The organism is Nocardia sp. NPDC005978, assembly GCF_040614455.1.
Classification (GTDB): Bacteria; Actinomycetota; Actinomycetes; order Mycobacteriales; family Mycobacteriaceae; genus Nocardia.
Map to the genome: position 1 here is coordinate 57,672 of NZ_JBEXUS010000017.1, position 51,429 is coordinate 109,100.

Genomic DNA, 51,429 nt, shown 5'->3' on the forward strand with positions numbered 1-51,429 from the left:
GTGTTCTGCGCGCAGACATCAGGATCGCTCCCCTACTTGTTCCGGGCGAGCAGCGTGTACTGGGCCGAAATGCGTTGCTGGACATCGGGTAGTTGCAGTCCCCACGACATGGCCATGTACCGGCCGAAGCGCACGTAGCAGTAGAACGGGTAGGTGCTCTCCTCCGGCCCGCGGTATTTGGTGCATTTCGCGTTCGACAGCCCGGCGGGCGGGCTCACCGCCACCCGGAATTTCCCCGCGGATTCCTCGGCCAGCATCCCCTCGGCGGCTGCCGCGTCCCGCGTCCGATACAGCCAGGAGCCGTTGACGCTCACCCGGTCGACGCCGAACTCCTCCAGTCGCTTCCGCGCCTTGTCCGCGTCCTCGCTCAGGTGCACGAAGGCGGTCGGCTCGTAGACGCCGGGCAGCATTCGGAACTCGTCCCCTTCGGGTCGCGGCAATGAAATCCGCAGCAGTCCTTCGGGATCCAGCGGGACGGTGTCCAGTTGGTCCGGCGGCGTCGGCTCGAACGAGCGAACCCGCTCGGCGACCGCCGCCGTGCCGTTGTCGGCCAGCGTGGACAGCAGGTCCTGATCGGAGATCTTCAGCGTGCGGTTCTCCCGGCTGTCCGCCGTGGCCACGATGACGAACTTCCCCGTCGCGTACCAGGATGTGAGCACCTGCGCCTCAGGCTGCCACGAGACCACCGCCCGCGGATGCCGGGCCGAACTCAGCGCCACCACCTTGCTCGCCTCGGCCTGCCACCCGCGCGCGGCCAGCGCCGTTCCGGCTGCCGCGGCCTGCTGCTCGGATTCGAAGAGCAGCACCGAGACCGACAGCGCGAAGGAGATGCGCTCGTCGGACTCGGACCGCCCGCTGCTCGCGAACCCCGCGACGAAACCCGCTGCGTCCTGGGCGAATCCGTCCTTCTTCAGCCACGTGTACATGGGGCTCGGGTGGGTGACGTCGGGTTCCAGGAACGCGTGGATGTCCCCGCCCCGATTGAACCGCAACCGGGCATCCAGTTCCGACGGCACCGGAACCATCGCCCCGAGCCGCTCGGCCTCGAAGATCCGCGCGACGGACCGATGGTCTTTCGGCGCGTAGTCCTTCGGCTCGGTCCGGTATCCGCCCACGTCCAGCGCCCCGAGGTCGACCACCGGATCCGGCGGCCCCCCACCCGGATCCGACCCACACGCTGTGACGGTGACCACACCCGCGACCAACGCCGCGACCAGCCCACCCCGCAATGCCCTACGCACGAAATTCGCTCCCCCGCTGATCAACTCAACGGTTCTAGAGAATATCGACCGCGCCGGTTTCGGCAAGACGAGAGAAGTCGCCGGCCACCGTACGCTGGACGCGGGCCCGCGCCCACCCAGTAGACTCGCCCCACCGGTGGGACGTGCGACCGGGTAGGCGGTTCGGTGGGGGATACACACATGCGGTACAACGACGTCCGGCGCAGGTCGGCGGGGAGACGGCTGCGCGCGACGGTCGCGGCCGCACTGGCCGTGTCGGTGCTGGCGGTCACCGGCTGCGGCTCGGAATCCGATGCGGGCGAGCCGGTTCCGAACATCGACCTGAGCAAACTCGACACCGGCAGCTATGACACGAAGCCGCAGGTCCTGGCGGCCAAGGATCCGGCGAAGATGGCCAGGAACCTGGAGGCGCTGCGCCTGGGCGACGCCATGCCCCTGCCGCAGGACATCGACCCGGCGCTGACCTACGGCTCGACCGGCGGCGGGCCGTTCACGGGTGCGGACTCGTTCGACAGCGCTTCGATTTTCGGCTGGTTCGACAAGACCGAGTTCGACGCCAACGCCGCGGGCCTGGTAGCGGGCTTCTCCACCTCCGCACGATCCAACGAGGACACCGACATCGCGTTCGGAATCACGGCCGCCGTCATGGTCTTCGACAGCGACGACGCGGCCGCTGCGGCCGCTATCGCGCTCGGTCGCAAAGGTTTCAACGACAACAGCAAGGCTCAACCCGCTGTCCCCCAACGCTATTCGTCGGCACAGTTGACCTGGATCCCCGACTACCAGGTCCTGGCGTCCTGGTATGCCACCGGAAAGTACGTGATCAACACCCTGGTCCGCGACAACGTGAAAAACCAGCTGAAGATCTCCGACCAGGGATCCCTGGTGGCCCTCGCCGAGAGGGCCGTCACCGTGCTGTCGGACCGCCTGCGCACGTTCGAGCCGACGCCGCCCGACAAACTCGCCTCCCTCCCGATCGATCCTCAGGGCCTGATGCGCCTGACCCTCCTCCGCCCGAACGGCGACAAAACCGCCGCGGCCTTCGACGGCACGCTGACCACCCACGGCGCCCTGCACCGCTGGGTGGACGACACGAAAACCGCCGCGATCTTCGACCGTGCCGGCGCGGATTACGTCGGCTACGGCGCCGGCGAGCTGACCCGCACCCGAGACACGCAATCCGCCCGAACCTTCATCACCGACCTCTCCGCCAACAAGTTCCAGCAACGGATAGACCCGCCCCCGGGTCTCCCCACGGCCCTCTGCTTCAAGTATCGCGGCCCGGCCACCAATGAGTTCCCCTACAACTGCTACGTCTCACACGGCCGCTACGCGGCCCAGGTGTGGTCATACCACCTGCAAGACGCGTACCAGCGCGTCAGCGCGCAGTACGCGATCCTGGCGAACGACAGGTAGGGCAAACCAATGTGGAGTCACGCACATCGGCGGCGCGCCAAGGCCGTGGGCGCGCTCGTCCTAGCGGCGTCGCTAGCCGCCTGCGGCAGCGACATCGACGGCTTCCCCTCCCCCGGCGAGATCGATATCCGACAGCTGGACGTGGGTAACTACAACACTGATCCGGCAGAGTATCGAGGCAAGCCCCGTCACTCGGTCGCGGCCGGCGAGATGCTCGATTTCTCCCGTCTGGTCGATCATGTCGTCATCGGATCGGATGTCGACGAGAAGTTCGAGCACGCCCTGCTGTCCAGACTCCTTCACACACCCACATATACGACAACTGTGCTGACCGAGGCGGCGAAGCCCATTCTGGAAGCGACCGGAATGCTGTACGGCTTCTCGGCGGCCGCCAGCACCCATCCCTTGGTCGACACCACGTACTACGACAGCACCGGCAACTTCAAGCCGTTCGGCGGCGCGGACACGAATCCCGAAGCGACGTCGTTCAATATCACCGTCCTGGAATTCCCGGATGATGAGAGTGCCCGGACCGCGGCCGAGCAGATCGAGGCTGCCGACTTCGATGTCGCGCCCGACGTGAATGCCCGCGTGACCATCGACGGCCTGCCGACGGCCCGAGCGCACTGGCGGCCGGGCGTCCCATCCCTGGCCGCGACGGTGTCGCACGGAAGCCATCTGATCAACGTGTTCGTCCAACAGCCGACCGCGGACCTGCCGGAACTGAAGAGCCTCGCCGAGCGGGTCTTCGCGGCCCAGATCCCCCTGCTGGAGCGGATGCCGGTTCTGAGCCCCCGCGACTCACTGCTGCAGCCTCCCGATCCCCACGGCGTCGCCCGCCGGACGCTGAGCCTGAACGACGGCCTCGCGGTGGACGCCGACAGCAACGCGATCCGAACCCCCCGTGGCTGGCTGCATTTCGTGCCGGAGCAGCGGGTGTGGGAGCCCATGCTGGATTCCAGCGGCGTGGACTACATCGCGACGACCAAGAAGACCGCGATCCTGTTCCGGGCGCGTGACGCCACCGCCGCTCGCTCCCTCCACACGGCGATCGACGCCCTGTACCCCCAGCCGGCTGGGGCGCCGCCCAACTCTCGTGACATCACCTGCGCCGAGAACCCGAAGCCCAAACGCTCCGGGAACGTCTTGCAGACCTGGGACGCCAGCGACCGGTTCCTCTGCACCGTCAGCTACGACAGGTACGTGGCCCGGGTGGCCAGCGCCCAACTGACCGACGCCCAGCAACGTGCTGCCGCGCAGTACGCGCTGCTAGCCAAGAGCCAGTACATGTGAGGCGGCACGAGTGGTGGAGCCCGCAAGGTACGAATTCGTGGGCACAGAGTCCTTCATCTACGGCCGGGGCAGTGCGACACCGAGGCCTATCGCCGCGGTGCGCGTCATCGCCCACCGGCCCAGTACACTCTGCACACCGGCCGGAAGTTCGACCGGTGGAGGGTATTCGGGGGGAAGTTCGAAATGCTGCATGGCGTAAGTCTGTCGAGACCGAAGGCGCACCGACTACGCGCGATGGTGGCCACCGTCGCGGCGCTGACGGTGCTGGCGGCCTCCGGCTGCGGATCCGAATCTGCGGCCAGCGAGCCAGGCCCTGTACCCGTCGACCTCAGCAAGCTCGACACCGGGAACTACAACACCAAGCCCCAAGTGCTGGCGGCGAATGACGCGGGGGTAATGGCCCGTCAACTCGAGGCTCTACGACTCGCGGACGTGTTGCCGCTGCCGAAAGAGATCGACCCGGCACTTACCTTCTTCGCCGACGTCGGCGGCCCCTTCACCAGCGTTCGATCCTTCGATGACGAAGCGATTTTCGGTTGGCTGAACGCAACCGAGTTCGACGCGAACACCGCCGGACTTGTCGGCGGATTCCACACCTCGGCGCAAACGCATGCCGATCGGAGCATCGCCACGGCGCTGACCAACTCCGTCATGATTTTCGACAGCGAGAGTTCCGCTGCGGCAGCCGCGGGCGCGCTCGCACGCAGCGGCTTCAACAAGCCGGAAGGCTCTGAGCCTGCGGCGTCGTCGACGTTCCCGACCGCGCATATCACCTGGAAGCCAGAGTCCCAGGCGTTGGCTTCCTGGTATGCCGTCGGTCGATATGTCATCAACACCTTTGTCTACAACAGTGAGAACTCGCAGATCGACGTCTCCGACCAACCGTTGCTGCTCAATCTCGTAGACAAGGCGATCGCCGTCACTGTCGAGCGGTTGAAGAAGTTTCAGCCGACACCCCCGGACAAGCTATCCGAGCTCCCTTTCGATCCGACGGGCATGATGCGGATCACCCTCTTGCGCCCCAAGGGAGACAACCTCGCAGCCGCGTTCGAAGGCGTCTTGAGTGCGGCAGGCTCGCTTCACAGGTCTACCGAAGTCGACCAGGACAGAGCACTTCTCGACAGTGCCGGCGTCGACCTCATCAGCTACGGTGCCGTAAAGCTCTATCGCACACGCGATCCCGTAGCCGCGAACAAATTGGTTCAGGACATGTGGGCTGATCGATTCAGCCATCGAATCGACCCACCGCCGGGACTGCCGACCGCGGTGTGCACGCGATACAAGGGCCCGAACATCTTCACGATCCCGTTCAGCTGCTACATCGCGAATGGACGTTTCGTGGCTATGACCTGGTCGAAGCAGCAGCAAGACGCATACCAGCGGATATCCGCCCAGTACGCCATGCTCGCGAACGACAAGTAGGGATTGCCGGGTGAAGATGCTCAGCATTGTTGGATGTTCCGCGCGCAAGGCTCTCATCGCGCTGCCGATCGTGGCGACTACCGCGGTCGTGTTGACGGCCTGTGGCAGCGACATCACTGGTTCCGCCGCAGCCGGTGAGATCGATATCAGAAAACTGTCTGTGGGCAACTACTCGACAGATCCGCTCGATGTCCGAAGCACCTACTCCCGATCAGTGTGGGACGGTAAGGAACTCGCGATGGCGCGGCTCGGCGACGCCGTTGCCATCGGCGCGGACGTCGATCCGAGGTTCGCCTACGGTGTTGTCGCCGAAGCGCTGCCAACACCGCTACACACCACCGATGTCCTGGCCGCGGCAGTCAAGCCCATCATGGAATCCAACAACTTCATGTTCGGGTTCACCGCGTCGGCTAGCACCCACCCGCTAGTCGACACGGTCTTCTACGACCACTCGGGCAACTTCAAGCCGTTCGGCGGCGCCGATACCAATCCCGAGGCGACCTCGTTCAACGTGACGGTGCTGCAATTCCCGGATGAGAGCAGGGCACGCGCGGCTGGCGAGCAGATAGAAGCCGCCGACTTCGCGATCGCAGCGGATCAGAACACCCATATAACGCTCGACGGACGACCGGGGGCTCGAGCCCACTGGCGACCCGGCGTCGCATCCATGACAGCCACTCTCGTGGACGGGCAGTACGTCGTCAATGTCTTCGTTCAACAACCGAAGCCGGAGCTCGCCACCCTGAAGACACTTGCCGAGCAGGTGTTCACCGCGCAGCTGCCATTGCTCGCCCAATCGCCGCCGCTGAACGCACGCGATTCCCTGCGTCAGGACTACGACCCGGACGGCTTGCTGCGCCGAACCTTGCACAAGAGCGAGTTCGCCACTCCGGATGCCAATGATGAGGCTTCTCGTACCCCGCGCGGCTGGTTGCATTTCGTCGCGGATCAGCGGACGTGGAAGCAGTTGCTCGACAAGGCCGGCGTGGACCGAATCGCCACCACAACCGAAGGCGCACTGATGTTTCGTACTCGCGACGCGGACAGTGCCGCCGCCCTGTGGTCGGATATCAACGCATTGATGCCGAAGACCGTCGAGGCTCCGCCCAATACGCGCGACGTGGCGTGTGTCGAGAATCCGAAGCCGAAGTCCGGCGGTTTCTCCTCCGCCTGGGACGCGAAGGATCGCTTCCTCTGCACCATTCGCTACGACCGTTACGTCGCCCGGGTCGCCAGCTCGACTCTGAGCGATGTGCACCAGCGCGCGGCCGCTCAATACGCGTTGCTCGCCAAGAGCCAGTACCTGTGAGGAATCGAAAATGAGCATCGGTCCGGGTTCCCTTGTCGGCGGCTACCGCATCGAGCGCGTGATCGGGGCCGGCGGCATGGGCACGGTGTACTTGGCCAAGCATCCCGAGTTGCCGCGCAGGGATGCGATCAAGGTGCTCAGTGCCCAGTACAGCACCGACCCGGAATACCGCGCCCGCTTCGAACGCGAAGCCAATCTCGCTGCCGCGCTCGATCATCCGAATATCGTCTCGATCTACAACCGCGGCGAGGACTACGGCCAGCTGTGGATCGCCATGCAGTACGTCAACGGCATCGATGCTTCCGACGCCGCCAAGGCGGCGCCACAGTCCATGTCGCCGTGGCGGGTGCTGCATATAGTCACCGAAGTGGGCCGTGGACTCGACCACGCGCATCGCCGGGGAATGCTGCACCGGGATATCAAACCCGCGAACTTCCTGCTCTCGACCGGCGACGGCGGCGAAGAGCGTGTACTACTCACCGATTTCGGCGTCGCCAAGTCCACTGAAGACACCAATGAGCTGACGCAGGCCGGCAGTTTCGTCGCGACCATCGCCTACGCTTCACCCGAGCAGCTCAGCGGGCAGCGAGTAGATCATCGCGCGGATATCTACAGCCTGGCGTGCTCCTTCTTCCGCCTGGTTACCGGTCAGAACCCCTATCCCGGAACGCAACCGGCCATGGTGATGATGGGGCACCTGTACGAGCCGATCCCGCGCATCACGGACTTGGATTCGTCCCTGCCACCGGCAGTGGACGAGGTGCTCGCGGTGGCCATGGCGAAGAATCCGGCGGATCGTTTCGACACCTGCCACGAATTCACCAGCGCGCTCAAATCCGCACTCGAGTACGGGGTTTCCGGACTCGATCTGCAAACTCTTCCCGTCGGACGGACTCATTCATCTTCGGTACTGCCCGACCCTCGCACCAAAACCGGGACACAGCTTCCCGCAGCCGGTTCGCCGTCGACCTCTCCGTCGAAATCGAGCACGGGCAAACGTCCATGGCTGATCGGCGCGGCTGCCGCGACGGTGATAGCGGTGGCCGCGGGAATCGGCATCTGGGCGACACAGGGCGATTCCACGTCGCCACCCGCGCCCGCCCCCACCACGACCGTTGCCGCAGCTCCCAAGACCCTGCCGGACGCGAAAGGGCAGAATCCAGTCTTCGCGGGCAAGAGCATCGTCATCGTGGATGTCTCCGGCAAGAGTGGCTACAACGCCACAGTCGACATCCAGCTCAGCCCCGGACCACAGGCTCAGTTCCTGGAGGCCCTGGGTTTCGTCTACAACCCCAACTATCTGCGCCGTGGCGACGAACCCAACCCTCGTCCGATCGAGGGCGGTTCGACGGCACACTACAAGGCGATGGAGCAGGTGACTTCCGGCTATGTGCTGGCGGTCCGCAGCGACAGCGATGCGGGCGGTGGTGGTTTGGTGAATCTACCGAGCGGCATATCCTCCACCACGGCGTCGGTGCTGGTTCTGGATGATCCCGCCGCCGTTGCCGCGATGCGGCAGTGGTCGGACGGCTCCGAGCAGATGCTACTGGAGAAGCTCGTACCCATCCTTCGCAAGAACGTCAAATAGGCGGACACGTACAGCATTTGACGTTCCGACGACATTTGGCGGATGCGGTTCGACGTGAATGTGCACTCGTCAGATATGTCCCCTGGCTGCCACCTCGGTGGCAGTCAGGGGACATCGTTCACTTGGTCGGCAGCACGTCGTGCTGGACCAAAGCCTCGGATTTGGACAGCGTAGGCCCGGGAACCAGTTCGCCGATGATCGCCCAAGGAGCGAGCCGCGGCGATGTTCCGAGGCCGAGAATCTTGGCCGTCTCCAAATCATCTATGCCGTAGCGAATTCCGGTGTCCGTGACATAGAAGAGTGTGTCGCGGCGCTGACTACCGGGTTCCACCCCGGTGACACGGACGAACTCGCCCGAAGCAGGCGGCACGTAGACCGCGTCGATGCGGTCACCGGTGGTATCGGTGGAAGCCAGGGAAACGGGTGCGGCCTTGTCCGACAGCGGGAGTCTGGTTCCCACGAGCAGATTGACCGTGGCGCGGTCGGTCGGACCCTCGGCGGCGTCCGAAGCCGAACGGCCGTAGCCGCTTTCGCGCGCCCACGTGATGCAAGCAATCGGATTATCCTCGGCCGTAATGACCTTCGGTGCGGACGCCGGGAAATCCGCGACCGGAAGGGAACTCACCACCGGGACACTGGCGATCAGATCCGGTGTCACGGACTTGATCTCGCTCATGTTCTGGGAGTTCTCATTGCGAATGACCTGGGCGGCGAACGCCGAGATGCGCTGACGGCCTTCGGCGAGCACCACGTACAGTTCGGGCTCATCGGAGCCATCCATCCCGGTGACCTTGATGACTCCGCCGATCGGCACACCATTGAGCCGTCCCGGGCCGGGTTGGCCGGCCTGCGGGATCGAAGGCGCGGTCAGCGCGGGCACCGATACCGCCGCGTCCAGCAGACCGGTAGAAATCGGGCGGGCGCGCACACCACTCAGGTTCAGCGCGTCCTTCATGACGGCATTCTGCGGATCCACCTCGGCCTTCTTGCCGTCGTAGATCAGAAAGGTCTTGTTTTCCTTGGTAGCCAGAATCGCCGTGCCGGAATCGGCCTGCTTGATGCGGTCACCGAGTTGCAGTTCTCCCGCGATGGCGGTCGTCGTGGACCCCGTGGTCGAGGCCGAGCCGCCGGTGGCCGAGAGCTGAACCGTGTCGCACAGCGTCCAGCGCGAACGCCCGCCCTGATCCGATCCCGGGAGCGCACCCGGTGCACCCGGAATGCCGAGTATGGGACCACGCGCCACGGAGTCGAGTTTGCTGTCCTTCACCGACTTCGGCGAATCGGCCGATTCGGCGATGAGCCGCGCGGACGCCAAATTCAAGGCGGGGTGCAGGGTCATCTTGGTCTTGTCGTTCTTGTCCCGCACCACGACGTATAGCGCGCCGCTGTCCTTGCCCATGACGATATTGGCGTCGCCGATGGAGCCCTGCGGCTTGATGAATGCCAGAATCGCGCAACCCGCGACAACCAGGAGAGCCAAAATCGCTCCCGAGATCAACGAACGGGACTGGGCGCGCATGGGATCGTGCAACATGCGCACGTCGCGACGCACGAGCGCGTGATCCAATCGGCGCAGCAGAAAGCGGTACCCATTGACCTGGGCACGAGTGGTCAATTGGGCTGGCACAGATCCTCCGTGGGGACAAGAACTACTCGCACGACAATATCCAGGCGATCAGCGGCGAACAGCGCACCCCTCCGCCGGAGAGGTGCGCTGTTGAGCACTGCGCGGTCGGAACTCAGAACGCGCCGAAACCGTCGCCGATCTTCTGGTCGGCGCCCAGAGCACGCCCCAGGGCGTCCTCCACCAGCTGAGCAATCTTGTTCAGCGTGTGCAGCGAGCCTTCCGAACCGTCGCCGCCGTCGTACTCGGTACGCCAGCTCTGGTAGGCGGCCTGGAAACCGCCGAGGGCGTTCGCGGACCACGCGCCCTCGATGCGGGTCTTGGCTTCGGCCATATCGGTACCGGCGGACACCAGGAGACCGAAGTTCTCCCGGAGCTCGCTCACCAGCTGGCCGATAATCGCAGGGTCATACAGCATTTCGTCGGACATGGTCTTTCCTACCTCCAGTGAAGATTTGTCGAGAGTCGAGCGGTGGGTCAGAGGCTGGTGTACTGCTTGAAGCCGCCCTCGTTCTCGGCATCGGTGCTCCGGAACTGAGCGACACCGGTGCCCACCTGCTGCTCGATGGCGTCAAGCTTGGTGTTGAGCCGGACAGCTTCCTGGTCCCAGGCATCGGCGGCGGCGTTGAACGACACCGCGGCCGCACCCTTGAAGCCCGGACGGGCGGAGTCCACCGAAGTGGTGGTCTTGCTGATGACCGAACGCACGGTCGCGATCACATCGGCCATGTGGTTCTTGGCCGCTTCCGCCTGGTCGTGATTGGAAACTACCGCATTCGAGTCGCTCGAGTTCAGGCTGCCGCCGCTCATGATGTACCTATCCTTTTCGTACTTGTTCGGACGAGCGATGCGACTTCACATCACCCTTTCGGAGTGGATCAGGTGCCCCCCGCTGTGTACGGTTCACGGCAGCCACCTCCGCCCGGGCAAGGATTCGATCAGCGTTGTAATCGCCTGTGCGATGCGATGATCGGTGCCCGGAGTCAACGTGGACCAGAGTTGCTGATCCGGGGCGACCCCGAGAGCGGATGCGATGCGACCGCGTGCGGTGTCGTACACCACCGCTGCTCCCGGAGATCGTTCGGTGACGCCGTCGGTGTAGGCATAGGCCACCACCTCGGCGTGGGCATGACACGAACCGAGCGCGAGACCGTAAGCGGTAGCGTCGGTTTCGTTCATGCCCAGGGCATAGAAGACATTGGTGTAGTCCGCCGCAGCGGCGGCAGCGTCGAAACGCTCGGCCAGCTCGGCGGCGGTGGCGCTGAAGTTCACGACCTCGGCGGGCGGGCAGGAGCCCAATAGCTCGAGAATCGGGCGCGCCAGAGACGATCCGGAGCCATCGGTCCAGAGCGGTTGAATGGTGAACCGATCATCCCGCCGCACCGCGACCGCGTGCGCCTCCCCGCGGCGGGCGACGCACAGCCGCACCAGCCCGTCCGGGGTCACGATCCGAGCCGCCAGTTCCCGATCCGGCTGCGCCAGGACGAACAGGGACTCGGCCGCGTCGGCGGTCACGTCACCGTGTGCGTCCACCAGGCGGGCCGCGCGGATCTCGGCGCGGGCGCGTTCCTGCGCCGCATTCCATTCCGCGTGGGTGGTCTGCTGCGGGCCGACCGCGAGGACCAGGGGCAGGGTCTGGACGCCCAACTCTGCGGCCAGCGCCATCACGCCGTCGTTGCTCAGGGTGATCATGTGGCGGACTCCGTTCGCGTCGCCGCCGGACCCGGGGCCGTGTTCTCCGCGCCGGTACTGCCTGCGGAGAACGCGATGTCGGGCGAGCGCTGCGCGTTCGGGTCCACGCCGCCGAGGACCGACGGCGCGACCTGCATGCCGGAGGCGAGGCCGAGTTCGGCATCGCTGGCTTGCGGGCCCGCCAAACCTTCGCGAGTCGTGTGCTCCTCGTCCTGACCGTTCTGGGCGCCGGCCATGGGAGCCATGGGCATCGAGGAGCCCATCGACTGCACCGTAACCGGTTGCACCACCGTCTGTTTCGTCGTGGAGTTGGTGGTGGTCGCGGTGCGGGCCGCCAGGTTCACCGGCACCAGGGGCATCGAGCCGAGGCTCAGGCTCGGGATGCCGCCGGGGAAGCCGGGTGCGGCGGCGGGCGCTTCGGGAGCGGGCTCGGCCGGTGGGGCGGCCGTGGTGTTCATGCCCTCGGTGATGGGCGGGGGCGTCTGGTGTTCCCACGGGGTCGCCAGGGACTCCGTTGCCGCCTCGTACGTGCGCATCACCCGTGCCGCAACGGCTTTCGCCGCGTCGGCATCGCCGTCCACGGTGGCGAGCTTGGCGAGCATCGGCGCGCCCAGGGCGGTGCCGACCTTCTCCAGCATCTCCTGCAGCTGGCGCAGCTTCTCCACGTCACCGGCGTCCGGCATCGCCAGGCGGGCTATTTCGTATGCGGCGGCGTGTGTTTCGGCCTGGACCGCGTTCCCGGCCGCCGAAGCGGCCGAGTGCGCGAGCCACTCCCGCAGCGCGCGAATGCGTTCGATGAACGCGGTGCTGTTCTTCGACTCCCACGCGCTGCTCAGCACGCCGAGGATGCGGTCGTAATCGAGTGCCGCCGCACCGAGGTTCGCGCTCAACCTGGCCCAGGCGAGACCGGCTTCGGCGGCGGGCACGGCGCCCGCCCCCGTCACCAGATCCCGGGCCAGTTCCTCGGGGGGTTTGGATTCCCAAACTTCCCCCGTGAAACCGGGTTTCGTCGGCTCGAGCATCGGCGGCAGTCCCGATCAGACCGCGAAGCCGAGGGAGTTCTGCTCTTCGACCTGTCCGAACTGCACCGACTGGGCCCGCAGGGCCGCGGCGAGCTGCCGCACCTCGGTGACGCCCGCGCCGGTGGAGACGCCGAACGAGTCCGCGACCGCGGTCAGCGTCTGCGCGGCGCGCACCGAGACCTGGTCCGCTCCGGCCGAGACGAAGCCGAGCTTGGACTGCTCCTCGCCCAGGCTGCTCTCGATGCGATCGGCGAGCGCGTCCAGCTGCGCGGCGGCGGACAGCGCCGTCGTCGCGTCGAACCGCACACCTTCGAATGCATTGGTGGTCATGTCAATTCTCCTGTTCCCCCGGATATTTCAGAGTGTGAGAGCTTTGTCCGGCGATTCCTCGACCACCTCTACGGCGCCGACGACCGGAATGGATACGCCTTCGATCTGTCCGACGACCTCGTCGCCGTGCGCACCGGTGACGAGGTTGGAGCGGTCCGCGCCCGATCCGGATTCACCGGCGTCGCCGGCCCGGCCGGCACCGGCGCCCATGCCGCCCATCATGGGCGAGGTGCCCGCCCGGGTGGTCTGCGGCACCGCGCTGGCGGTACTCGTGCGCGGCTGACCCGACAGCGGACTGGATTCACCGGTCGGCACGCGCGCGGCGACGTTGTTCAGCGGTGAGGTGCTGGTCGGCACCCCGCCGAGTCCGAGGCCGCCGCCACCGCCTCCGCCACCACCGTCTCCGGCGCCGCCGTCTTCGCCGGTGACCTTCTCCTCGGTCGTCTTCTCTTCGGTGGTGGTCGTGGTCGTCTTGGGATCGGTCGTGGTGGTCTTGGTGTCGGTCGTGGTCGAGGTCAGGCCGCTGAGGATCTCCTGGCCGGTCGAGCTGATCTCACTGACCACCTCGGAGCCGGCCGAGACGACCTCGCCGCCCTTCTCGATCACCTTCTCGCCGACGGTCTTGGCGATGTTCGCGTAGGGCTCCATGGCGGAGATGACGTTGTTCGCCAGGGTTGCGGCATCGGCGAGCGTGAGGGCACCGGTGATCGGGACCTTGATCCCGGCGACGGCGATCTCGGCGGTCTTCACCGCGAGTTCGACCCTGGTCTTCGCCACGATGGCCGTGCCTTCGGAAATCGCCTCCGTCGCAAGAGCAATGAGCGTCGGTAGCCCGGCCGGGGTCCAGATGAAGGCTCCGGCAGCGGTCGCCGAGGCGATGAAACGCGAAATGAGGGCGGTGAGTTCAGCGTATCCCTGGGCAACGACCCGCTGGGCGTCGAGCAGAATGGTCCGCTGCTCATTGCCCTGGTTCACAACCTTGGGATAGTCGGCCTGCAACATTCTGCTTCTGTTCTCCGCCGCATCGGCCGCCTGACCGAGCATGGTGGTGGAGAGCTGCTGCATCGCGGATTGACTGTTCGAAGAAGCCGAGGTGAGCGCGCTGGTGACCGCGCTGAAGATCGAGGTCGGATCGAATCCGTCACCGAGACTGCCGGAACCGAAGGACGACAGCAGCGAGGTCACCGGTTCGATGAGCGTGCTGAGGTCGATGGTCGGCAGCGTCGGCATCTCCAGCCCCGACAGGTCGGGCAGCGTGATCTCGGGGAGCGCCGGCAGCTGCGGTAGTCCGATGTTGCTGAGCACATCGGCTACCGGTTGGTCCATCAGGGGACCAACCGGGCTGCTGTACAGCACATCCGCGACCGTGGGGCTGACGGCAGCCCCGGACGCCGCTCCGACTTCCTCGCTCACAGGGTCGAGAGGAAGCTCGCCGCCGAGGTCAGTTCATTGCCCTCGAAAAGACCGACAGCGGAATAGGCCGTGACGGCGGTGCTGCCGTGCACCGCGGCGATCTCGGCGGCCGAGGACAGGTAGCTCGCCTGCGCGCCCGCGAAGGCGAGCAGGAAATCCTGTCCGATGAGGCCGAAGACGGGCACCGCCGCGGCCAGCGCGCTGATCGAGTCGGCGGCTGCGGCCCCCGCGACCTGCGTGGCACTGGCGGCTTCTCGGGTGCCGTACTCCGCGATCTTGACGAAATCAGCCTTTACGGTTCCAGCCATCGGTGGTCCCTCCCAGTACATCGATCTTGAGTAACAGTACAAGTATGAAAATGGTTGTGCCAGTGAGTAAAGCGCTAACACTGATACACGGTTGAGTGAACGGACCGGATCAGCCGGCCATCTCCTCGTTGAACCGATTCACAACATCGGCCCTGCGCTGGAAGGCATTTCGAGCGGCGGCGGCCGCCGTGCTCACCACGGCCTGTTCGAACTCGGCGGGCGTCATTCGGGACACGGCACTGCTGAAGTGCAAATCACGCAGTGCGCCATTGCCGTCCACCTCGGCCATCACGGCGCCGTCCTCGGAGGTCTCCCGCCCCCGAACGGCCTTCATCTGATCGGCCAAATCCTGAAACCGATACAGCTGCCGACGAACCCGATCCTCGAGTTCATCCATTGATCCGACCATCGAGCCCCCCTCTCACACAGTCCGAAGCCAGCTCTGCGGTTCCGTATCGTAGTCCTGCTCCTCGACAATCTCCTGTCGAGCGAGATCAGCCTCGGTGGGCAACCCCGTGGCAGCGAGCGCGGCGGGACTCATACCCGCTGCCTCCAGCTTCTTACGAGTGGCCAATCCGGCTTCGTCGGCGGCCCGCCGACAAATTCGCAGCATCTCCGCCGCCAAATGCGCCGGATCCCGATGCAACTCGGCCGGATCGATCTTCACCGCGAGCGGAATCCCCTGTTCGGTAATCCGCATCCGTATGCCACCGTTGCGCGAGATCGCGTTGACCGCAGGCCACTCCCCAGCGCCCGATGTCACCGCCTCCGCCTCGGTCATGCAGACACTCCCTCCCCAGAACTACCTTGCGTAGAAGTACCATACGGCACGAGCGGGGAGCAATCTTGTTTCCGCCCCCGAGGGACCCATGTGAGCAGCGCCGCACCCGCTTGTCGGCGTCATCCGGCCTCTCCACGGCCGTCGCGCCGGTCCCGGAGCCGCCGCAGATGCCGCAGCATCGGGCAGTCGTTCTCCTCGCATTCGGCGCCGTGCTCCAGCAGTCGCCGCTCGATGTCGCGATCGGAGAACCGGGTGTAGGGCGCGGGCTCACCGTGATAGACGGCCGGCCGATCGGTCCGCGGGATATAGGCGAATGGATTGGTCATACCCACCCCCGATGCTGGCCCCGGTGCACCCAGCCCGCCCCGCGCTGCGGGCCGACGGGGATGACGAGGTACTCGCCGGTGGTCAGCGCGATCCGTAGTAGCCGGGAGTTTCGTGACTCCTGGCGGAAACCCCAAGCGGCCCAGACGATGACGGCAACACACATGGCGTTGATCGCGAGCAGTGCCCATGCATCCCAGCTCATTTCCTTCACTCCCCTAAGACGGTCGAGTGAGAACCGCTGTGCAGCAGCATGATTTCTGCTGCCCGGCGGGTCTCTCGGTAGTCGCAAGTTTCCTACCGGATCTCAACTCACGCGGGGAATGCGCAAACTATTCTGGAAGTGCGCTGAGCACAAGTGCGCCAACAACACTCCCCGGATAGCAAGGCTAACGAAATGGCCGGTTTGACGGTATCTCGGATGGACTTCGGCAATTACATGCAGGGAATTCGAAAACGTGCGCCGCAGACGGCCTTACTCCGAGCAGCAGCGCATCTCGAAGTGACCCGATTTGTCTTGATGCGGATGGAAGACGGCTGCGCAACCAGACTGACCACGCCGCAGCTCGAGAGCTTGCTCGACCACTACCACGTGACCCCTGCGGAACGCACTGAAGCACTGCGCCTCTGGTCCGAAATACGACAGCAGGACAAATTCGCAAAGGCGCAGGGCAACTCGAAGGGATTCTGGCGCGCATACTCCGACCAGATCGCCCCCAACTTTCCCAAGTTCTTGCGACTGGAGGGCACAGCGAGTGCGATAGTTTCACATCAGCTCACGATCGTTCCAGGCATGCTGCAAACACCCGAATATCGTCGGTCAATCATCAGGCTGACCATCCCCGACCTGCCGGAAGCGGACATGGTCAGACGACTCGAGCTAACCGCACGCCGGCAGGATCGTCTGGAAGAGAGCGACTTCCACCTCGACGTAATCCTTTCCGAAGCGGTTCTGCGCCACCGGCCTGCAAGCCAAGCCGTCATGGCGGCCCAGCTCCACAGCCTCATCGACGCGAGTGAGCGCGACAACGTCAACGTGCAGGTTGTTCCGTTCGCGTGCGGACCGCACCCCGGCCTGACGATGCGCTCGTTCACGATGCTTCGATTTCCGAAGGGCACCAGCGGATTAACGCTTCCACCGGTCGTATATGCAGAGGGTGCCATCGGCAGCACCTTCCACGAACACAGCGAGGAGGTCGACCAGTATCGACAGGCCGTCGAGGGATTGCGAGCTGTAGCCTTGAGCGACGAGCACACCAGGGATTTGGTGCTCAGCATCGCGAAGGAGTACGCGGCATGAGTCAGCCGACGCGAGGGTCCTGGTACAGGTCGAGCAGGTCCGAGGGCGCGAACCAATGCGTCGAGGTTTGCCACGAAGCAGGCCGCACCGGCGTCCGCGACTCCAAACACGCTGGCGGCCCGGAACTCTGGTTCACCGGGGAGCAGTGGGATCGATTTCTACACAGCGAAATCTGGCACCGGTAACACGGGCGAACTGGGCCCCCGCGGAGTTTCGAGCCTTCGCCGCCCGCCGCTGGTGGGCTCAGTCGCCCGATCACCAGGTGGATTTCGCCGCCACGGTCGAATCCAGAATGACCGGTGTCACTTCTCGCCGGCGCTCCGGCTGAGCGAAACGACCAGGCTGTCCGCCGCCGCACTCACCTCGGGCTTGTTCTCCTTCCAGGGCACGCTGTAGCTCACCGGCGTATCAGGCTTCACACCTTGCAGTTTGGACCCGCAGGTGGTGAAGCAAGGCTGGCGTTCGCTGTACATCGCGGTGATCTGGCTCGGGTTGAATCCCTTGGCGCTGAGCTGGCCCAGAAGATCGGATTCGGATGCGGCGGTTGCGTTTCCGCTCTCACTGCCACCGCTGCCGACCACGAGGTCACCGGTCTGCGGGTCGTTCCAGCCCGGCACCAGCGCGACGAGGATGTTGCCGTTGGGCGCGGTGCCCTCGTTCTGCCGCTCGCGATTCGCGGCCTGGCTCAGCTTGTCGCCACCGTAGGGAACCAGCTGGTAGGTGCAGTTCGGGCCGCAACTGACCGCGCTGTTCGCCTTGTCACCCTGCCCGCGTACCTGGTTGACCAGCACGTCGACCTCGGCCTGGATCATCGGGACGACCTGGAAGTCGACCGAACCCTTGTAGTTGATGACGTACTCGACAGAGACGCTTCGCCCCTGTGCCCGCGACTGCGCGTCGGCCTCGGCCTGCTTGCGCGCCCGGATGGCCGCGACCAGCGGCGCGATGGAGCCGTCGGTGCAGGTCAGGGTTGCGCCGCCGTTGATCGGAATCTTCTGCGCGGCCGTGCAGCCGGCGCTGGGCGTGCCGTCGACCGTGATCGAGGCGATCATCAGGGCGTCGACGCCGCCACTGAACCGGGCCTTGTCACTGTTGGAGGTGGTCGTGGTCGTCGCCGTCGACGAGACAACGCAACTGTCGTTGGTGCACTTCATATCCCCGGAGGATTTGAAGTCGAACTGCACGCTGAGGTCGACGCTGTTGTTCAGCTGCCCCGCCAGGCGAGCCAGGGCCAAGTAGGTCTGCTGACGTTTGTCGGGCGTCATCGCGCCGAATACCAGCGGGGTTGCCAACGGGTCGAACCGGGGTACCATCTCGCCCGATTCGTACGACTCCGTCGTCTGAGGTTGGTAGTCATCGCTGGGAGTGAAGCGCAGTACGCGGTGCGGTTCGATGGACGAGACGGCCAGCGTCCCCCTTGGCGTCACGACTTCGTACGCTTCGTCGGCGTCGACCTGTTTCGTGGGCTCCCCCACCCGGGGGAAGTCACGAACCTGGTCGAGTTCGGCGAGCAATGCGCCTCCCACCTCGTCCGGCTTCAAGCCCACAGGCACTCCGCCGAGAAACGCGTCCGTCCCCGTGATCCACTTGCCGTACAGGGAGTCGACCGACTTGCCACGTGGAAGGTTGGCCGCCAGCAACTCTCTCGGGGGCTTCGCATAGCTCGCCGCGCCGGTCTGGAGGACGTCGGTGTAGTCGATGTTCGCGACCTTCTGCCCCACCGACCAGCCGTCCGAGGTGATATCGAGGTTCCAGTTGATACCGTCGGTCTTGGCGCTCCTGACCGATGCCACAGGTTGTGTCATCAAGTCCAGGACAGCCGCGTAGAACGGAGCCGAGTTCGGTTCGGCGATCGGCGTTCCCGGGACGGTGGCGCCACAACCGGTGGCGATGGAGACGGTGAACGCCGCCGCGGCCACCCCGAACCTGCTCGCACGCGACCGCTCACCCATACCCGCGAGACGATTTCGGTTCATCGCACACCCCCAGACAATCGCGAACTCTCGGCGTGGACGCTATCGGCAGGTGCCCGGCCGGGCAAACGGGACACGCATCAGCTGCGTGCGCCCTCGCGCTCATCCTTGATGTTTCGGATCACATCCGCGATCCGACTGTTCAGCACCGAGACGAATCTGCTCGAGTCCACGGCGAGGGCGCGAGCCGGCTCCTCGGTGACGGCGTAGCGCCCATCGTTTTCGAGATCGTGGAACACGACCCGATGTCGGACGAGACCCCGAGGACCGTAGATCGAAGCCCCCTGCACGATATGTATCTCACCGGAGGTCGTCGACGGGACCGCCATGAATGCGGCGGCTCTGGCAGCAACCGAGTCGGTCTGCACGGCAACCGCGGAACGACCGAACTCATGGTCCAGTTCGCCTTCCACGTCTGCGAGTTCGTGATCACCACGCCGGCCGCGTTCCGCATCCGGCATCGCGTCGACGATGGCGTCCGACAGGCGGAGTGGGTCGCACTCGGCAACGGTGTATCCGCCCCTGCGCCAGAAAGTCGCACCTGGAAGCTGCGTGATCACATAACCTTTGGGCCCTTTGCGCACCGCGCGAACACAGACCAGCGAGTCCACGCCCCATCTGTCATCCTCACTCGACCCGTAGGCGAACAGGTAGAGGTCCGGGTTGGTCATGGCGTCTACAAAGGTCGAGAAATCACCGGTGGCCTTCTGACTCAAGCTTTCTCGCGCTTCACGCAGCTCGATCTCGAAATCCGCGGGGGTTCTGGTCGACGATGTGAATATGAACGGTGCCGGAGGTTCCTCGCCCGCACGATCCAGGCACAGAACATAGAACTCGGCTTCGGTGAAACGCCATCTCACCGTCATCGCTCGGCCACCGGGGTCACAGCGACCGGCACGTCACCGAGTGCTTCATCGAGATTCTCGGCCCCCTTGAGGTACTCGGGCCGCTTATGCTCCTTGCCCTGTCCTTGCGCGCCCGCACCGGCCCCGCCCATGGGGGTGCCGCCCATACCCATGCCGGTTCCGGTACCCGATGTTGTTGCCGCTGCGGTTGCCAGACCCGCCCGCGATGTCGACGATGTGGTCGTTTCGGCTTCCGTTGCGACCGCCGCTCTCGGAGTAACTTTGGAAACTGTTGTGTCCTTGGTCGTGACCGGGGAACCGCCCGGCGATCCTCCGCCGCCGCCCGCGCCGCCCCCGCCCGTCGTTTTGGCTGGATCGGTTGCCCCGGGCACCGTCGGCACAACAGTGTCCTTGGGGACTTCCTCCGTGCTGACCTCGGTTGTCAGGCCATCGAGCAGATTTTGCAGCGCCGTTGCCCCCTCCGACGCGATAGTGGACAACGAAGTCAACCCCTCGCTCGCCAGGGATTGCAAAGCTGTCAGCCCTTCGCTGGCGATAGTCTGCAGAGAAGTGAGCGCCTCCGACGCAGTTGTAGCCGCGGTCTCCAGGGCCTTCTGCTTCGTCGCTTCCTCGGCCTGCTTGGCTGTCGCCGCTGCCTGCGCCGCCGCGGCCTCCGCCGCCAGCCGAGCCGCTTCATCGGCGGCCCGCTGCTGCTCCTCGGTCGTGGTCGTGCCCGGGCTGCCACCTGGGCTCCCCGGCGATGAGCCACCTGGACTTTGTGAGCCAGGCGCGCCACCCTGGGGCTGAGTCTGCGGTTGGGGCTGCGGTTGAGGCTGCACCGCAACAGGTTTCGGAACGGTGTTCTGCGGATCCGGCATAATCGGAATCGCCCCACTGGCGTTTTCCACACCGACCTCGTACCACTGCTTCCAAGCCTCCCGAAGCTTCTCCATAGCCTCCCGGATCTGATCTTGCTGAACTTTCCGATTCTGCGGAAAGAAGTAGAGATCGATAGGTTTGTTCGGCAGGAAGTTCTGTAGCCGCTTGACCCAACCCTGGGTATACGCGTAGTTCGTACTCAGCACTTCGAGCGACTTGGCCAGGCTGTCCAGCGTGGTGGTGTACTTCGTGACGGCTTCCTTCGCCTTCAGCGCCGCCGGGGAGGCCCAAATCTTCTCGATCTCGGTTGTGCTGCCCTGGTATCCGCCCTTCAGGTATTTATCGGCGGCTGCCTTGAAATCGCGAGCCCCGGCCTCCAAGTAGGCCCTCGCTTTGTTGACCTCCTGGGCGTACTTCTCCAGGTCGTCAATAACCTTCGAGTCCTTGATGTACACCCAATGGTTGTAAAAGTCGTCCCACTCGTACTGAGCGGCACGGTCGGGCACGATGAGGACGGTGTCCAGGGCAACTTGACGGGCAAGGCCCGCGAGATCGGTGGACTCGGTGGTATCGGAGAGTTTGTTCCCGAAATCCTCTTTACGCGTTCCACCGGACCACTTGTATGTAGCGTTGGTGCCCTCATTCCAGCTCAAGCTCGATTGCTTCCACCCGGGGAGTTCTATCTCTGCGACCTGGACCGACGGATTCCGTCCGGCTCCCCCACTGCGAAATCCCGTGAACGCAGCCGAGATTTGCTGATCGCTCAGGCCGCCGGTGCCGGAGAACGCGGCCGCGGAGGCATTGTCGCTGGCAAGATAGACTCTGCCTGCGGAGACGAACGTTTCGCCCATATCGGTGAGGATCGTCTGATGGTGCGGCAGCACCGTCTCGACCAGCTTCTTCGCGGCAGCGTTGAACTTGTCCGCCAACTGTGCGCCCGACGTCCGCTGATTGAGTGGCTTGAGATGGGTCGTCGACTGCACCGCTTGCAGCGCCACGTCCACATGGTTCAGCATCGCAGCGGCCTGCTGCGCGAGGGTCGTTGCCGCCTCCGGGTTGAACAGCACGCTCTCGGACGACGTCAAACCACCGTTGCGGCCGTCGGTCTTGAGATCGGTGAAGGCGTTCTCAGAGCCAGTCAACGGGGACTCCCCTCCCTAGTCGATACGTTCGCAGCGTAGCCGCCGGCACGGTGGATGTCCCATTTGCGGCGCTCTGATCGAGAGGTCGGACGAACCGAACCATCTCACAGCTACGGAAACAGCTGTTCCGCCTGCGATTCGTGTCCTGAACCCCTTAGGCTCCATAAGGGTGACCAATTCCCAGGGCACCGGCCCGATTTCGAATCCGGTCACTCCCAATCCGTCCGGAAGCTCCGGCCAGCTTGGCACGCAGGCACTTCCACATCGCACGGGCACCGCCTATTCAATAGCGGGTGGTTTGCTATTGGCGGCCGCGGCGTTGTTCGCAGGGGCCTGCTTCACAACCCTGGCGAGATCGGAGAGCCGGTACGGCTCCGTCGAGTGGCAGGCATGGCACTACATCGACCAGAGCGCTCACTACACACAGTCACACATTCGCTGGGTCGGCGTAGCACTTGCGGTGGGCGCGTTGTCGTCGCTACTCGCGGGAGCGATGTTGGTTGCGGGGCTTGGCGACCGATCGCCGGTCGCTCGCTGGTTCGGTTGCCTGACAGCAGGATTCGGACTGGGTGTCACCTGGACGATGCTGCTCGATATCGCTTCGTACCGGGGGACGACCGGTGGGCCGGGCGATATCGACTTCGGTGTGGGCTTCGTATTCCTCGTGGTTGCCGCAATCCTGACGCTTGGAGCCCTGGCAGCAGCCGGCCTCGGCATGGCAACGGTTCCGGAACTGCCCTCCGTATCCGGCCGACCGTCGGGCGGCTCAGCGTTCGGAGCGCTGCTGCTGCTTTTCGCGGTCACGATCGTCACCGCGGCCTTTCAGCCGCTAACCGGTGAGGGCGCCTCCCTCCTGATCGACAAGTCCACCGGCACACCTCAACTGCTGGGTTTGCCTCTGCTGCTCGCCGCCGGCGCGGCGGTCGTGTCCGCGGTCATCCTGTTCGCCGCACAAAGCGGGCGCGGTCGCAAGCTCGCGCGTGTGATCGGAATCTGTTCCGCCGGTGTGTGTCTCGGTGGAGATCTGACCGTAATGCTGAGTCAGGTGCTGGAGTCCCACGGCCTCGGACTCCTGGATCAGCCGGTCGGCGGCTGGCTTCTGACAGCTGCGCTGCCACTGACCATGGCCGCGATTGCCCTCGGCCTGACCGCCGGCCCGACCACCGGCGTGCGGGGGCCCAGCACGCAACCCGTCCATCGGAACAGCCTTCCGCCGCCACCCGTACATTCTCGCGGCCAGGGTCACCCGCCCAAGGCCAAGAGAATAAGGAGGACTCGGCGCCCCCTCGATCCGTTTCGTATCGCCAAGGTGCACGACGGCCGTGATTCGAGCGGCAAGCCGATCATCGAACGCGAGCCGCTCAGTCCACAACTGCAAGCCACGCTGCTCCTCTACCTGGAGTCCGCGCCCCTCATCTGGGTGGCACGCGGGTTCGATGAGGACGCTTTCGCACCCGATGCGCTGGACGTGCCCCTGGGATTCCGAACCGATGGCACCTGGATCTGGGCCGAGGCGATAGCGCACTACCTGCGCAAGTACAAGGTGCCGCCGGATCCGGAAATGGTGCGCCACATCATGGCGCGCGGCTTCCGTCTGGAGGGAGTGGATGAGACGACCAAACAGCGCGCGGCCTGGTTCGTGAGCGGGCAGTAGTCATCGACTCGAGCTGTTGCCGGAGCCAGGGGCCTGTGGCACAGTCGAACTCACCGTGCCGCGCTGACGGGGTGTGCGGCGAGTTCGGGAGGGACCTTCCATGGCCGAGAAACTGCAAGGTAGTTCCGCTGCGGTACGCGCCACTTCGGTAACCGCGGATTCGATTCGCGATGAGCTGCTTGCGATCGCACAGAACGCCAAAGCCGCGGTATCAGGTGGATCCAGCGCGTGGGGCGACGATGAATTCGGAGCCAAATTCGCGGCCGGAGCCAAAGGTTTCTCCATGGGCGCGGCGAACATGGCGCTGAGCACCATTACCATGGCGGGGTCCTTCGGCAACCTGACCGACGGCTTGGCCAAGACGGCCGACCGTATCAAGGCTCTGGAAGTCGGCAACGAAGCGGCGTTCAACGCATTGAAGTAGTTCGGGGGAACAGAAGTGGTCAGGGAACACGGTGAGGCCGAGGCCGCCGGCATCGTGGAGAGCTTCTCCCAGCAGATGCGTGCACTCGCGGAGACAACCCACAAGCGTGCACAGCTGACCGCCAGCGCCACCGCGTCCGCCGGGCGTGTCACCGTCACGGTGAACGCCGACAGCGTCGTGATCGCCACGAAGTTCTCCTCCGATATCGATGATCTGGACTTCGACGAGATCGCGAAAGCGGTGACGGCGGCGGCCCAGAACGCGGCCGCCGAGATCAAGCGCAAGACCGATGAACTCTTCCAGCCGCTCAAGGACGAGCGTGCGCGGATGCCGAAACTGTCCGAACTCTTCGAGGGCATGCCGGATCTGGAGCTGACGCCCGCACCGGCGGCGACCCTCGCCGCCCCGAATTCGCGCGAGCGACTCGCGCAGGAGGGCGCACCCGCGCCGGAGTTCACCGGCGCGGAGGACTACGACGACTGGCGGTCCGGACAGGGCACCGGTATCACCGACCGCAACTGGTGACCGACGCTCGAAACAGCTTTTGCACAACGAGAGTCGTCACACACCGTTCACCTTGAGTCAGTTGACTCGGTGTGGCACAGTCGGTCTCGCCGAGGTCGGCCGTAGATAGGCAGCAAAGGATTTCAGGGGGGCTCGTGCTATACGACGTGCGGATGTGCCAGAGCTGATGTCGCGCGCTGACCTGCCGCCCTTCGGAGTCTGAGGCGAACCGTGGCACTCGAGTTTCCTTCGTGGCTGGAATGGCTGGAGTGGGTCGTCGGATCCGACTGGCCGCACGGCAACGAAGATCTCATGTGGCAGATGGGACGCGATCTGGAGCGCGTCGCCAAACAGGTCGACAACCTGATCGACGATCTCGGCACTCTCATCGACGGTGTCGACGGCGCATTGCCCGCTGGTGTCGGCGGTGAAGGAATTCTGGCTTGGCTGAAGCCACTTCGAGACGGCACCGGGGACAGCGACAAGGGCTCGCTCAAGGAGTTCGCAGACAACTACCGATCGCTCGCCAGTGCCGCCGACACCATGGGCGACCAGTTGCAGTCCGCCAAACTGAATTTCTACATCGCCGGAGCCTGGCTGATCGCGGAATTGGCCTGGGCGGCAACCGCCGGACCGGCAGCACCCGCTCTCGAGGCGGGCATTCTCATGTCGGCCCGACAGGCTTTCCGCCGACTCGGTGAGCGGCTTCTCGGCCGAATCACCACTGTGCTGGGCAGATTCATCACCAACCCTGTCCTGAAGGAGATCACCGCCAAGCTGGTCTACGAGATCTCCCAGGAAGCGCTTGTCGAGGTATTCCAGGGCACTTCGCAGGAAATGCTGGTACAGACCATCCAGAAGGAACAGGGTCATATCGACTCGTACGACTGGAAAGCTGTGGGGATCAACGCGGCGATCTCTGCCTTCGCGGGTGGTGTCGGCGGCGGCGCTGGATTCGGAGTCGGACATCTGTTCCCGACCGGTGCAGGCGGCTTGAAGGGCGTGCTGAATGGCGCTACGACCGGAGCCACGGCCGGAGCAGCGGGCGCGGGAGCTGCTTGGCTGGGTAGCGGCGTGCTCACCGGAAACTGGGATTTCGACCCGCGATCGCTGACCGGCGGCGCACTGTCCGGAGCCGGTCCCAGCGCAATCTACGGCGGTCGAGGTCAGTCCGATCTGAACGGGACGCCCGGCGGGACAACGAACCCCGGCCCGACGACCCCCGCTGCCGGCACGCCCGGTTCGACCACCCCCGGGGCCACGGATTCGACGACACCGGGTGCGAGCCCCTCCGGCGCGGATCAGGGTGCGGCCAACCAGGGCGGCGCGAACGAGGGCGGCGCGAACAACGCTGCGACCAACGGTCAGGAAGGTGGCTCGCAGTCGACTACGGCCACCGACGCCGACACGACCGGCGAGAGCAAGGACACCCCCGGAGGGAACCGAGACGGTTCCGAGTCCGCGCCGTCGAACGGCAAGGAATCGAGTGACACCGATGGCCGCAGCAACAGTCCCGGCGCCGAGACCGACGGCAGCACGTCCCACGACTCGGATACAAAGTCCGACAGCGCGACCGATGGGGGCGTCGAAACCGATGGCGGCATGCCGGCGGACGGCAAGTCCGATGGCAATCCCGCGGCCGACAACAACCCGGACTCCAAGTCCGAGGCTCGCAGCGAGACGGACGTCAAGGCAGATCAGGCCGGCGCTCCGCTGAAAGATGGTTCGCCATCGGCGAATACGACGGCGTCGATCGACACGAACACCAACGGCCACGCATCGACGAATACCAATAGCACCACGACGACGAACACAGCCTCGCCGAATACGACCGCGCCCAACGCATCGACTGCTACCGCCACTAACACCAGTACGTCGACATCCACTTCGTCAACGACGTCCACCAGCTCGACCTCGAGTACGACGACCAACGCCTCCGCGTCGCCGAATACATCTAACCCGAGCGACACTCGCGCCGGCGACCCCGCCAAAACCGCTGCCGGGCCGCGTGCCGACGTCGCCGGCCCACGCCCGGCCGCCGCGCCCGTCCTGACCGCGCGCGCCGCCCTGGGTGACCCCACCATGCCGCATCCGAGCGCGAGCCTGCCGATCCAAGCGGCACAGACCGGAGTCGAAGCCGCCCCCAAGGTCGAGCAAGCCACCGAACACCAAGAGCAGCAGCCGAATCCGGATGCCGAGCAGTCGGCGGTCGTCCCGGTCGCGATGCTCCCCATCGGCGTAGACCCGCCCGCCCCCACCCCGCCCGCCGACACCCCCTCCCCCACCGAGGGCGAGCGGCAGATGGCGAAGAACTTCAAGTCCAACTCCACCATGCCCGGCGGCCAGATCTCCTTCGGCGAGCTGTCACCGAAGGCCAAGCAGCTGGTCAACGCGCTGGCGGAGAACGCGCACATCCCGATCGCACCGGGCGAGGTGAGCATCTCCCACCTGGCCGAGCTGCAGCAGTTCGCCGGGGCCGAGCACGCGATCGTGCAGAACAAGAACGGCGACCTGCGGCTGTTCCGGGGCGAGGCGACCCGGACCCGGATCCCGCCCGACCTGGCGGGCGACTACGTCTTCACCGTGCACACGCACCCCGAGGACCGGATGCCCGGGCCGCCCTCGGAGCACGAGCTGCGGCTGGGTACGCACACCACGAACAGCATGCATTTCGATCTCAGGTCGAAGGACAGCCCGCACACCGAGGCCGTTGTCAGCCGCGACGGTCAGGTCCGGTTCTTCAACAACGAGGGCGTCTTCGAGCTGCCCGCGGGCGTCCACCCCAAGGGCGGGCCGATCAACGACCGCGGCTACGTCGTACCGGTGCCGAACCTGGACACGGACTTCGCGGGCCAGCGCAAGATGACGGAGGACTCGGACGCCGATTCGCCGCACGTTCCCGATCCCCACACCGATCAGCCGGAGAGCAAGTCTCCACCCGACACACGAACACCCGAACAGGATCCGGACACGCGGCAGCCGGCTCCCGACCGTAGCGACGCCGCCCCCACCGTCGACACCCACCTCGACGAAGTCCTGGCATCCCACCCGGATCCGGAGTCGGTCCTCACCGACCACGACGGCACCGCGACCGTCGCGGCCATCGCCGACCAGATGGGGATCACCGATCCCGAACAGCGCCAAGCACTTCAGGACGTCTTCGAGGCATCCCGGGACAACGCCGCGCCGTTCATCGTGAAGGTCGCCAGCGACATGCTGACGAACCTGAAGGCGGCCGTCGCGCTGAACCCGGACCTGAAGGTCGTCTTCCTCGGCCGCGACGGGCACAGCCTGGCCATGGCCATGAGCCAGCTGGACCCGGCCTTCTTCGCCCAGCATGGGCACGAGGTCACACTGTCGCGGGCGCTGGTGGAGACCGCGGTCCAGGACCTGGAGAAGAACGCCGGGCTGGATGCCTCCGACGCGAAAGGGTTCCGCGGCGCCAAAGGCAAGATCGATCCTGATTCGGTCGACGGCGCGTTCGCCCGCCTGACGGCTTACTTCCAAGAACTCGGAATCCCTATCGGAGAACCGGGTTCCGATGTGGCCCTCGTGGATACGAGTTACAAGGGAACCGTTCAGGAGCTGCTGAACGCGATCTTCCCGGAGACGAATTTCCAGGGCCACTTCATGTTCTACGCGGCGTCCCCGGCGGACCAGCATCCGGACAACAAGGTGGGGTACGCGCTCGATCTAGATGTCGAGAACGGCAATCGCGGCTATCCCGTCAGCGAGATGCCGGCGGATCCCGCCAAGACCTTCCAGCAACAGGATGCGCTGGGTTCGATCGAAGAGGTCTTCCACGGTCCTCTGGGCAGCCCGAAATCCATTGGCCCCGACGGGCTTCCATCGCAAGAGCTGCAGCGCTTCGAAAGCGATCCGCTCGTCGGCTTGAACCCCGCCACCGTTGCGGACAAATTCTCCGATCCCCTGGTCCGCGAGGCCGCCAAACGTGTTGCACTGCTGCCGATTGCGCAGATCGCTCACGATATCGCGACACAGCGCGCCGCGGGAATCGACGTGGACGCCGACCTACAGGCCGGCTACGACAACTACGTCAACCAGGTGCGCGCATGGGTGGAGGGCGACCCCTCGGTCGATCCCAAGTTCGCCGAGGTGATGGACTCCTTCGTCCGGCGGTCGGACAAGTCGGAAGTCAAGGCGCTCGCCGAGCTCATCGACCAGGCCGGGCTCGACGCCGAGACCGCGGACCGCGTGTGGCGTGAATACGCCGACAGTGGAACGACTCTCGCCGAGAAGAAAGCTTTCGTACAGCAGTTCACCGATGCCCATCCGAATCCGGAGAGCACTCGCGAAATCTCGCTGACACCCGAGCAAGACCCCGCCGAATCCGCTCCGAGGCAGCGGGGGAATCCCGAAGATGTCCGGGAGATCTCGCAGGAATCGGACGCGAATACGCAGCCCGCCACAGAGGTCGAGCCGGATGTGGACCGTCCGAGCACGTTGACCGATCATCTGAAGCAGCGCTTCGAGCAGATTCGTTCGCTGGCAACCGATGTCGCCATGGCATACGCGGATGCCACCCGTGCGAGCGAATTGCCTGGTCTGCGTCAGCAGTTCGCCGATCTGCTCGGACGCTTGGGTCTGCTGAATCCCGCGACGGCGGAGACTCCGTGGAATCTACTGCGCGGCTATCAGCCGGAGCTCGCCGCCTACGTGGCGGACAATCACGGCTTCCTGCTGCCTGATTCAGATACCGCGACCACATCGAATCAACCCTCGGTCGACGAGTCCGTCGTCCAGCCGCAGCAGGATGTTCCCGAGTCCGTCACGCCGGAGCAGATCACGCCGGCCGAGATCGAAGCGATCAACAAGTACACCGATCCCGACGCGGACGTCTACACCGATCTCAACAACCGGCTTCGCAACGACATACCGCTGGATCCGGAGCAGCAGCGGATCGCCGACGACATCTCGGCGGGGCTGAGCAAGCTGCCCCCGTTCGAGGGAACCGTCTGGCGGGCAACGAGTCTCGATGCCGAGCAGCTCGCCCGGTATGTCGAGGGTGCGATCGTCCCCGAACCGTCCTTCACCAGTACCTCCGCGGATGCGCGCCGAACCTTCACCGGCAACGTCGAATTCGTCATGCACTCCAAGTCCGGCCGGGACGTCACCGAGTTCTCGTCGCGACCGCAGGAGAAGGAGGTGCTGTTCGATCGGAACGCCACCTTCGAAGTGCGCGGCGTGGTGCACGATCCGAACGCGAATTTGTTCGGCGTCACCCGGGTCTATCTGTACGAGACGACCGCGGCGCCGGACCAGGACGTCACGGGCGATACTGATGTAAACCTCGATCAGAACGTCGATCCGATCATCGATGCGACGGTGGACCCGCCGGTCCAGCATGCCCCGGATCGTACGGCGATCGGCGATTCCCCCGAGGTTCAGCGCGCGTTCCAGAACGTGCGCAACGAGGGCGCACACGACGTCGTGGTGCACGGCAACCGTTTCGGCAACCCCACCGTCGATGGCAATGTCGAGATCACTCCGCAGCAGGTCATCGACGCGGTCCGAAACAACCCGGACTATGTGCCCGGCACCCCCATTCGCCTGCTGTCCTGCTTTTCGGCCAACGACATCGGCTTCGCGCAACAGATCGCCGATGCCCTCGGCGTGCCGGTGCTCGCACCTACCGATGCGGTCGGTGTCCGTTCCCTGCCGGACTCGCCCGCCATGATTCCCGAGAACGGGGACTGGAAGGTCTTCAGGCCGACGCAGCCGGACGGCACCACCCCGGCACCCACCATCTACAACCCCGCCCACGAGACCGACGGCCCCCTTCCCCGGCAGCACGAAAGCCGTGACGGCTGGGACGTTCTCGGGCAGGAGCCGGCCGCGAGTTCGCAACCGGATCCGAATTCGGCTAACCCCCAGCCGAATACGACGCCGCCCACGGGTCCCCCGGTACCCGAACCGGTCACCGCCACCGAGATCGAGTCCAAATACGGCATCCCGGTGGAGAACCAGCGCAAGATCCAGGAGTACGCGGACGCCAACAACCTGCGTTTCGACGTGCGCCCGACCAACCCCGACGCGGTTCGGCACCTCAAGGAAGGTGCCATGCCGAAACCGATGTCCATCAAGGACAAAACGATCAACGACCTCGACATCGCGTTGGGCGCGCCCGCCGACGCGAAGGGTCTGGTCGGCCATTTCGCACCCGGCATGCTCGAACTGCCGGACACCTCCGAGATGTCGGACGCGGATGTCGAGGCACTGAAGAAGCGGCTGGCGGACCGCGAGGGCGACTACGCCAAGTACCACGAAAAAATGGAGGAGTACCGCGAGGCGGGCAAGTTCGATGTGCGCGAGGACGGCGTCGTGGTCGCGAAGGTCGGCGACCAGGAAGTGCCGGTCACCGGTGATCACGACATGTTCGATCTGCGGCACGCCGACGGAACCCGCCTGAGTCCCGAAGAACTCGCGCACCACGAGGCGGAACTGAGCAAGCTCGACGCGGGCATCATGCACGGCCCGCACGTCTACTGGAACCCCGAGGCCGACCAGCGGGTCCGCAACTTCGAGCCGATCATCAACGATCACCGCTACGACCCGAACAACCCAAATGCCGAGCCCCTCATCCGTTTCGAGCCGAATCAGGATCCCAAGGTCGTCTGGTCCGAGCGGGACGTGGCGGCGATCGACCGCGACATGACGCCCTGGCACCTCGAGTCCGATCTGGCCAAGATCGACCCGACCCGATCCGACACGGCCCCGGCGGATATCGCCCGACTACGCGAGCTGGCCAACGAGTTGGCCGGCCACCCCGATTTCGACCACCCGACCTACCGGTCGCTGCTGGAGGGCACGCCCGCGACACCGGATGTCGAGGGCTCCCCCGCACACAAGATCGCGACGATCGCCCTCGAGGCGCGCAACGGCACCGATCCGGCAGACATCGTGCGGATGGTGGAGGGTCCTCAACCGGCCGTCACCACCACGGCCGAAACACTCACGGACACATCATCAAAGGCCAATCCGGTCGAGGCGGCGCCCACCCCGGCGGAGACCACGACGCCGGACCCCGATTCGACTACCGAACAGCCGAACGAGAGCCAGGAAGCCCCCGACCAGAGCGCGCCCGACCCGCACGCGCAGGAGGTTCGCGACGCGGCGCGGCTCCGCACGGATGGCCGCGACGCGCTGGCGTCGAACAGTCCGTCGCTGGAGCTCACCAACGCCGACGTCGACCGCATCGAACGCATCGAGGCGCTTCGCGACGACCTGACCCGCTCCGGCGTCGACCCGGCGGACGTGAAGGCGAAGCTGCGCACCGAACTCGAGGACGCGGGTGTCCTGCGGGACGGCAAGAAGACTCTGCGCAACGACGGTCCCGCCATGCAGCGCCGCGCATTGATGACCGAGGCGGGACTCGATGTCGACGCGGTGGCCGACGAGATCGGCCTGGAACGACCACTACCTCCGCGGACCGACAACGAAGGACTTCCCCTGCGCGGCGAGCACGCCGATCCCGATGTGGTTCCGCGTCGCGACGTCACCTTCGAGGAAGTCGACGCGGTCGTGCCGGACGCGTTGATCCGCGCGCTGGAGAAGTTCGGAGTCAGCCGGGAGGTCGCGGTGCAGTACATCGTCGACCACCACAACGACCGCAGCCGCCAGCGCTACCTGCCGGATGTCGAGGGCCTCGCCCGCAAGTACGACATCCCGCTCGGGGATGTTCTGGTCATCGACCTGTACACAACAAAGCTCTACTACGAAGAGCTCAACCGCCGACTACGAGCCGATATGGACGTCGACTCCGTCGCGGAACTGCAGCAGGCGGTCAATGAGTCTTTGAGCAAGCTTCCCCCGGCGGCAGTGCCCGAGCTGTTCAGGTCGCTGTCCATCGATACGTTCGACCTGGCCGACTTTTTGGCGAAGTACACCACCGACGCCGTCATCGACTGGGAGGCATTCACTTCGGTCGCCGATGAAGAGGGCGGGACCTGGTGGGGAGAACCCAAAGAGAACATCCTGTTCAAGATCACGGGCGGCGTGGCCTTCGACATCTCGGATTTCGCGGATGGACTGCACTACAAGGATCCGGCGAACGAGGGTAAAGAGCTCTTGCTGCCCGCGGGCAAGGTGGTGCGGGTCGAAAGCGTGACCCCGCATGTATTGCCGGACGGAACAACGGGATACGTCATCGAACTGGAGGTTCTCGGAGCTCCTGGCACAACGACCCCGGCCACGACGACGACCGACCCCGCCACTGTTCCGGTCGACCCTTCGACCCCGACACCCACGGACACAACGCAGGACACCCCCGAATCCGAGCAGGCCTCCGTACCCGAACCCACGGCGCCATCGGCGGTGAAAACGCCAGCGAGCGAATCGGATCCCGAGAGCTCGACACCTAAGAGCGTCACCGAACCGTCAACGTCCGATCCGGACTCCGTGCCCGCACAGCATCCACGGGAGCCGAGCACGTTCGAGGGCGAAGCCACCGACGCGGGCCGCTCGTTCCACAACGACCCCGAGTACGCGGATCTGGCACGCCGAGTCCCGAACGACCCCGACTACATGACGGTGGACGCTCACATCGACGCGGACGGCAACGTCCGCGTCGGCGACCGAACCCTCACCCCCGAGCAGTTCGCCGATCTGCTGCGCCGATCCGGTTGGGATGGGCGCACTCCCATCCGCCTGATCGGCTGCGAAGCCGCGACCAACGGCTTCGCAACTCGCCTCGCTCGAGCCCTGGGTGTGGACGTCCTAGCCCCTACGAAGCCGGCCTGGACCGACCCTGACGGCAACGTCTACTCCAGTTCCACGGAGATCGGTCCCGACGGACAGCGCCGACCACGCATCCCACCCGACGGCGAATGGCAAACACATCATCCCAACGGAACGTTCACGCGCACCACAGATGACGGATTTGCGCCCGGGACCCCGGACGACAGCAAAGACAGCCTCGACGGCGATCAAGCGAGAGACCGAGCGGCGTCCACCGATCCCGAGTACACCCCGGCACCGACTGACCGGACGATTCTGCCGTCCGATCCGGCATACAACGAGAACTTCGTAGACTGGAATCGGCCTACGCACCAACCTCCGGATCCAGATAATCCCTCAGCGCCCCGTCGGCCTATCGACGTTGCTCCTGAAATCAAGGCGCCACATCGTGATCGCGAGACGGTGCCTGACGGCAACAGTGACCCAAGTTCGCTGCAACCCATGAGCGATCCCGATGCCATCCCCACACCGCTACGAAATCTTCCTGGACACAACCCACTACGTCCCTGGACCGCGTATCCGGTTGCGAATGAAAACGGCACCAAGACGACCTTCTTCACCGACGGTGACGGAGTCGTGAAGTGGGTGGAGGCAACCGGGGGTTCCAAGGACAAAGCGATCCCCCCGTACGGTCAGTGGTCGGGGTTCAACCCCGACCTCAGCTTCCCGCTGCTGCCGAACGCTCAGTACCGGGTACCCAACTTTCACAACAGCGAGAAGATGCTGAACTTCGAAACCAACCAGCATGGCCAAACCGTGGCCATGACCGGCGAGGTCGAGTCGAAGGGCCAGAACGCGAACTTCCGCGACGATGACGGCAAGAAGGGTGCGCAGCAGCGGGCATACCAAGAAGGCGAGGCGGCATACCCCAACAACGAACAGCCACCACGGCGATTGTCACTAATCGAAGCCGCAAGGGCTGCAGTCAAATGGGCGGGCGGTCACCTTATCGCGAACGAGCTGGGTGGACTCGGCGAATACCTGAATATGCACCCGCAGATGGCCGCATCGAATTCCGGCAACTTGCGCGACCGATGGACCCACGAGGCGTCTTGGCGCGCCAAAGAGAAGTACCTGGTCAAATTTGCTGAAGCCAAGCACCAAGATATTCGCAACTATCAGGTAAAAATGACGCGGGGACCCAATGGTGTGGCCGATGAGGTCATGATGCGCTGGCAGGAAGTCACCTATGCTCGCGACGCGGCCGGCAAGGTGGTCCTAGGATCCGACAACCTGCCACTGGTGGAAAAGATCGAAACGAAGGAACGAGTGTTCCCAGGCAAACCGGAGTTGACGAACTATGGACCGGATAGGCGATACGCGAATCGCTGACATCTGTACAGTCGCAGTGTCATGCGCGCCACCGCACTGGGCGCGACTAGTGATTGACGTGTGGGCCAACGTATCCGCCTACGAGATCAGTCTTTCAGCGCAGGACTCCAACGGCCGCTCCGCCGGCGAAGTTCGACAGCCCAACCTCACCGAGGCTCTCCAGTCGCTTCGGGAGGAAATGTACGAGCCGGAACGGGGCGCTTGGCTATCCGCCAGATTTGTGCTCACGCGCGGTGGAGCACCGGAGGTGACCTTCAACTATAGTGAAGATCCAGGCTGGGCAGGCGAACTACACCCGATGATGTTCGTGTATGAGTTAGAGACCTATCCGCGCGCCGAGGAACACATCCCGAAGTGGCTTCGTGACCTCGTAGAGGAAGGACTCGAGTTGCAGCGGCAGCATGAGGCCGGGCAGGGTGACCACTGACTCCGTCACGGCCCACTCCCACCACGAGGAATGTCTAATGCCGAACTGGCCAGCGCTCACCCCCGTCGAACAGCACGACAAACTCTCTGAGATCACAAGCGAGGTGCTGCCCACGCTGCCGATGGGATGGACTCGACTTGTAGTACGCGCCCGCATGATTGGGATGCATGCGGAATCCGACACCGGGGTGCGAATGCCAGACGGGTCGGTGCAATCCTGGTCGTTCCCGCCAGAGGTCTGGCGGAAGTTTCAGCAGCTCAGGAAAGGGATGTATGACGAAGGCCTCGGTTCGTGGATCGAGTTCGAGTACATCTTGGATCCGCCGGGCCGCTTCACTATTCAGTACAACCGAGACCAACTGCCGGGCTTCTCGACGGCACCGAGCGCCGAGCATTTCGAAACCGAGAACGAGTGGTTCCCACGATCGGATCACAGCATGCCGGAGTGGTTCCGCCAGGGGCTGAATGGCGCGTAGCCAGTTGTACGATGAGCGCGGAGCTTACGGTATACCTCCACTGTTGAACTGGCGGTGATGGTCGGCAATGGGATATGTAGGTAGGAGTTTCATGCGTTTGGCAGATTGCGCGCTGGATTTCGAGCATTTTCCCGGGGATAGCGAGCACACACCGGGATGGCTGCGTGAAAAGGTCAGCCGAGCCCGATCGTGAATGAAGGATCGACAATGCGATTGACTCCGGTCTATGACGGACGCGACGAACACGGACGGCCGTTCGCCCACCGCCCCCCGGTTGCGCCCGAGGTCCTCGACGACCTGCTTCACTACCTCGAGTCGGCTCCCCTGGTACTGGCGGCCCGCAGCTTCGGAGAAGATGAATACGCACCGGCGGACATAGATGTGCCACTGACGTTTCACACGGACGGAGTCTGGATCTGGGGCGGGGTGGTTGCCCACTACCTCCGCAAACACGGGCTGGCTCCTCATCCGGAGTTGGTCACGCACATCGTGAATCGGAGCTTCGAGATCAGCACGGTCGGCGAGGAGACGAAAAGCGCTGCGGTGCGGATCATCACCGGTGGATGAGTTCCGAGACACGACAACGCCATGACAACCGACCAGGAATCGCAGGAGACGCACATGACGTCGGAACACGTGGTGCCCAATCAGGTGCGAGACACCTTCGTAGCTGCGCTGACCCCGGTCACCAGTCATCTCTCCGCGCTTCCGGACCCGCTGCCGCTCGGGACCCGAATCGGTTTGACCGCGCCGGAAGGCTCATCGCGGGAGCGGATCCGCATCCGTGCCGAGCACGACGAGGCCGGCTACCACCTCGACTTCTACAAAGAGGGCAACGGCGGAGAAACGTCCTCGCACTGCCGGATTCGCGAGGACGGTTCGATCACTCCGCTGGAGAATCTCATTCTGGTTCGACAGCATTTCGATGACCCCGAACAGGCGCAACGGGAGCGAGAGCGCCGAGCCGAGCACAACAAACGGGTCGTGGAGATCCTGCGGGCGAAGGGTTTGTACATGTGATGGCGAGCGCGACACCGGCCGGCCGGGACCCCGAGGTTCGCCGCACAGTGAGGAGAGGATGAGAGTGGTGTTCCACAAGGACGATCACTGCCACTTCTGTGGTCGATTCGTGCTGGAGGTCGAGGGGTGGGCGACGTCGATCCAGCCCTATCACCAGGTGCTGGCAACCTGGGATGACGAGCGGACGTTCTTCAGCGGGGCCTACTACCATCTGAACTGCCTGCGCGCCTTCGACCGGCGGAGCGAGGTCCGCAGGGCTTTCGCCGACTGGATCACGACCAACGACACACTGCTGACCGTTCGCGGCGCCGACGGACTGGAGCACGAGTTCAACCGCGTGGGATTGGGCTTCACCGAGCGAATCGCCGAACTGCCCAGCGGCGAGATCTACGAGAACCCGCGGTTCGACCGCTGGGCGTTCATCGAGTACGCGGGGCCGTTCCATATCCTCGACGCACGGGACGCGGAGTCGCTGAGCCGGGGTGCGGCGGTGCGCGGCGACGCCGGTGGCGGTAAGGCCGTGCTGCCGAAGACACCGCCCGCCGGCATCGCGAAATGGGCGCTGCCGCAGTTGCTGGAGTTCCTCGAGATCGAGGATCTGTACCGGGACATGATCGAGACCGGCGAACCCGAGTATCGGTACCTCAGCAGCGGGAAGAACGCCTTCGGCTTCGTGCTGGGTTACGCGCTCTCGGCGCAGCTGCCGATTCCCGCGGATGTCACCGAGTTCTTCCGGCAGTACATCCCGGAGTACATCCCGAAGCGATTGGAAGACGCCTGATGACGGCCCCCGAGAACCCGGAGCTGTCGACGAACGAGCTTCGAGATGCATTGGTGGAGCAGGCCCGTAGCATCGGGTTGACCGGCACCGCCGACCGGCTGGCCGCCAACCCCGACCTGTTGCCGCCACCGTCGACGATGCCCTTGATCGTCGATACCGACATCGGTGGCGACCCGGACGATGCGGTGGCCCTCGCGGTCGCTGCAGGGCTGCCCGAGTTGGCGCTGGTGATCACCAGCGACGAACATGGCGATCGGCGTGCGCGATTCGCCCGGCACCTGCTGGATGCATTGGGCCGGCCCGAGGTTCCGGTTGTCGCGGGAATCGACCTCGGCAACGAAAAGTATTGGGCTGCGGACGGACTCATACCGAGCGATATTCCTGAGCAGCCGCGGGATGTGATCGGCGCGGTGCGCGGAGTGCTCGACCGGGCCGACGGCAAGGTGCGCTGGCTGGGCATCGGGCCGCTGTCGAACCTCGCGACCGTCCTGACCGAGATTCCCGAATCTCTTCCGCGCCTCGTGGTTACCCAGATGGGCGGGGGCTTGCAATACCGGCACGATGACCGCGCCGAGCACAACATCCGGCTCGATGTCGCTGCCGCGCGCACGGTTTTGGCCGCCGGACCGCGGATGTGGATCGTTCCTTCCGATGTGACGTTCCACGCCGAGAACGAGATCAGCACCGGGTCACCGGAGTACGAGTTGCTGGCGGGAGCCGGGGGGCCGTGGACGCTGATTCGCGCGCACATGGATCAGTGGTTCGCGCACTTCCACCCCGGGACGATGCAGCACGACGCACTGGCCTTGGCGCAGGCGATGATGTTGCCGTTCCTGCGTTTCGGGCGGACCGGTGTCGGGTTGGACGACATCGGCCGCATGACCCCGGGCGAGCACACCGTGTTCCTCGTGCACAGGGCCAATTACACGGCGTTCCGTACGTGGTTGCAGAAGCGGCTCACGCAGGGGATCGCCGCGGGATCGGATGCACGCCGGTCACTGAAGCCCGTCGGGATCTACCGCGAGATGTACAGCAAAGTGCGCGAGGAGCTGCCCTCGTTGCGCGATTCACAAACCACGGAAGTCATCGACGACCGCGATCTCGTTGTCCGCTATATGGATTCGGCGACAGTCGTCTTCGATGTCATGGGACCGTCTCCCGACCTCATCGACGGCAATCGCTCCGTCCACGCGGGCCCGTCCCTCGTCACCGACGGTGAGTGGGTCTGGCGCCTCGACTCGGTGCACTATCTGCGCGAGTACCCGATGGAGATCCCCGAGGAGTTCCTGCGGCGGGTGCGATCGCTCGACTATCGCCCGGCGGCCTTCACCCTCACCCACGAGATCGCGGATGCCGCGATCGAGGCCTACTTCTGATCTGCCGTAGGAGGATTCGATGAGCTTGCCGCCCTGGCTGGAACCTGCGGTTCCCGATGCCGAACGCACCCGGGACGAGCGGACCGCTGCCCGGATGGGCATCACTGTCGAGGAGCTGCACGCGATCGACCGGCAGGTCGCCGAGGACGTGCGGGCTCGCGACGCGCTGCCGCCCGAGGATCGGACTCTCGACGACAACCCGAAGTTCAACAAAGGATTCGGTCCTGTGAGCTCCGAGAACACGATCGCACCTGGCGAACTCCGCGCCCACTACGGGATACCGCTTCCCCCACCTCGGGAGGAATGAGATTTCGTCCGCGATGTCACCGGATTGCCAGACGCGATCGGAGGCAGAGACCGGGGGTATGGAAGTGTCACAGTTTTCCGCCGAAACCGATCGTGGCCTTCGCCTCGCAGGCTGGGATCCGGGAAGACGGGTCGATACCACCGAGTGGAGAAACGAGCTGGAACGAGGTGGATTTCGGTGGACCGCAGCCGCCGAGAATTTTCTGTCGAGGTTCGGCGGGCTCGAGATCGAGCTATCGGGACCGGGGATAACCACGGCCCGAGTGCCGTTCGAACTGGATCCCCTGCTGGCAGCTGGTGAGGATGACAGATTCTCGGAATGGGCCGCTGTTGTCGGCGAGCCGATCACCCCGGTCGGTGAACTGGATTCCGGCCGTTTCTTTCTCGGTATATCCGAGTCGGGCGATCTCTGTCTGGTCGCCGACTGGCTTGCCTCTTTCGGGCGCTGGCCAGCCGCTCTGGACGCCCTGTTTCTCGGAATATCGCCCGCCCCGGTGGATGATTCGGCCTCGGCCGACCTCGAATAGGTCCGGCCCACTACGAAGGTGAGCGAACATGCGGCACGGTTATCCCGACAGGGAAGAGCTCGAAGAGAACTTCGAGCAGGTGCTGACCGGTGTGCTGGCTGGACGCGGCGTTCCGAGTTCGACCGGGCTCGACGACGACACCAAGAACGCCCTGCGTGCGATCTTTCGCGCCCACCCGGACGTCACCGAAGAGTTGGTCGCACATGCCCGCCGCGCCTTCGCCAGTCAGCTGGACGGCAGCAATGCCGAGCGCCGGCGAGCGAAACTCGATCGCCGCCTCGCCGAAGGTGAAGAGCGATCGAAGAATTCGCGGCGGACGCCACCGGGCTGGGACCCCGACGTGTTCGCCCGGATCCGAGTCGAATCCGAGGCCGAGAACGCCGCACTGACGCCGGAGGACCGCGTGGAGCTCGACATGCTGTCCCGGGATCAGCCGGACGACGGTGACGAAGTCGGCTCCAACAGCTTCAGGGACAGGATGCGCGATGTCCCCGGCTTCGACGAGAACATGAACCCCTTCCCTCTCACCCGAGACATCGAACGCTAACGTGCCGGTGACGGGCGGACCGAGGAAGAGCCATGTCATGGGTCGCTCGCGACCCGGGATGACGGGCAGCGACCGTTGGGGGCATGCTGGTACACCACGCGAATTGCACGGCGTTCCGCAGTTGGTCGCAGAATCGGCTGACGCAGGGGATCTGCACGCGAACAACATGATTCGCGGGGATAATCCGGGTCGGCGACTATCGCTTCGCGACGTTCGGCTTCTTCGATGAACTCGCCACCACGGCGAGCGAGGCCAGCAGCGTCGCGGCCGTCAGCAGCCATTCGCCGAGCACGAACACCTCAATAAACCGCCAGCTGCCGACTAGTTCGGAGGACGCCTCCAGGACCGCCGTGGCCGTCACGCCGATCAGTGCTCCGGTCGACAGGAGCATGCCGTGGCGATGGGCGGGGCCCGGGGTGACCGTGAGCAGGATGCCTATCGCGGCGGCGGGGAGGGCCACGAGGAGCAGGGCGATGTCCGGGCTTTGGAACAACGTGTGGGGGGCTACGCCGAAGAAGGCGAAGTAGCCTGCGTCGCCTCGGTTCTCGCGGCCGAGGAACGGGGTGACGGCCGTCAGCAGGGCCGCGGCGGTGAGGAGCGCGCCGGTGGTTCGGTTCGATCGACCGGCGGGCGACGCGGGCGAGGGTTGGGGGGTGGAGAGCGCCGCTTCGGCCAGTGAGAGGGCCAGGGCGGCCAGGGCCAGCGTTGCCGCGCCGACCAGGAACCAGCCGCCCGCGCCGAGCACGAAATCCGTGTATGCCTGGGATTGGTACTCGGCCATGTCGATGATCGCGGCCAGGTTCACGCCGAAGTTCAGGCCCGCGGCGAGCGCGGCGAATGGCCGGACCCAGGCGCGGGAAGTGTTGCGGAGCAGGAGAACACCCGAGGCGCCAGCCAGCACGATCGACATCACGAAGGCCACAGCCAACAGGTGGGTCGCCGAGCCGGTGCGGCCGGACATGCTCTCGGTTTCGACCTGCCAGGCGTACCAGCGTTGCAGGCCGAAGGGAGGGAGCCAGACGCTGACGATCGGCAGGATCGACGCGCCGATGCCGAGCATCGCGCCGGCGAGGAGCAGGCCACCGGTCAACTTGCCGAGAATGGTCCCCTGCTGCGAGGTAGCGTCCGCTCCCCGGTGATCGGCAGAGTGTTGGGCGGACGGTGAGGCGTATGAAAACCCCTGCCGCACAGCATCTCGAGACGCTGAGCGGACATCGCCGGCAGGAGCCGGGCCGCGACCCGGCGTGGCCTCCCCCGTCGGAGCAGAGTCCCGGCCGGGAACTGCCGCTCCCGTGGGAGCAGCGCCCGGACTCGGAGCAGCGCCCCCTGCCCGAGTCCCGACCTGTTCCGCAAGAGGGTGAGGCTCCCGAGCGGCAGCCTGCCCAGCGAGCGCCTCCGCGGCCGCGACGGCGAACTCCGTGCACGTGGGATAGCGATCCTCGCGCCGTTTGGCTGTGGCGCGGGCGAGAACGCGATCGAGCTGCGGGGGCGTATCGCGGCGAAAGACGCTCAGTCGGGGCATCGACCGGTTCAGGTGGCCCGCCGCCACCTCGCCCGGGTTCTCCGACACGAACGGCGGGCGTCCGGTCAGCAGGGTGAAAAGTGTGCAGCCCAGGGCGTATTGGTCCGCGCGGTGGTCTACCGGCGCGCCGGTCAACTGCTCGGGCGAAGCGAAAGCCATGGTGGCGGTGAAGGTTCCGGTCGAGGTGAGTTGCAGGTTCGAGTCGACCAGGCGCGCGATGCCGAAATCGGTGAGTACCGCGCGTTCCTCGTGACCGGGTTCCGGTGTCGCGAGGAGGATGTTCGCGGGTTTCACATCGCGGTGCAGCACGCCGCGGCTGTGTGCGAAGTCCAGGGCCGCAGCGGTTTCGGTGATGATCCGGACCGCACGGTGGGGCGAGACCTCCTGCGGCATCAGCTGGGCCGCGTCGGTGCCTCGGATGTATTGCATCGCGATCCACAGCTGATCGTTGTGCATGCCGCGGTCGTGCAGGCCGACTATTCCCGGATGATTCAGCCGGGCAATGGCATTGGCCTCCTGCTCGAATCTCGACCGTAGCCGGGGGTCGGCGGACACCTCGTTCGCCAGCAGTTTCAAGGCCACCTGGCCCGGCATGCGCGGGTGTCTGGCCAGATAGACCAAACCCGTACCGCCGCGGCCGAGCACGCCGTCGAGCGTGAATTCCGCGAATGACTGACCCACCCCGAGCTTAACCATTTGGGCTCCCCTCCCAACAATCCCTACCAGGTCAGGAGCATACCCAGGTCGGCAAGCGCATTCTTGTCAGCGGCCGCCCGCACGCTGCTGCCTGTCCCGGCGCGCGCATCACCCGAAGCACGGACAGCCGGACGAGCCGACCGAAACCCTCAGGACTGCACGGCGCGCGTGCTCGTCGACCCCGCCGCGCCGACCACAGCCACGCCGGTGTTGCCCAGCTCGCCCACGACGTCGTCACCGTGCTCGCTGGTCACCATCTGCGTGCGCACGTCGTCGCCGCCTTCGGACTCGTCCAGGCCGGCACGTCCGCCCATACCGGCGCCCATCATGCCCATCGGCGGCATCATGCCCGTGCCGCCCGGGCCGGCGACCCGTGCCACGGCGGGCGCGTCGGCGGCGACGCCGGGGGCCACCGGCGGGGCCGCGGCGGTGCGCGGGGTCAGGGACTGCGCCACCGGGGCGGTGGAGCCGACGAGCGCGCCGATCGGCATTCCGCCGCCTCCCCCGCCGAGGGCCGCGGCGCTGTCGATCGGGTCGGCGACGGGTGCGGCATCCTCGGTGATCACGACCGGCTGCGCGATGTCCTGGAGCTTCTGCACTGTTTCCGCGCCGGTGGTCGCCACGCTCGCCAGCGGCGAGATCAGGCTGAGCAGCTGGGTGACCTGCGACAGCGCGTCCACACCGCCGGGGGCCTCGGTGACCTTGACCTTCTCCCCCGCGGTCGTCATCTGCGCGCTCTGCACGGTCAGTTCGGCCTTGGTCTTGGCGACCACCGCGGATGCCTCGGCGGCGGACTCGGTCGCCATGGACAGCAGGAAGACCTGTCCGGGCGGGGTCACCAGGAAGGGGGCCGAGGCGGTCACCGCGGCGAGGAACTTGGCGATGATGGCCGAGATGGAGGCCGCGCCGGTGGCCACCGTGGTCGAGGCGTTCACCAGAATCGTCTTCTGCTGCACGTTCTGGCCCGCCAGCTCGGTCGTATTCGTCTGCGCGGCAGCGGCTTTGTCGGTCGCACCGGCTGCTCCGGAGCCCTGCCAGGAACTGGCGAGCTGGGCGACGGTGGACGCCAGCGACATCGCGGTCTGCAGCGCGCTGGAGATCCCGTCCAGCACCGCGGTGGGATCCACGTTCAGGCCCTGGCCGAGTTGGCCGGTGCCGAAGGACGACGCCAGATCGGTGAGCGGCCTGGTCAGCACCGACAGATCCAGGGTGGGCAGCGGCGGCAGCTCGAAAGCTATGGGGGCCGCGGGCAATTGCGGCAGGTTCGGCAGGCCCAGACCACTCAGGATGTCGTTGATCGGGAGGTCCAGGTTCGCGCCGAGCGCGGTGCCGGACAGCACTTGCGACTGCGCCCCCGCCATCGCGCCGGGTGCGCCCGACTCGACCGAACCCGAGGCCGCCGGCGTGGTCATAGGTCGTGTGACAGCGAGAGGAAGTCGACGCTGGAGTGATCCTCGACCGTCTCGTACGAGGCCGCGGCCTCGTGCGCGGTGACCGCGGTGCCGGCGAAGACGGCGGCGAGTTCAGCGGTGGACGAATAGTGATTGCCCTGTGCGCCCACGAAACTCAGCAGGAACTCCTGGCCGATGAGACCGAACACCGGGATCACCGAGGCGAGCAGGGCGGCCTGGTCCACGGTGGCCGCGCCGGCGACGGCCGAGGCCATGGCGGCCGAGGCGTCCCCGTAACCGCGAATCGCGTCGGGCGTGGCAACGAGGTTGGTCATAGGTCCCCCATCAGGAAGATCAATTCGATTTGAACTATACAGAGCGAGGATTCACCCGGCATAGCGAGCGATGCCCCAATTCCTGGGGTGGTGCGGTGAACATCAGGTGCCGTACGAGTGCCCCGCTGTTCATGTAATCAAACTGCGGTACAGCGGTTTTCATTCCGTCAGATGGGTCGCAGCCAGCTGTCGGGCTCGGTGTCGTACTCCTGTTCTTCGACGTACTCCTGCCTGGTCACCTCCTCGATCGTGGGCAGCCCGGACAGCGCCAGCATCTCCGGGGCCAGGCCGGCGGCCTGCAGTTGCGCGCGGCGCTCCAGACCGGCACGAGCGGCGGACTGCGCGCACAGGCGCAGGATCTCACCGGCCAATTGATCGGGGTCGCCGCGCAATTGGTCGCGCTCGACCTCGAGGCCGACCGGCAACCCCTGCTCGGTGGTGGTCACCACGACCGAACCCGTCCGTGAGGACATGGTGAAGTGCGTCGGGAAGGTGTCCTCGATCGTCACCGTGAATCCTCCTGTGCTGTGCTCATTCGTCCGCCATGGCCAGGACGACTTCGGCGATATGGGATTGCAGGGTCGAGACCATGCGCCTGCGGTCGGCGGGCGCGGCGACGGACGGGTATCCGGTGATGACGTAGCGGCCATCGTCGACCACGTCGCGCCATTCGAGCTGGTGGCGAGTGATGCCGCGCGGGCCGAAGCGCGAATGTCCCTGCACCACTTCCATGGTGCCGCGGCTGGTCGCCGGCGCGGCGAGGAAGTCCGCGGCCCGGTCGATCACCCCGCCCTCCAGGGTTTCGTGCGCCGGGGACATACCGAAGGCGTAATCGAACAGCTCGACGTGTTCGGGCCGGGCGAGCACGATGTCGCGGCCGCGACTGGCCGCGGTGTCCGGCAGCAGGACCACCAGCTCCTCGGCCAGGCGAGCGGCCGGAAACTCCTTCGCGGTGAATCCGCCACTGTGCCGGTAGGTTTCGCCGGGCAGCTGGGTGAGCAGGTAGCCGAGTTCGCCGCGCAGCACACCCAGTGCGCGCACGCTGGCCGCGCCGGACTCGATATCGCGCGGGTCCCAGCCGTGCACTCGCACGAGCAGATCCGGGTTGCGCAGGGCGTAGGTCAGTTCGGGCAGGTCCTCCAGCTCGGATTCGCGGTCGCGCAGTGATTCTCGGGCGCGTGCGAGGTTGGCCAGGTGATCGTCCCACCACTCGGTGCGGCTGGTGAACATGAGCGGATCCGGCAGGAATTCCTCGCCCAGATCCGCCCAGAGGGCAACGAACTCGATATCGCTGAAGGTCCAGGTTCGATCCACCGAATCAGCCCTCGACCACCGGCTTGGCCACGACCGGCGGTGCGCCGATGGCGTTTTCGAGATGCTCGGAGTTGTCCAGATAGTCCGGCCGCTTGTGATCCTTGCCCTGGCCGCCGGCGCCCTGCGCGCCACCCATGCCGCCCATCGGCATACCGCCCATGCCGCCCGCCATGGCACCGCCCGCGATTCCGGCTCGCACCGCGCTGGAAGTCGTTTCGGCGGTGGGGGTTGCGACGGCGGCGCGCGGGAAGAGCTTGGTCTGGGTGACATCGCGCGCCGGAGCTGTGGCCGGGCCGCCGCCTCCGCCACCGCCGCCTCCGCCACCGCCCTTCAGGTCGTTCAGCAGGGTGTTGAGACCGGGCAGGCCGGCGAGGGTAGCGGGGTCCTGCGTGGTCTCCTGGGCGGTGAGCGACTCCAGCCCCTTCGTGCCCTGCTCCAGCGCACTCGTCAACTGCGACAGGCCATCCTGGCTCGAGGAGCCGTTCTGATCGCCCGACCCGCTCTGATCGCCGTTCTGGCTGCCGTTCTGGTTGCCGTTCTGACCGGGGTTCTCCTGGTTCGAATTCTGGCTACCGGGAGGCTGATTCGAATCGGGGCTCTTCGCATCCGGATTCTTGCTGTCCGGATTCTTGCCGTCGGGGTTTTTCGTCTGGGGCCACGTGGCCGAGGAATCACTCAGGACGTTCTGCGTCTTGGGACCCGGGCCTCCGGTGGTCGTCGGCGAGGTGGTGGTGGTCGTCGTCGGGCCGGTCAGCGCGGTGTCCGGCACGGTCGGGAAGCCCAGACGCGGAATCGCGGTGCTGGCCTGCGCCATTCCCGGGGTGTACCAGTTGGTGAAGCCGGCGATCGCCGCGTTGAGCTTGGTCCGCTCCGCGGGGGTGTTCGACCAATCGTCGTCCCATACGGTGGGCATGGCGTTCTTCGTGTTCGCCAGCCAGCCCGAGATGTACAGCAGGTTCTTGCCGATCAACCGCAGGTCCGTGGTCAGCTCGGTGGCCTGGAGCTTGAAGCGATCGGCCGCGCGGATGGCGCCGATCGCACCGTCGCCGGTCCACTGCTTGTTCGTCTCCATGGCCTGCAACTGAGTATTCAGCGTGTCGAAGTCCTGATCTATGCAGTCGGCCAACCACTTCCAGTCGCTGGCGCGGTCGGCGATGACCTGGGCGTTGATGCCGTTGCCCACCGACACGAACCACGGGCCGCTCTTGTTGCCCGGATCCTCGCAGCCGATGGCGTCGGTGTAGTGGTCGTTGTCGCTCTTGGGCACTTTCCGGACCGATTCGAAGCCGTTCTTGCTGTTGTCGATCGCCTTGGTCGCGTTGTCGTCGTTCCAGGAAGGAATCGCGGTGGCGCCGTTGAAGACAATGGGCGGAGCATCCTTCTTGTCGCGCTTGGCGGCGCCGTCCTGCAGGGCCTTGAAGGCTGCGACGGACTCTTCCTTCTGCGCGTCGTAGAGTTTGCCCGCCGTGACAATGGTGTCGCCCATGGCGTTCACCAGTTCGATGTATTTGGTCAGGACATCGGCGAGACGTCCGCCCTGGGTATCGAACCGGCCTGCCAGTCGGATGGCCGACGGGAGATGAGCGTTGTCGCTGAAACCCTTGTGTTCATCGACCAGGATTACCCAGATCTTCGCGCGCTCCAGCGAATACACGCAGTCCGCGGCGGCGTCGGCTGCCTTCTTGGCTGCGCCCTCGACCAGTTTCAGCCCGCCCTCGTGCGCCCGCTTGGAAAGGTCGTCCCACTCGCCCACGTCATCCGCTCCTAACTCACCAATGCCTCAAGATAGGTCCCCCGCGCCGAGACCTCTACCGCACCACGCCCGCGAGCAACAGCTGATAGTTCGCTGAATCCAGATCAGCTGTGTTGCCGAAAGTTTCGATCAGCAGCTCGCGCGTGATCCGTTGTTGTTCGGCGGCCTCGACGAGAGCGGCGGCGGCAGCGCGCTGTTCGGGCGTCGGTGATTCGGAGATCAGGCCGGCGACAACGGTTGCGGCGGTATCCGAAGTCCAGATTCCCGGTACCGCCGCCGCGAGTTCCCTTGCCGCGGGCGACTCCCCGCGATACCAGCTGTCTTGATCCCACCAGTAGCAGAACGAAAGCAGGCCGGCTCCGGCCCGAGTGTTCAAGACGGGATTGGCAACCCACTCCGGTGCGCCGTCGTACAGCCGCGGGAGCGCGGAATGGCCGTTGTAGGCGGCGTGCAACTGCGGCGCGTTCCACACGCCACCCGACAGCACCGCGCGGCCGCCGGGGAGTTGGTAGAGCGAAGCGCCGGAACGGCGGGAGCCCTCGAACCAGGCGAAGGAGGGCAGGACTCGGGGACCGCGCTCGGAGCCGACCGCAACGAAGGCGGCCGCGATGGCGGCCCAGCGCGCCCAGAGCAGGGGGAAATCCGGGAAGTCGTCTCGCGAACGGATCGGCCGCGCACCGGTGGTGGCGTCCACGCGCGACATTTCGGCTGCGTCGCGCGGCGGGCGCGACTGGCGATTGCCGTGGCGCAGGTAGGCGGCGAGCCACGTCGGCAGCTCGGCGCGCGGGTAGGCCTCCAGGTCGGCCAAATACGCTTGGGGAGCGAAGAGTTGGTCGTCCGGGAACGGCTCGTCGCCGTAGTCGTGGTCGACGGTGAGTTCGCCGGCGGCGGTGAGCACCAGCTCCAGGCGCCACCAGGGATCACCGAGTTGGGCCGCCACACCGCGATGGGCCTCGACCATGGCCAAAGCCTGTGGTGAGGGCAGGATCTGGGCCTGGCGCTGCTGGGTGTCGGCGAAGACGACCCTGGAGACCTGGCCCGCCACGGTGACCGCGAAGGCGGCGGTGAGGGTGTCCCAGCCCGTCGGGGCCTCGGCGATGAGGTCCTGTGCGATGCGGTGGGCGAGCCTGCGGGCGCGTTCGGCGAGGTCGGGTTCGGGCTCGGGCTCCGGCGGGGTGAGGCTGAAGCCGATGTCGGGAGTGGGATCGGCCGGGGTGCTGGAGGATTCGGGATCGGAGTTCGACGACGCTGTGCCGGGGTGATCCGCGGACTCGGAATCCGCTGCGGAGCTGAGCGATTCGGAATCCGCGGAGATCCGAGGTTCCGCGGGAGTGTGCACCGACGGCGCAGGCGGTTCGGCGGACGAGTCCGGAACGGAGAAGCCCCGGTCCAGATTCGCTGACTCGCCGAGATCCGTTGCGGCGCTGTGATCAGCGTGATTCGCGGCCGTGGCCGGCGCGCTGAACTCGGTGAAATCCGGTGCCGCGTCGGTGGACTGCTGCCGCGTCGCGCGGGCTTCGGCGGGTTCGTAGGACATCGTCACGTAGTCGTCTCCTGGGCGGGCACTTCGAGACGGCGGGCATCCCGAGCTGCGGGGAAGGCGCGGCGGTCAGCGCTGATTGCGGGCCGCGCGCTCGGCGAGTTTGCGATCGAACTCCGCGCGCCGGGCGACGGCGTTGCTGCCGTCCAGCTGGCCGGCGAACGCGGCGCGGGCGGCGTCGACGAGTTCGGGCGCGATGTTCGGCGCGGCCCGGGCGATGGCCCAGAGCGCGTTCTCGGTCTGCTCGTCGAGCCCGGTCTCGGTACGCACCCCGCGCCCGGCCGACACCTCGCTGAGCACGGAGTCGAAGTTGCGCCGCAACTGCTCCTCGCTGGGGCGGGCACTGCGCACGTTCGTCTCCTTCGCTATCGAATCAACTGTCAGCATCACATATCCGAGCCGACCGTGTGGTTGCCGGAACACCAATAACCGGCCAACTCAGGTCGAGCGAATCATCCGAAAATCCCCGCTCTGCGCGCCGGATCAGCGAGGACATCCCTGATCAGGAGGCCGAGGTCGGCGTCGGGCGACAGCGGGGCGTACTTCAGGTCACACACCGGATTCCCGGCGGCGTGCACCAGCAGCCGGTGGAAACCCTGCCCGCGTTCCCACACCGCCTCACCGCCGACGCGGTCGAGGGCGATGGCCTGGTCGGCGACGCGCAGCATGAGACCGGCCTGCGGGTCGCGATAGAACAGGACCTGCATTCCGGACAGGTCCGCGTACAGCCCGGCGACCGCGCTGCCCGCACCTGCCACGCCGCGCAGGGCGCCGGTGCCGGGGTCGAGAACGGCGAACTCGCCGAAGCCTGCGTGGGCGCGGAGCAGGAGTTCGCCGTTGCCCGCGCTCGGTGCGGTGGCGCGCGGGAAGCGCTGTGCCGCACGGGCGGGTGCGGTGGAGGGCGCGGGTGGCTGGCCCATCATCGGGGCGCCGCCCATGGGCATTCCAGCGCCGGGCTGGGACTGCGCGGGGGCTTGGCCCGATCCGCCGGGTTCGTAGCGGGCGGGCGCGTCGCCGTTCGTGACGGGCTGTCCGGCAACGTGGTTCGTGCCGTCGCCGGTTGCGCCCGGGTGCCCGCCGAAGGGTTGCGCCGGACCACCGGGGGCCTGCCCGTACGGGTCCTGGGCCGCATCCGGTCCGCCGATAGGCCGGCCGCCAGGTGCACCGAATTGATCGTGAGCGGGGTCGTGTCCGTTGGGCGCCTGGACATTCGGGTCCCCGAACTGCCCCCAGTCGAATTCGGCTGCACCGGGTGCGGATTCACCCGGGTTGCGGGGCGGTCCGTTCGCGTCCGAGTCGGTCGGCGACTGCGAAAAGTCTTGCTGCCAGGGATTCTCCGGCAGGGTGCCCGAGCCCCCCGACCAGCTCGGCTGGTTGTTCCAGCCGGACTCGCTGTTCCATCCTGACTGCGCCAGACCGGGGACCTGCCCCGGGACGTAGGGCGGTCGCTCGGGCTGCGGGATCGCGGGGAAGCCGTCGGTGCCGTCCGGCAACTGGCCCGGCTGCGCGCCCGGGACGCCGGGGAAACCGCCCGGCAGCTGAGGCGACTGTCCGGGCTGGGCACCCGGAACATTCGGGAACCCGCCTGGGTTTTGGGGCGGCTGCTGCGGCTGGGGAATGCCTGGGACCTCACCGGGGACATACGGCGGCCGTTGTGGCTGAGGCTCCGGAGTACCCGGGACCTCGCCCGGTACATAGGGAGGGCGCTGGGGCTGCGACGGTGGGACGCCTGGCACCTGGTCGGGTACGTACGGCGGCTTCTGTGGCTGTGGCTGTGGCTGTGGCTGTGGCTGTGGCTGTGGCTGTGGAGGATTGTCGGTCGAATCCTCCGGGGGCAGCGTCCACGGGTAGAGGTCGCGAGGGGGCTCCGGCGCATATTCCGGGAACTCGAACTCCTCGTCGTGCGGGACGCGGGGCAGGTGGGAGCGCCGGTTCGCACGATCCGGCCGATCGTCGCCCGCGTCGGAACCATCCTGATCGCCGGAATCGGGATCGTCGGAGTTCCTGTCGCCAGAGTCGGCGTCACCGGCCGTGTCGTCGGCATCGGCACCGTCGTCAGCGCGATCGATGCGTCCGGACCGGTCCCCGGCATCGCGATCCCCGGTGTCCGGACCCGCTGCTTCGGGCACATCCGGATCCTCGTCGATCCCCTCACTGCGATCTCGGTCGGAATCTGCCGATCCGTGCGGATCGTCAGCGCTTCTCCCCGCAGGTCCTGATTCATCAGGGGCATCGACATTCCGATCGGTGCCGGACGATACGTCGGCGGCGTCGGTGCCCAGAACGACCGGCCCGCCCGGACTTCTGCCGGCATCGGCGGGGTCGGCTACCGGTTGTTCCGGTCCCGGCAACATCGCCGATTCCCGATCAGTAGGCGCGGAAGCGTCGACGCTCGGCGGCGGAAGCTGCTCGGCCGAAGCATCCGGCGACGGAATGGGTTCGGCGACTGGCCGTTCCGCGCTCGGGGCCGGTTCCGTTGCGAGATGGGAGGTCTCGGAGATCGGCGGGGTCGTCGAATCATCCGAGCGCGTCGGAGGTTTGGGGCTGAGTGCCTCGTCCGAACTCGACGGACCCGTTGCCGGGGGCAGTTGTTCGCCCGTGTCGGGAGCAGCCGAATGATCCGGAGTAGTTGCGGGATCAGGCTGTTCGAGCTGAGCCGGGATCGCAGAGTCCGGCGAGCGTGGCGGTTCCACGGGCATCGGCGGAAACGCGGGCCTCGGCGGCTCCGACGGCATCGGCGGGTGGTTGGGCATGGGTGGACCGATAGGGCGCGGCGGCTCGGACGGCATCGGCGGGGCCACCGGACGCGGCGGCTCTGACGGGCGCGGCGGGTGCGCGGGCCTCGG

The 51,429-nt window shown here is 65.8% G+C and carries 48 protein-coding genes (1 of these 48 cut by a window edge); 20 read left to right on the forward strand and 28 right to left on the reverse strand.

Annotated features, from left to right (window positions below; translation table 11 throughout):
• Both ABZ319_RS10520 and ABZ319_RS10525 read right to left on the reverse strand, forming a co-directional pair.
• Positions 1-19 carry the start of a hypothetical protein gene (locus ABZ319_RS10520; protein ID WP_354986084.1) on the reverse strand. It extends 1,235 nt beyond the left edge of the window, so 19 of the gene's 1,254 nt are visible here — the first part of the coding sequence; the start codon lies at positions 17-19; the stop codon falls past the left edge of the window.
• A 13-nt stretch (positions 20-32) separates the two neighbouring features.
• Entirely contained in the window at positions 33-1,241 is a 1,209-nt protein-coding gene (locus ABZ319_RS10525; RefSeq protein WP_354986085.1) for a hypothetical protein, read from the reverse strand.
• A gap of 180 nt (positions 1,242-1,421) precedes the next feature.
• Here ABZ319_RS10525 and ABZ319_RS10530 point away from each other — a divergent pair, with 180 nt between their 5' ends.
• From ABZ319_RS10530 to ABZ319_RS10550, 5 genes are all read left to right on the forward strand, one after another.
• Positions 1,422-2,657, forward strand: coding sequence for a hypothetical protein (locus ABZ319_RS10530; protein ID WP_354986086.1), 1,236 nt, complete (start codon positions 1,422-1,424; stop codon positions 2,655-2,657).
• Positions 2,658-2,702: 45 nt separating this feature from the next.
• On the forward strand, positions 2,703-3,950 hold the full coding sequence (locus ABZ319_RS10535; RefSeq protein WP_354986087.1) for a hypothetical protein: 1,248 nt from the start codon (positions 2,703-2,705) through the stop codon (positions 3,948-3,950).
• A gap of 234 nt (positions 3,951-4,184) precedes the next feature.
• Entirely contained in the window at positions 4,185-5,372 is a 1,188-nt protein-coding gene (locus tag ABZ319_RS10540; RefSeq protein ID WP_354986088.1) for a hypothetical protein, read from the forward strand.
• A gap of 10 nt (positions 5,373-5,382) precedes the next feature.
• The gene (locus ABZ319_RS10545) at positions 5,383-6,681 is read left to right on the forward strand and encodes a hypothetical protein (RefSeq protein ID WP_354986089.1); all 1,299 of its coding nucleotides are present in this window, start codon (positions 5,383-5,385) and stop codon (positions 6,679-6,681) included.
• A gap of 10 nt (positions 6,682-6,691) precedes the next feature.
• Complete coding sequence (locus ABZ319_RS10550) at positions 6,692-8,269, forward strand: serine/threonine-protein kinase (protein WP_354986090.1); 1,578 nt, start codon at positions 6,692-6,694, stop codon at positions 8,267-8,269.
• A gap of 118 nt (positions 8,270-8,387) precedes the next feature.
• On the opposite strand, the gene eccB is transcribed toward ABZ319_RS10550, so the two are convergent.
• From eccB to ABZ319_RS10610, 12 genes are all read right to left on the reverse strand, one after another.
• Complete coding sequence (gene eccB / locus ABZ319_RS10555) at positions 8,388-9,884, reverse strand: type VII secretion protein EccB (RefSeq protein ID WP_354986091.1); 1,497 nt, start codon at positions 9,882-9,884, stop codon at positions 8,388-8,390.
• 124 nt (positions 9,885-10,008) lie between these two features.
• Positions 10,009-10,323: a hypothetical protein gene (locus ABZ319_RS10560; RefSeq protein ID WP_354986092.1), complete on the reverse strand. Its 315-nt coding sequence runs from the start codon at positions 10,321-10,323 to the stop codon at positions 10,009-10,011.
• 47 nt (positions 10,324-10,370) lie between these two features.
• Positions 10,371-10,703: a WXG100 family type VII secretion target gene (locus ABZ319_RS10565; RefSeq protein WP_354986093.1), complete on the reverse strand. Its 333-nt coding sequence runs from the start codon at positions 10,701-10,703 to the stop codon at positions 10,371-10,373.
• Positions 10,704-10,796: 93 nt separating this feature from the next.
• Positions 10,797-11,585, reverse strand: coding sequence for an ESX secretion-associated protein EspG (locus ABZ319_RS10570; RefSeq protein WP_354986094.1), 789 nt, complete (start codon positions 11,583-11,585; stop codon positions 10,797-10,799).
• Positions 11,582-12,607, reverse strand: coding sequence for a PPE domain-containing protein (locus ABZ319_RS10575; RefSeq protein WP_354986095.1), 1,026 nt, complete (start codon positions 12,605-12,607; stop codon positions 11,582-11,584). Before ABZ319_RS10575 ends, ABZ319_RS10570 begins: the two co-directional genes overlap by 4 nt.
• A gap of 15 nt (positions 12,608-12,622) precedes the next feature.
• Positions 12,623-12,937, reverse strand: coding sequence for a PE family protein (locus ABZ319_RS10580; protein ID WP_354986096.1), 315 nt, complete (start codon positions 12,935-12,937; stop codon positions 12,623-12,625).
• Positions 12,938-12,964: 27 nt separating this feature from the next.
• A complete protein-coding gene (locus ABZ319_RS10585) occupies positions 12,965-14,350 on the reverse strand; it encodes a hypothetical protein (protein WP_354986097.1) in 1,386 nt (461 codons plus the stop codon).
• Positions 14,347-14,658, reverse strand: coding sequence for a hypothetical protein (locus ABZ319_RS10590; RefSeq protein WP_354986098.1), 312 nt, complete (start codon positions 14,656-14,658; stop codon positions 14,347-14,349). Before ABZ319_RS10590 ends, ABZ319_RS10585 begins: the two co-directional genes overlap by 4 nt.
• Before the next feature lie 109 nt (positions 14,659-14,767).
• Positions 14,768-15,067 (reverse strand): YbaB/EbfC family nucleoid-associated protein, encoded by a 300-nt coding sequence (locus ABZ319_RS10595; protein ID WP_354986099.1) that lies wholly within the window; start codon positions 15,065-15,067, stop codon positions 14,768-14,770.
• A 12-nt stretch (positions 15,068-15,079) separates the two neighbouring features.
• Entirely contained in the window at positions 15,080-15,439 is a 360-nt protein-coding gene (locus tag ABZ319_RS10600) for a hypothetical protein (protein ID WP_354986100.1), read from the reverse strand.
• 119 nt (positions 15,440-15,558) lie between these two features.
• Positions 15,559-15,765, reverse strand: a complete 207-nt coding sequence (locus ABZ319_RS10605; RefSeq protein ID WP_354986101.1) for a hypothetical protein — start codon at positions 15,763-15,765, stop codon at positions 15,559-15,561.
• Entirely contained in the window at positions 15,762-15,968 is a 207-nt protein-coding gene (locus ABZ319_RS10610) for a hypothetical protein (protein WP_354986102.1), read from the reverse strand. The genes ABZ319_RS10605 and ABZ319_RS10610 overlap by 4 nt, the downstream gene beginning before the upstream one ends.
• A 216-nt stretch (positions 15,969-16,184) precedes the next feature.
• Between ABZ319_RS10610 and ABZ319_RS10615 the strand changes: the two genes are divergently transcribed.
• Together ABZ319_RS10615 and ABZ319_RS10620 are read left to right on the forward strand one after the other, a co-directional pair.
• Entirely contained in the window at positions 16,185-17,063 is an 879-nt protein-coding gene (locus ABZ319_RS10615) for a DUF5753 domain-containing protein (RefSeq protein ID WP_354986103.1), read from the forward strand.
• The gene (locus tag ABZ319_RS10620; protein WP_354986104.1) at positions 17,060-17,248 is read left to right on the forward strand and encodes a DUF397 domain-containing protein; all 189 of its coding nucleotides are present in this window, start codon (positions 17,060-17,062) and stop codon (positions 17,246-17,248) included. The genes ABZ319_RS10615 and ABZ319_RS10620 overlap by 4 nt, the downstream gene beginning before the upstream one ends.
• A gap of 117 nt (positions 17,249-17,365) precedes the next feature.
• Here ABZ319_RS10620 and ABZ319_RS10625 read toward each other — a convergent pair whose 3' ends face one another.
• The 3 genes from ABZ319_RS10625 to ABZ319_RS10635 all read right to left on the reverse strand — a co-directional run bounded on the left by ABZ319_RS10625 (position 17,366) and on the right by ABZ319_RS10635 (position 21,902).
• Entirely contained in the window at positions 17,366-19,015 is a 1,650-nt protein-coding gene (locus ABZ319_RS10625) for a nucleic acid/nucleotide deaminase domain-containing protein (protein WP_354986105.1), read from the reverse strand.
• A gap of 101 nt (positions 19,016-19,116) precedes the next feature.
• Entirely contained in the window at positions 19,117-19,902 is a 786-nt protein-coding gene (locus tag ABZ319_RS10630; protein WP_354986106.1) for an ESX secretion-associated protein EspG, read from the reverse strand.
• Complete coding sequence (locus ABZ319_RS10635; RefSeq protein ID WP_354986107.1) at positions 19,899-21,902, reverse strand: hypothetical protein; 2,004 nt, start codon at positions 21,900-21,902, stop codon at positions 19,899-19,901. The genes ABZ319_RS10630 and ABZ319_RS10635 overlap by 4 nt, the downstream gene beginning before the upstream one ends.
• 169 nt (positions 21,903-22,071) lie before the next feature.
• Here ABZ319_RS10635 and ABZ319_RS10640 point away from each other — a divergent pair, with 169 nt between their 5' ends.
• The 3 genes from ABZ319_RS10640 (at position 22,072) to ABZ319_RS10650 (ending at position 24,505) form a co-directional block, all read left to right on the forward strand.
• Positions 22,072-23,556, forward strand: coding sequence for a hypothetical protein (locus tag ABZ319_RS10640; protein ID WP_354986108.1), 1,485 nt, complete (start codon positions 22,072-22,074; stop codon positions 23,554-23,556).
• 100 nt (positions 23,557-23,656) lie between these two features.
• A complete protein-coding gene (locus ABZ319_RS10645) occupies positions 23,657-23,980 on the forward strand; it encodes a hypothetical protein (RefSeq protein ID WP_354986109.1) in 324 nt (107 codons plus the stop codon).
• Between the two features lie 15 nt (positions 23,981-23,995).
• On the forward strand, positions 23,996-24,505 hold the full coding sequence (locus ABZ319_RS10650) for a YbaB/EbfC family nucleoid-associated protein (protein WP_354986110.1): 510 nt from the start codon (positions 23,996-23,998) through the stop codon (positions 24,503-24,505).
• Between the two features lie 57 nt (positions 24,506-24,562).
• Here the strand turns inward: ABZ319_RS10650 and ABZ319_RS10655 are convergent, their stop codons facing one another.
• Together ABZ319_RS10655 and ABZ319_RS10660 are read right to left on the reverse strand one after the other, a co-directional pair.
• The gene (locus ABZ319_RS10655; RefSeq protein WP_354986111.1) at positions 24,563-25,357 is read right to left on the reverse strand and encodes a hypothetical protein; all 795 of its coding nucleotides are present in this window, start codon (positions 25,355-25,357) and stop codon (positions 24,563-24,565) included.
• Between the two features lie 824 nt (positions 25,358-26,181).
• Positions 26,182-26,925: a hypothetical protein gene (locus ABZ319_RS10660; protein WP_354986112.1), complete on the reverse strand. Its 744-nt coding sequence runs from the start codon at positions 26,923-26,925 to the stop codon at positions 26,182-26,184.
• 382 nt (positions 26,926-27,307) lie between these two features.
• Between ABZ319_RS10660 and ABZ319_RS10665 the strand changes: the two genes are divergently transcribed.
• The 9 genes from ABZ319_RS10665 to ABZ319_RS10705 all read left to right on the forward strand — a co-directional run bounded on the left by ABZ319_RS10665 (position 27,308) and on the right by ABZ319_RS10705 (position 40,032).
• Positions 27,308-34,573 carry an ADP-ribosyltransferase gene (locus tag ABZ319_RS10665; protein ID WP_354986113.1) on the forward strand — a complete coding sequence of 2,422 codons (7,266 nt, stop codon included), beginning with the start codon at positions 27,308-27,310 and terminating at the stop codon, positions 34,571-34,573.
• Between the two features lie 464 nt (positions 34,574-35,037).
• A complete protein-coding gene (locus tag ABZ319_RS10670) occupies positions 35,038-35,475 on the forward strand; it encodes a hypothetical protein (RefSeq protein WP_354986114.1) in 438 nt (145 codons plus the stop codon).
• 207 nt (positions 35,476-35,682) lie between these two features.
• Positions 35,683-36,042: a hypothetical protein gene (locus tag ABZ319_RS10675; protein WP_354986115.1), complete on the forward strand. Its 360-nt coding sequence runs from the start codon at positions 35,683-35,685 to the stop codon at positions 36,040-36,042.
• A 54-nt stretch (positions 36,043-36,096) separates the two neighbouring features.
• Positions 36,097-36,495, forward strand: a complete 399-nt coding sequence (locus ABZ319_RS10680) for a hypothetical protein (RefSeq protein ID WP_354986116.1) — start codon at positions 36,097-36,099, stop codon at positions 36,493-36,495.
• Between the two features lie 64 nt (positions 36,496-36,559).
• Complete coding sequence (locus ABZ319_RS10685) at positions 36,560-37,276, forward strand: hypothetical protein (protein ID WP_354986117.1); 717 nt, start codon at positions 36,560-36,562, stop codon at positions 37,274-37,276.
• The gene (locus ABZ319_RS10690; RefSeq protein ID WP_354986118.1) at positions 37,276-38,652 is read left to right on the forward strand and encodes a nucleoside hydrolase; all 1,377 of its coding nucleotides are present in this window, start codon (positions 37,276-37,278) and stop codon (positions 38,650-38,652) included. Before ABZ319_RS10685 ends, ABZ319_RS10690 begins: the two co-directional genes overlap by 1 nt.
• 19 nt (positions 38,653-38,671) lie before the next feature.
• Entirely contained in the window at positions 38,672-38,959 is a 288-nt protein-coding gene (locus ABZ319_RS10695; RefSeq protein ID WP_354986119.1) for a hypothetical protein, read from the forward strand.
• Between the two features lie 58 nt (positions 38,960-39,017).
• Entirely contained in the window at positions 39,018-39,485 is a 468-nt protein-coding gene (locus ABZ319_RS10700; RefSeq protein WP_354986120.1) for an SUKH-3 domain-containing protein, read from the forward strand.
• 28 nt (positions 39,486-39,513) lie between these two features.
• Positions 39,514-40,032 (forward strand): hypothetical protein, encoded by a 519-nt coding sequence (locus ABZ319_RS10705; protein ID WP_354986121.1) that lies wholly within the window; start codon positions 39,514-39,516, stop codon positions 40,030-40,032.
• 196 nt (positions 40,033-40,228) lie between these two features.
• On the opposite strand, the gene ABZ319_RS10710 is transcribed toward ABZ319_RS10705, so the two are convergent.
• The 9 genes from ABZ319_RS10710 to ABZ319_RS10750 form a co-directional block, all read right to left on the reverse strand.
• Entirely contained in the window at positions 40,229-42,250 is a 2,022-nt protein-coding gene (locus tag ABZ319_RS10710) for a serine/threonine-protein kinase (protein ID WP_354986122.1), read from the reverse strand.
• Between the two features lie 149 nt (positions 42,251-42,399).
• Positions 42,400-43,662, reverse strand: coding sequence for a hypothetical protein (locus tag ABZ319_RS10715; RefSeq protein WP_354986123.1), 1,263 nt, complete (start codon positions 43,660-43,662; stop codon positions 42,400-42,402).
• Positions 43,659-43,976, reverse strand: coding sequence for a type VII secretion target (locus tag ABZ319_RS10720; protein WP_354986124.1), 318 nt, complete (start codon positions 43,974-43,976; stop codon positions 43,659-43,661). The genes ABZ319_RS10715 and ABZ319_RS10720 overlap by 4 nt, the downstream gene beginning before the upstream one ends.
• 167 nt (positions 43,977-44,143) lie before the next feature.
• Complete coding sequence (locus ABZ319_RS10725; RefSeq protein ID WP_354986125.1) at positions 44,144-44,485, reverse strand: hypothetical protein; 342 nt, start codon at positions 44,483-44,485, stop codon at positions 44,144-44,146.
• 22 nt (positions 44,486-44,507) lie between these two features.
• Entirely contained in the window at positions 44,508-45,290 is a 783-nt protein-coding gene (locus tag ABZ319_RS10730) for an ESX secretion-associated protein EspG (protein ID WP_354986126.1), read from the reverse strand.
• Between the two features lie 4 nt (positions 45,291-45,294).
• A complete protein-coding gene (locus tag ABZ319_RS10735; protein ID WP_354986127.1) occupies positions 45,295-47,043 on the reverse strand; it encodes a hypothetical protein in 1,749 nt (582 codons plus the stop codon).
• Between the two features lie 55 nt (positions 47,044-47,098).
• Positions 47,099-48,580, reverse strand: a complete 1,482-nt coding sequence (locus ABZ319_RS10740) for a hypothetical protein (protein WP_354986137.1) — start codon at positions 48,578-48,580, stop codon at positions 47,099-47,101.
• Between the two features lie 72 nt (positions 48,581-48,652).
• The gene (locus tag ABZ319_RS10745; RefSeq protein ID WP_354986128.1) at positions 48,653-48,934 is read right to left on the reverse strand and encodes a hypothetical protein; all 282 of its coding nucleotides are present in this window, start codon (positions 48,932-48,934) and stop codon (positions 48,653-48,655) included.
• A 101-nt stretch (positions 48,935-49,035) separates the two neighbouring features.
• Positions 49,036-50,076, reverse strand: coding sequence for a hypothetical protein (locus tag ABZ319_RS10750; RefSeq protein ID WP_354986129.1), 1,041 nt, complete (start codon positions 50,074-50,076; stop codon positions 49,036-49,038).
• A 99-nt stretch (positions 50,077-50,175) separates the two neighbouring features.
• Between ABZ319_RS10750 and ABZ319_RS10755 the strand changes: the two genes are divergently transcribed.
• Positions 50,176-50,802, forward strand: coding sequence for a hypothetical protein (locus ABZ319_RS10755; RefSeq protein ID WP_354986130.1), 627 nt, complete (start codon positions 50,176-50,178; stop codon positions 50,800-50,802).
• Positions 50,803-51,429 lie beyond the last annotated feature (627 nt).

Bases quoted from the DNA above. Each gene is read 5' to 3' on its own strand.
- ABZ319_RS10530 (WP_354986086.1), top strand. From the start codon at position 1,422: ATGCGGTACAACGACGTCCGGCGCAGGTCGGCGGGGAGACGGCTGCGC.
- ABZ319_RS10540 (WP_354986088.1), top strand. From the start codon at position 4,185: ATGGTGGCCACCGTCGCGGCGCTGACGGTGCTGGCGGCCTCCGGCTGC.
- ABZ319_RS10550 (WP_354986090.1), top strand. From the start codon at position 6,692: ATGAGCATCGGTCCGGGTTCCCTTGTCGGCGGCTACCGCATCGAGCGC.
- ABZ319_RS10560 (WP_354986092.1), bottom strand. From the start codon at position 10,323: ATGTCCGACGAAATGCTGTATGACCCTGCGATTATCGGCCAGCTGGTG.
- ABZ319_RS10565 (WP_354986093.1), bottom strand. From the start codon at position 10,703: ATGAGCGGCGGCAGCCTGAACTCGAGCGACTCGAATGCGGTAGTTTCC.
- ABZ319_RS10570 (WP_354986094.1), bottom strand. From the start codon at position 11,585: ATGATCACCCTGAGCAACGACGGCGTGATGGCGCTGGCCGCAGAGTTG.
- ABZ319_RS10575 (WP_354986095.1), bottom strand. From the start codon at position 12,607: ATGCTCGAGCCGACGAAACCCGGTTTCACGGGGGAAGTTTGGGAATCC.
- ABZ319_RS10580 (WP_354986096.1), bottom strand. From the start codon at position 12,937: ATGACCACCAATGCATTCGAAGGTGTGCGGTTCGACGCGACGACGGCG.
- ABZ319_RS10590 (WP_354986098.1), bottom strand. From the start codon at position 14,658: ATGGCTGGAACCGTAAAGGCTGATTTCGTCAAGATCGCGGAGTACGGC.
- ABZ319_RS10595 (WP_354986099.1), bottom strand. From the start codon at position 15,067: ATGGTCGGATCAATGGATGAACTCGAGGATCGGGTTCGTCGGCAGCTG.
- ABZ319_RS10600 (WP_354986100.1), bottom strand. From the start codon at position 15,439: ATGACCGAGGCGGAGGCGGTGACATCGGGCGCTGGGGAGTGGCCTGCG.
- ABZ319_RS10605 (WP_354986101.1), bottom strand. From the start codon at position 15,765: ATGACCAATCCATTCGCCTATATCCCGCGGACCGATCGGCCGGCCGTC.
- ABZ319_RS10610 (WP_354986102.1), bottom strand. From the start codon at position 15,968: ATGAGCTGGGATGCATGGGCACTGCTCGCGATCAACGCCATGTGTGTT.
- ABZ319_RS10615 (WP_354986103.1), top strand. From the start codon at position 16,185: ATGGACTTCGGCAATTACATGCAGGGAATTCGAAAACGTGCGCCGCAG.
- ABZ319_RS10620 (WP_354986104.1), top strand. From the start codon at position 17,060: ATGAGTCAGCCGACGCGAGGGTCCTGGTACAGGTCGAGCAGGTCCGAG.
- ABZ319_RS10625 (WP_354986105.1), bottom strand. From the start codon at position 19,015: ATGGGTGAGCGGTCGCGTGCGAGCAGGTTCGGGGTGGCCGCGGCGGCG.
- ABZ319_RS10630 (WP_354986106.1), bottom strand. From the start codon at position 19,902: ATGACGGTGAGATGGCGTTTCACCGAAGCCGAGTTCTATGTTCTGTGC.
- ABZ319_RS10645 (WP_354986109.1), top strand. From the start codon at position 23,657: ATGGCCGAGAAACTGCAAGGTAGTTCCGCTGCGGTACGCGCCACTTCG.
- ABZ319_RS10655 (WP_354986111.1), bottom strand. From the start codon at position 25,357: ATGACCCTGTTCCTTCTGGATGGTCTGTACCAGCATTTCCTGCGAAGT.
- ABZ319_RS10660 (WP_354986112.1), bottom strand. From the start codon at position 26,925: ATGCTCACCTCGCCCGGTGCGATCGGGATGTGCGCGTTCTCCGCCAGC.
- ABZ319_RS10670 (WP_354986114.1), top strand. From the start codon at position 35,038: ATGCCGAACTGGCCAGCGCTCACCCCCGTCGAACAGCACGACAAACTC.
- ABZ319_RS10675 (WP_354986115.1), top strand. From the start codon at position 35,683: ATGCGATTGACTCCGGTCTATGACGGACGCGACGAACACGGACGGCCG.
- ABZ319_RS10680 (WP_354986116.1), top strand. From the start codon at position 36,097: ATGACGTCGGAACACGTGGTGCCCAATCAGGTGCGAGACACCTTCGTA.
- ABZ319_RS10690 (WP_354986118.1), top strand. From the start codon at position 37,276: ATGACGGCCCCCGAGAACCCGGAGCTGTCGACGAACGAGCTTCGAGAT.
- ABZ319_RS10695 (WP_354986119.1), top strand. From the start codon at position 38,672: ATGAGCTTGCCGCCCTGGCTGGAACCTGCGGTTCCCGATGCCGAACGC.
- ABZ319_RS10700 (WP_354986120.1), top strand. From the start codon at position 39,018: ATGGAAGTGTCACAGTTTTCCGCCGAAACCGATCGTGGCCTTCGCCTC.
- ABZ319_RS10705 (WP_354986121.1), top strand. From the start codon at position 39,514: ATGCGGCACGGTTATCCCGACAGGGAAGAGCTCGAAGAGAACTTCGAG.
- ABZ319_RS10710 (WP_354986122.1), bottom strand. From the start codon at position 42,250: ATGGTTAAGCTCGGGGTGGGTCAGTCATTCGCGGAATTCACGCTCGAC.
- ABZ319_RS10715 (WP_354986123.1), bottom strand. From the start codon at position 43,662: ATGACCACGCCGGCGGCCTCGGGTTCGGTCGAGTCGGGCGCACCCGGC.
- ABZ319_RS10720 (WP_354986124.1), bottom strand. From the start codon at position 43,976: ATGACCAACCTCGTTGCCACGCCCGACGCGATTCGCGGTTACGGGGAC.
- ABZ319_RS10740 (WP_354986137.1), bottom strand. From the start codon at position 48,580: ATGTCCTACGAACCCGCCGAAGCCCGCGCGACGCGGCAGCAGTCCACC.